This window comes from Brevibacterium senegalense (assembly GCF_000285835.1).
Classification (GTDB): domain Bacteria; phylum Actinomycetota; class Actinomycetes; order Actinomycetales; family Brevibacteriaceae; genus Brevibacterium; species Brevibacterium senegalense.
The window spans coordinates 37,351-95,021 of sequence record NZ_HE978607.1 but is presented as its reverse complement, the minus strand read 5'-3'; the positions used below and the strand labels follow the sequence as shown (position 1 = coordinate 95,021).

Here is a 57,671-nt window from a genome sequence, read left to right as displayed (position 1 = left end):
ACGTCCGCGTTCGTCGATGCGATCCAGGGGCTCGAGACCCTCGTCCTGGCCCGCGCCGCCCACCGTCGGGCGGAGCTGCTGGCCCGGCGCGGCGAGGAGCACCGCCGGTCCCTCATGCGGATGCTGGCGGTCAACCAGCTGCTCATCCTCGTCGTCGACGCGGCGTTCTCCCTGGGCGTCGTCGTCGCCGCGGCCGTCCTCACCGCCGTGCGGGTGGGCACCGGTGACCTGAGCGCGGGCGACGGGACGGCGATCCTGCTTCTGTCCACCCTCGTCATCGGCCCCGTCGACGTCGTCGGCCAGTTCTTCTACATCGGCATCGCCGGCCGCGCGTCGCAGGCCCAGCTGGGCTCGGTCCTGGGGGCGGAGCCGTCGACGGCTCCCCAGGCCGGCCGGGAGCCCGAGGCCGATCCGACATCCGAGGTCGGCGCGCCTTCCGCTGTCGCGGACTCCGCCGTGCCCGAGGCCGCACCGACGCCAGCTGACCGGCGTCCGTCCGCTGCCGGGACCCCCGCGCTCCTGCTCGCGGACGTGGACGCGGGCTGGCCGGACGGCCCCACGGTCCTGAGCGGGCTGAGCCTGCGGGTGGAGCGCGGCGAGCACGTCGCGCTCGTGGGGCCCAGCGGGGCGGGGAAGTCGACGGTCGCCTCGCTCCTGCTGGGACACCTCGCCGCCCGGACCGGCACGGTGCGGGTCGACGGGATCGACCCGGTGCGGGACCCCGCCGGGGCGCGGACCCGCATCGCCGCCGTCCAGCAGCGCGCCTTCCACTTCCTGGGCACGATCGAGGACAACCTGCGCCTGGCCGCGCCCGCGGCCACGCAGGAGCAGCTGTGGGAGGCGCTGGAGCGCGCTGGCCTCCGTGCGGACGTCGAGGCGATGCCGGCGGGACCGGCCACCCCGGTGGGCGAACAGGGCGCGCTGCTGTCCGGCGGCCAGTCCCAGCGGCTCGCGATCGCGCAGGCCTGGCTCCAGGATGCGCCGATCCTCGTGCTGGACGAGCCCACGTCGCAGGTCGACCTGGCCGCCGAGGAGCAGATCCTCGCCGCGCTCCGACGCCTGGCCGCGGACAGGACGGTCCTCATGATCGCGCATCGGCCCGGTGCGATCCTCGCCGCCGACCGCGTCATCCGCCTCGACCCGGCCGGGCCCGCCGTGGGGGACGAGGCACGACCGGAAGCAGAGGCACGACCGGGAGCTGAGGCACCCGGGACCACGCGCGCGGGGGAGGGGGCACGATGACGGAGACGCCGCAGGAGAGCCGTGTCGACACCGTGCGCTGGCTCGTGTCCCGCACCTGGGGACTGCTGATGCCACTGGTGGCATCCGCGCTCGCCCGGATCGTCTCGCAGCTGCTGGGCGTCGCCCTGTACGCGGTCATGGCCTCCGCGCTGGTCCGTGCGGCCGGCGGCGGGGAGGTGCGCGCGGGGGAGCTCGCCGTCGTCCTCATCGTCCTCGCGCTGCTCAAGGCGGCGCTGCGGTACGCGGAGCACTACGCGGGCCACTGGGTGGCGTTCACAGCCCTCCAGCGCCTGCGCGAGCTCTTCGTCTCCGCGCTCATCCCGCAGGCGCCCGCCGCCACCCGCGGACGTGCCGGCGCCGCCCTCACCGCGACCGCGACCCGGGACATCGACCGCATCGAGGTCTTCTTCGCCCACACCTTCCCGCCCGCGGTCTCCGCCTTCGTCGTCCCCACGGTCGCGCTCGTCTGGCTGGGGGCCGCGGCGCCGGTGGGCCTGGCACTCGTCCTCGTGCCGTTCGCGCTCGCCGCACTCCTCGTCCCGCTCGTGTCCGCCGGCACCGTGTGGCGTGCGGCCCGATCCGTCGCCGCCGGTCGCGCCGCCGTCGCCGCGCACCTGGGCGACGACATCCACGGCGTACGTGACGTTCTGGAGCGAGGCGCGCAGGATCGCAGGCTCGCCTCCCTCGCCGAGGCGGACGACCGCCTCGTGCGCGCCCGGTCGGCCTCCGGTCTGGTGCAGGGCGGACGCACGGGGGCGATCGCCCTCCTCCACGCGGGTGCTCTCATCGCCGTCCTGGTCGTCGCGGCGCGCACGGATGCGGGCCTCGCGGGTGCCGTCCTCGCCCTCGCGGTCGCGGTGGGCCTGCGCGGGCCGCTGAACGGCGTCGACTCGTTCATGGCCGGGCTCGACGCCGCGCTCGCATCCGCGCAGCGGCTGCGCGCGATCGTCGAGGCGCCGCCGGCGGTGGCCGACCCCGAGGCCCTCCCCGCCTCCGATCGGTCCTCCACGGAGCCCGTGGTCGGGGCGGACCACGCGGCTGATTCCGGCGACGCGGAGCGGCCAGGTCCCGCGGTGCGGCTGCGCGGTGTGACGCTCACGTACCCGGCGCACGCCGACGCAGACAGCGGGGAGCCTGTCCGCCCGGCACTCGCCGACGCGGACGTCGATCTCCCCGCGGGGGAGTGGTCCTCCCTCGTGGGTGTCTCCGGCAGCGGGAAGTCGACGCTCGCGTCCCTGCTGCTGCGCGTCCACGATCCCGACGAGGGCGAGGTGCGACTGGGAGGCAGGCGGGTGCAGGACCTCCGACTCGACGATCTGCGCGGCCGGGTCGCCCTCGTCGACCAGCGACCGACCCTCCTCATCGACTCGCTGCGGGAGAACATCCGGCTGGCCCGACCGGAGGCGAGTGACGCGCAGGTGCTCGACGTCCTGCGCGTCGTGGGCCTCGAGGAGTGGGCGACCGGACTGTCCGGCGGCCTCGATGCGCCGCTGCGGGCAGGCCGCACGGAGGTGTCCGGCGGTCAGCTGCAGCGCTTGGCGCTGGCCCGGGCGCTGCTCGCGGAGCCGGAGGTCCTGGTGCTGGACGAGGCGCTCAGCCAGCTCGACGAGCAGACGGCGCAGGAGGTGCGGCGCGCACTGGAGCGGCGCCGGCCCGGCCGGACGACGATCGAGGTGACGCACCGGGTCGACCGGATCCCCGCGGATGCGTACGTCGTGGTCGTCGATGCCGGGCGGGTCGTGGAGCAGGGCCGGGCCGGCGGGCTCCTGGAGACGCCGGGCAGCGCACTCTCCCGCCTCGCCGCACGATGAGGATCCGGCGGTCACGGGTGGGGAGCGCGGGGCGCGCGCGGGTGCTCCTGCGCACCACACGGTCGGTGCTCGACGCGGGACCGGACGGCCGGTCCCTCCTGACCCCGCCGGAGCGGCGACGCGCGGAGGCGTTCGACGACGCGTCCGCGCGCGAGGACTTCGTGGCCGCGCACCACCTGGCCCGCCTCGCCGTCGCCGGCCTGGCGGACTGCGACCCGACGGAGGTCGAGCTCGTCCAGACGTGTCCCACATGCGGAGGCCCCCACGGGCGCCCCCGCGTGGTGGGACGCGAGGGGGTCCGGGTGAGCTGGTCGCACGCGGGTGGTGCGGTGGCCGCGGTCGCAGCGACGGGCCCGTGCGGGATCGACGTCGAACCGCGGGGCGCGCCGCTGGATCCCGTCCTCCTGCCGCAGGTCCTCACCCCACGCGAGCGCGCGCGGGTCGGGGCGGCGGCGGTGCCTGAGGACGAGTTCCTCCGCCTGTGGATGCGCAAGGAGGCGCTCGTGAAGGCGACCGGGCGCACCCTCGACGCGGTGCTGGGCTGGGACGTGTCCCGGGTGCGCGGCGGGCGACTGCGGCCGCGCGGCTCCGGGAGTGCGGCCTCGGGACCGGGTGGGGAGCGCTGGGAGGCGGCCGAGCAGCAGACGGCGACGCACGCGTGCCTGCTCCTCACCCGGCCGGGCACGGTCGTCGACTGGGCCTGACCCGGGTGACGGCGGCCCTGGTCCTGGGTGCTCTGCTGACCCCGCTGGGTGAGGAACTGCTGTTCCGCGGCGTGCTGGTGAACGCACTCGTCAGGTGCGGCCCCTGGGCGACGGTGCTCGTGAGCTCCGCGGTATTCGCCTGCGCCCACGGCGTCGACCACCTGCTGCCGGCGGCCTACGCGCTCGCGGGCTGACGGACGGCGAATGGAAAGCACGAACGCCCCGAGCCGAAGCTCGGGGCGCTCCCGTTGTGCTGTTCCACCTGGTCGGGCTAGCGGGATTCGAACCCACGACCTCCTGACCCCCAGTCAGGCGCGCTACCAAGCTGCGCCATAGCCCGTCCGGCCCCTCAGGACCGAGGATGAGCTTATCCACGCGCGCACGGGAGGGCAAATCGGTAGTCTGTGATCCGCGCCCCATCCGGCGTGCGCGGGCGACGTCGTCGCTCGTGCGCGAACCGACCCGGCATCCCGATGCGATCTGCGACACGGATGCGGTTATGCTGGTGGGGACAGTCCTGACGATGGAGGAGTTGACATGGCTGATCTCACCTATCCCGAGGGCCTGCGGTACTCCGCGGACCACGAATGGGTCGCGCAGACGGATGACGCGTCGGTCGTGCGCGTGGGGATCACGGACTTCGCGCAGGACTCGCTGGGCGAAGTCGTGTTCGTCGACATCCCCGACGTGGGCGACTCCGTCAGCGCGGGTGAGTCCTGCGGCGAGGTGGAGAGCACGAAGAGCGTCAGCGACCTCATCGCGCCCGTCTCCGGCGAAGTCATCGCGGTCAACGAATCGCTCGAGGACTCCCCGGAGACGGTCAACTCCGCCCCCTACGAGGACGGGTGGCTCTACGATGTGCGCCTGTCCGACCCGGCCGAGGTCGACGCGCTCCTGGACCGCGACGCCTACCTGGCCGCACTCGAAAGCGAAGGAGCCTGATGTCCCAGCAGAACGGCGGCACCCCCGACGGACGGCAGCCCTGGGATCAGGAGTCGTCGTCCGCCACTCCGCATGTCTTCCCCTTCGGCGACCCCGCACAGGGCGGCCAGGGTGCCCCGCAGGCTCCGGCACCGCAGGCTCCGGCACCGCAGGGATCCCAGCCGCAGCAGTGGGAGCAGCATGACGCGGCGGGCCGGCAGGGCTCCGCGCCTCAGCAGTGGGGACAGGAGCAGTGGGGCCAGCCTCAGGGCGCACAACCGCAGGGCTCGCAGGCGCAGGGCGCACAGCCGCAGACCTGGAACCAGCCGCAGCAGTGGGGACAGCCGCAGGAGCAGCAGCAGTGGGCTCCGCAGCAGGGCCAGATCCCGGAGTACGGCGATCCCGCGCCCCAATACGGCTCGCAGCCGCAGCCCTACGGCGAGCAGCCGCAGTACGGCCAGCAGCCCGTTCCGGACCAGGGCGCACAGTGGGCGCAGCCGTCGTTCGGCTCCGGTCCGCAGCATGCCCAGGAGCAGTTCGGGCAGCAGTCGGGCGGGCACGCCACGGGCTCACAGGGTGAGACGGCCGGCGGTCCTTCGCAGCAGTGGCGCGATCCGTCCCAGGCTCCGGTGGGTCAAGAGCAGGGCAGCCAGGGCAGCCCGCAGTTCTCCGGCATCCTCGACCCGCACACCGGCGAGATCCACCCGGTGCCCGACCTGCAGAACCTGGACGAGACCGATGCCCTGCTCGTCGTCGTGTCCGGTCCGGACGCAGGCGCTCAGATCCTGCTCGACACGGACGTCGTGACGGTGGGCCGCAGCCCCAATGCGGACATCTTCCTGGACGATGTGACCGTCTCGCGCAAGCACGCGGAGTTCGTCCGCACGCCTTCGGGCTTCACCCTGCGCGACACCGGATCGCTCAACGGGACGTATGTGGGACGGCAGCTCATCGACTCGATCGAGCTGCAGAACGGTGCGGACGTGCAGATCGGGAAGTTCCGGATGATCTTCCAACAGCGTCACCGGACCGGCTGAGAGCGGTCTGCATGACGGATCGTGAAGCCGAAGTCGTCGGAATCCGGATCGAGCTCCCCGCGAACCAGTCGATCCTCGTGCTCAAGGCACTCGACCTGCCGCGATATCTGCCCATCTGGATCGGACCGTCGGAGTCGGCGCTCATTCAGATGGCGCAGCGGGGACTGGTGTCCGCGCGCCCGCTCACGCATCAGCTGCTGCTGGACGTGCTCGACCACTACGGGTCAGGCGTCGAGCGGGTGACGGTGACGCGACGCGAGGAGCACACGTTCTTCGCACGCATCGACACGACGGACGGCAAGCAGATCTCCGCGCGTCCGTCCGACGCCGTGCTCCTGGCGCTCACCGCGGACGCTCCGGTCTTCGTGTCGCAGACCGTCCTGGACGAGGACGGGATCGACGCACCGGAGCCGGACGAGGACGCAGTCGCGGAGTTCCGCGAGTTCCTCGACCACGTGTCCGCAGAGGACTTCGGCGGGGATGACGCCGCGCCGCCCACCGACGAACCGCCCGCCGACGACGCGGGCGACGAGGGGAACGACGCCCGCTGAGAGCGGCGGTCCCCACTCCAGATGAAAGGCTCCCTCCCATGGGCTTCCACGCTGACCCGCACTTCTTCGAGGCGATGGGCTCGGTCCAGGCCACCCCGCAGACACTCGAGGGCCTGGAGAACTGGCGCGACCTCGCGCCCCAGCAGCAGCCGACCTACACGGACCCGGCGGAGCTCCAGTCCGTCCTGGACGAGCTCTCCAGTGTGCCGCCGCTCATCTTCGCGGGGGAGGCGGACCTGCTGACCAGCAGGATCGCCGAGGCCGCGGCCGGCCGTGCCTTCATCCTCGCCGGGGGCGACTGCGCGGAGACCTTCGTGGACGCACAGGCGGACAAGATCCGCCGCCGGATCCAGACGGTCCTGCAGATGGCCGCGGTCCTCACGTACGCGGGTTCCGTGCCCGTCGTGAAGATGGGCCGGATGGCGGGACAGTTCGCGAAGCCCCGGTCCTCGGACGTCGAGACGCGCGACGGGGTCACGCTGCCGTCGTACCGCGGCGACATCGTCAACGGCCACGAGTTCACCGCCGAGGCCCGCCGCCACGACCCCAGCCGACTGCTGCAGGCGTACCACGTGTCCGCGTCGACGCTGAATCTCATCCGCGCGTTCACCCAGGGCGGGTTCGCGGACCTGCGCCGCGTCCACGACTGGAACCGCGGCTTCCTGGGATCGAACCCCAACTACCACCGCTACGAGCAGATCGCCCGCGAGATCGACCGGGCGCTCAAGTTCATGGCCGCCTGCGGGGCGGACTTCGACGCGCTCAACTCCGTCGAGTTCTTCGCCGCGCACGAGGCGCTGCTCCTCGAGTACGAGCGCGCCCTCACCCGCATCGATTCGCGCACGGGCAACCCCTACGCGGTCTCCGGCCACTTCCTGTGGATCGGGGAGCGCACACGCGATCTGGACGGGGCGCACGTGGACTTCCTGTCCCGCGTGCACAACCCGATCGGCGTGAAGCTGGGCCCCACGATCACGAAGGACGAGGTCCTGCGGCTGGTCGACAAGCTGGACCCGCAGCGCACCCCCGGCCGCCTCAGCTTCATCACCCGGATGGGTGCCGGACGGATCCGGGAGCGGCTCCCGGAGCTGCTGGCCCAGGTGGGGCACGAGCTCCCGCAGGTCACGTGGGTGTGCGATCCGATGCACGGGAACACCATCACCGCCGGCAACGGATTCAAGACGCGCCGCTTCGAGGACGTCGTCGAGGAGGTCGCCGGCTTCTTCGACGCGCACGCGGAGGCGGGCACCGTGCCCGGCGGCCTGCACATCGAACTGACCGGAGACGACGTGACCGAGGTGCTGGGCGGAGGCGCGGAGATCGACGAGGAGGGTCTGCGCCGCCGCTACGAGACACTCGTCGACCCGCGCCTCAACCACGACCAGTCGCTCGAGATGGCGTTCCAGGTCGCAGAGCTGCTGACGAAGGCCTCGCGGAGCTGAGCGTGGAGCCCATCGATCTGCGCTCCGACACGCTCACCCGGCCCGACGCGCGGATGCGACGGGCGATGGCGGACGCGCCGGTGGGCGACGACGTCTACGGGGAGGATCCCACCGTCAACGCGCTCGAGGCGCGGGTGGCGGAGATGTTCGGCCACGAGGCCGGGCTCTTCTGCGCCTCCGGCTCGCTCGCGAACATGGTGGGCGTCGCCGCGTCCGTGGGTCGCGGCGAGGAGGTCCTCGCGGAATCGAGGGCGCACATCCTGCGCTCCGAGGTGGGCGGCCACGGTGCGATCGCGGGCATCACGAGTCGCACGTGGATCTCCCCGGACGGCACCCTCGACGCGGACGCCGCCGTGGCCCTCGTCGAGCGGCCTCGCGGTTACAACCAGGTGGGGACCGCGCTCATCGCGGTGGAGAACACGCACAACTTCTCCGGCGGCCGGATCGCCGCGATCGACCAGTTGCGCGCGCTGCGCGCCCGCGCAGACGAGCGCGGCGTGCGCGTCCACATGGACGGTGCCCGGGTCGCGAACGCGGTCGTGGCGGAGGGGTCGAGCTTCGCGGATCAGGGCGCGGTCGTCGATTCGCTCAGCATCTGCCTCTCGAAGGGCCTGGGCGCACCGGTGGGCAGTGTCCTGACCGGCAGCGCCGCGCTCATCGACGAGGCGCGCCACCTGCGCAAGCGCTACGGCGGAGGCATGCGACAGGCGGGGATCCTGGCCGCCGCCGGCCACGACGCGCTGGACCGGAACATCGACCGTCTGGCCGACGACCACGCGCATGCCGCCCACATCGTCGCGACCGTGGCGCGGGCCGTGCCGCACTTCGCGGACCCGGCATCGGTGCAGACGAACATCGTCATGCTGACACCCGGCCGGGCCGGCGTCTCAGCCGACGACTACGCGCAGGCGGCGGCCCGGCGCGGCGTGCGGATCCTCGCGATGAATGAGGAGGAGTGCCGCCTCGTGACCCACCTCGACGTGTCGGAGGAGCAGGCGCACACCGCCGCGCGCATCCTGGCGGAGCTGGCAGAGCAGGCCGCAACCGCCTGAGACGGAGCGGCCGTCGAGCGGATCAGCCCTCGCCGTCCCCCGCACGATCCCCGTCCGAGGGCTCGTCGTCGGAGTCGCTCGCCTGCTTGCCCTTCGAGACCTTCAGCATGATGAGGTCGCCGTCCTGGGCGTCTGCGCCGCCCTTGGGCGTCTGCGAGACGACCTTGCCGGAGGGCACCTCGTCGTCGAAGACGTCGTCGCGGGAGATGCGGAAGCCCATGCGGGCCAGCTTCGCGAACGCGGAGTCGTAGTCGAGACCCGTCACGATCGGCACCTCGATGGGTTCGACGCCCTTCGAGATGACGAGATCGACCGGCGTGCCCTTCGCCACCGGGCCCTCGCCGGACCCCTGGCTGATGACGCTGCCCTCGGGCACATCGTCGGAGAACTCGCGGGTGATCCGTCCCAGCACCATGCCGGACGACTCGAGGCTGGTCCGGGCGTCCGTCTCCGTCGAGCCGGTGACGTCCGGGACGACGAAGAGTTCCTCACCCTGCGACACGGTGATGGTGACGGAGTCACCGGGCTGCAGCTCCTCGCCCGCGCCGGGCTCCACCTCCATGATCCGACCGGACGGGATCGTCGTGCTGTGCGCGTCGACCGTCTGCGCGGACAGGCCCGCGTCCTCGAGCAGTGCGATGTACTCGTCCGGGTCCTGCCCCGCGGTGTACTGCGGGACCGCGACGGCCCGGTCGCCCAGCAGGGCCCAGCCGCCCAGTCCCAGTGCGGCCACGAGCACGAGGACGAGCCCGATGACGACACCGCGCCGTCCGGACCGTCGCCCCGATCCCGGGGCCGTGTCCCCGCCTGCGGCGCCCGCTCCCGAGGCCGCCGCGACGGCCGCGGATCCGTCACCGCCGTCTGCGGCGGGCGCAGCGGTGGCGGAGCGGGCAGCGGGATGCCGTGCGGCCTCGGCGGGGGTGTCCTCCCGGTCCTCGTCCGCCAGGTACGGGATCTCGTCTGTGCCCGCGTTCGTGCGGATGGGACCCGAGTCCGCGCCGGGCTCGAAGATCGTCGCGGTGGGGACGAGGATGGGCCGGGTCGCGAACGCGGGGTTCTCCGGTCCGTCGGCCTGGTCGAGGTCCAGCTCGGCCGCGGTGAGGGAGGCGCGCGCCTCCGCGAGGGCCTCGCGCAGGGCGGTGGCGCTCTGCGGCCGGTCCTCCGGGTCGCGTGATGTCGCCCACAGGACCAGCGCGTCGAGGCGGGGGCTCAGCAGCGGGCGCTGCTCCGACGGTGGCGGCACGTCGTCGTGGACGTGCCGGTAGGCGACCTGGATGGGCACCTCGTCCGTGTAGGGCTGGAAGCCCGTGAGCATCTCGTAGAGGATGATGCCGACCGTGTAGAGATCCGTGCGCTCGTCCGCCCCCGTGCGGGTGACCAGCTCCGGGGCGACGTAACCCACGGTGCCCATGAGCGTCTTCGTCGTCGTCGCCGCACTCACGGCGCGCGCCAGTCCGAAGTCCGCGAGCTTGATCTGCCCGTCCGCGCCCAGGAGCACGTTGTCCGGCTTGAGGTCGCGGTGGATCATCCCGGCAGCGTGCACGGCCTCCAGACCGGCCAGCACCGCGTCGAGGACGATGAGCGCCTGGCGGGGCGTGAGGGTCCCGCGGTGGCGCAGCTCCTTGCGGAGCGTCACGTTGGGCAGGTACTCCATGACGAGGTAGACGGCGTCGCCGTCGCGCCCCGTGTCGTGGACCGCCACGACGTTCGAGTGGATGAGGTGGGCGGCTGCGCGGGCCTCCCGCTGGAACCGCTCGACGAAGCCCTCGTCGTCCAGCAGGTGCCGGTGCATGACCTTGAGCGCGACGACGCGGTCGAGTCGCAGGTCCGTCCCCTTGTAGACCATCGCCATGCCGCCGCGGGCCACCGGGTCGTCGATCCGGTAGCGGTCGTCGAGGACGTGCCCCAGCAGGGGGTCGGTGAGTGTGGTCATGACCTCTCCTCGGATCGCGTGCGGTCGGCCAGGATCTGGACGTTCGCCGCGAACCGCCTGGTGTCCGGGTGCGGACCGTGGGCGCGCACGGACGCGAGACCCTGGTAGTAGCCGGCCAGCGCCTGCGCCTCGTCGTCCGCGGCCTCCAGCAGCGTCGAGAGGATGACGACCCCGGCCGTCGCGTTGTCCGCGGGGTCCAGGACGTCCAGGGACCGGCCCACGGCGTGGGAGGCGCAGTGCGCGGCGCGCGGCGTCACCTGCATGATGCCGATCGCGTTGCCCGGGCTCACGATGCCGTGGTTGAAGCCGGACTCGACCTGCGCGACGGCGGTGGCCAGCGCGGGGGACAGGTCGTGGGCGAGTGCCGTGCCCTCGACCAGTGTGCGCGCCTCACGGCGCGTGGGCTGGGGGCGCGCCAGGAGGCTGCGGCGGTTGATGCGGGCCGCCTGCACCGTCTCCGGGGGGAACCCGTCGACGGGCGCGGTCAGCTGCGGCAGGTCGTCCGCGGTGGGGCGGCGCCGGGCGCTCACGGCGCCGGTGCCCGTGAGGCTCAGCAGCTCGCCCTCGATCAGCAGCTGCGAGTCGCCCATCGCGTTGGCCCGCTGGAGGTCGGCGGGGCGGAGGCGGTGGCGTGCGGCGATCGAGTCGAGGGTGTCGCCGGGGCGCACGCGGTCGGTGGCCGGGCCGTCCGTCACCTGCCGCTCCGGCAGCGAGAGGATCTGGCCCGAACGCAGAGCGGGCTGCCGCCGCAGGCCGTTGAGGTCGACGAGTGCGGGCACGGAGACACCGAAGCGGGCGGCGACGCTCACGAGGTCGTCGCCCTGGCGGACGCGGTAGGTGCGCCCGCCGTGGGAGGCCGGCACGGACGCCGAGGCCGTTCCGGCGGTGAACCCGGGTCCGGTCGTCACATCGATGGGCAGTGCCGGTGCGGGCTCGTCCTCGAGGACCCGGGCCGGCGCCGCCGGCGTCGACAGGAGGGCGGGCACCAGCAGGGGGTCCGGGTGGGCGGCACGGGTGCGGCCGCGCCGGCCGCGCGGGGTGGGCGATGCATGCTCCGTCGGCACTGGGGTCATCCGTCCTGCTGGTGGTCCTCTGTCATGAGCGGGGGAAGTCGGCATCACGCAGACGGCACCAGCGTAGCCAGCGGAGACCGCGGATCCGCGGTGCCCGGGGCGGCGTGTCGCGGGGGAGCGGCGCGGTCGTTAGGGTGGAGGTGTGAATGGCTCAGATGAACTCGTAGACGCGTGGCTGCCCCTGCCTGACATCGCGGAGGCGTCCGGACTGGGGATCTCGAAGATCCGCCGCTTCGTGGAGGACGGCTCCCTGGTGGGCGTCCGGCGGACCGACCGTGACATCTTCCAGGTCCCGGCCCTGTTCGTCGACGACGAGTCGCGCCCGATCCGGCACCTGCGCGGTACTGTGACAACGCTGCGGGACGCCGGTTTCGACGACGAGGCCGCGATCGTGTGGCTCTTCACTCCGGACGAGTCGCTGCCGGGACGACCGATCGACCTGCTGCGTTCCGGCAGCAAGACGGAGGTCCGGCGAAGGGCGCAGGCGCTGGCCCTCTGAGCCGCCCGGGGGTCGGGTCGACCGGTGGTCAGGCCCGACGGTCGGTGAGGGCGTCGGCGAACTGCGTGAGCATCGCGATGTCCGCGGGGGCCAGACTCTGCTCCGCCAAGGCCTCGAGCGCACGCAGGGCGGCGGCGGTCTCCCGGTCGATGAGCTCCTCGAACGCCGCGAGCGCGCCGCTGTCGACGATGATCGCCGTCATGCGTGCGATGTCCTCCGCCGTGATGTCCGCGTGCCCCAAGCGCTCCTCGAACCACCGCGCATCCGCGGTCGGTGCGCGGTCGAGCACCTCCGCGACGAGGATGGTCCGCTTGCCCTGGACCAGGTCGTCGCCGGCGGGCTTCCCCGTGACGGCGGGGTCGCCGAACACGCCCAGCACGTCGTCGCGCATCTGGAACGCGCGGCCCAGCGGCAGGCCGAACGCGGCGAGTCCGTCGAGGAGGTCCTGCGGGGCGTTTGCCAGTGCGGCGCCCAGGACCAGGGGCTGGACGACCGTGTACGCGGCCGTCTTGTGCGTGAGGACCTCGTCGGCTCGCCGGCGCAGATTCTCCCGGGGGACGCGCGCGGCCTGGAGCTCGACATCCAGGAACTGGCCCAGCATCACGTCGCGGCGCAGCGCCGCGTGCGCGGTGCGGGCGGCGGGCGCGTTCGCGAACCCTCCCTCGTCGAACAGCTCCTCGCTGAGGGCCAGGCACAGGTCGCCCGCGATGATGCCGGCACTGGTGCCGTACAGGTCCGCGTCGCCGGTCATCGCGGCGGTCCGGTGGCGGTCGCGGAAGCGCGCGTGGACGGCGGGTCTCCCGCGGCGGGTCTCCGAGGCGTCGATGATGTCGTCGTGGACCAGTGCGGCGGCGTGGAGCAGTTCGACGGATCCGGCGGCCGCGGCGATCGCGCGGGCGTCCCGTCCGCCGGCCAGCTCGTAGCCCCACCACAGCAGCACGGCGCGGACCCGCTTGCCGCCCTCCGTGAAGACGCGCAGGGGCTCCATGAGGTCGCGGGCGATCGGCGAGATGTCCTCGAGGCTCCGCTGGGTCCGGTCGAGGAACGCGGACAGGCGCGCGTCGACGCGCGAGCGCACCTCCTGCTGCGGGGTGAGGACGGCGGGTGGGGTCCCTGCCGTCACGGAAGCACCCGGCCGCCCACGGAGACGAGCAGGCCGTCCGCATCCTCCGAGATGCTGATCGAGACCAGCTGACCGCCCTCGTCCGCGTGATAGGTCTGCGTCGCGATCCCGTCCTCGGATGCGGGATCGTCCACGGGCTCGAAGTCCGTGTCCTCGAAGTGGTCCGCGTAGAAGTCCAGGACCTCGTCCTCGGACGCGTCGACGCGCATCGTGATGCTCGCGCTGACGGGCTGGCCGTCGCCGGCCGGCTGGACGGACGACGAGACGATCTCCGCGTCCTCCATCGGCACGAGTACGGACGGCATGCCCTCGACGATCGCTCCGGACGTCGCGCGGATCTCCGGGTCCGCCCCGCCCTCCGTGGGCTCCTGCGCTCCACCGGAGGCGGTCTGCGACGCGGACGCGGTGCCGGTCGCGGCGTCCGTGGGAGCGGTGGTGGGGTCACCGGACTCGGGCGCGGTGCAGGCGGACAGGACGAGCGCGGCCGCCGCGACGAGGGCGGCGGTCCGGGTGGAGCGGAGTACCATGGTCTCCAGCCTACAGCCCGGGGGTGAGAGTGAGCAGGAAGCAGCTTTCCCGCGGCCGTGAGGATCCTGAGCGGCTGGGCACGGACGACACGGGGTGCGTGATCCTCCACCTGGACATGGACGCCTTCTTCGTGGGTGTGGAGCTGCTCAACCGGCCGGACCTCGCGGGCCTCCCCGTCATCGTGGGCGGACGCGGCGCTCGGGGCGTCGTCGCCTCCGCCAGCTATGAGGCCCGCGCGTACGGAGTCCATTCCGCGATGCCCGTCTCCCGCGCACTGCAGCTCTGCCCGAACGCGGTCCTCATCCCCCCGTCGCGCGGCCAGTACAGCCTCTGGTCGGGTCGCGTCTTCGACATCGTCGAGCAGGTCACCCCGGACGTCTCCCGGGTCAGCATCGACGAGGGGTACGTCGACGTCACCTCGGCACTGCGCAGGCTGGGATCTCCCGCCCGGATCGCCGCCGGGATCCGGGAGCGGATCAAGCGGGAGACTGGTCTGACCGCGTCCGTGGGCGTCGCGTCGACGAAGGTCGTCGCGAAGCTGGCGTCCACCCGGGCCAAGCCGGACGGCATGCTGGTGGTCCCGGTGGATCGCGTCGACGACTTCCTGCGGCCCCTGCCGGTCGAGGCGCTGCCCGGAGTGGGGCAGAGCACGCAGCGCGGCCTGGCGCGCTTCGGCATCCGCACGGTCGCGGACCTGGCGGACGCGGACCCGCGGTGGGTCGAGCGGACCTTCGGCGCACACGGTCGCCGGCTCCACGAATTCGCGCACGGCCGCGATGACCGCCCCCTGCACAGCGTGCCCAAGGACCCCTCGGTGAGCGCGGAGAGGACGTTCGGTGAGGACGTGTGGGACCAGGGAAGGCTGGAGCACGCGCTGCTGCGCCTGTGCGACGACGTCGCGGCCCGCCTGCGGGCGGACGGGTCCGCTGCACGCGGCGTGGGCCTCAAGTACCGGCTGGACGACTTCACGACGCTGTCGCGGTCCGCGACCCTGCCCGCACCGTCGGACCTGCCGGCCGACCTGCACGCGGCGCTGCTCCCCGCCCTGCGCGGCCTGCGGCGGACGCACCGGAAGGGCGTCCGGCTGCTGGGTGTGCGCGCGCACGACCTGGTGCCGCTCGCGGAGTCCGGCCGCCAGGCGTCGCTGTTCGACGTGGACGGCGACGGGGCGGTGTCGCCGCCCCGCGCGGAGGACGCGGGCGAGCGGCGCGGGGCCAGGGACGCGCAGACGGCGCTCGACGAGGTGCGACGCCGTTTCGGCGACCACTCGATCGCGCCTGCGTCCTTCCTCACAGACGAGTGACGACTGGGAGTTTTCCCAGGTTGACGACTATCATGGAGTATGAGTATCTCGGCAGGTCCCGGAGCGGGTCCGGTGAGAGACCGCAGATGCTCCGACGAACACGAAGCGAGGAGATCGGGATGGCTCTCTCAGACCACGAGCAGCAGCTGCTGGACCAGCTCGAGAAGCAGCTCCGCGACGACCCCAGCTTCGCCAAGAACATCTCCGAGGAACCGCAGCTGGGAACCGGCGGAGGCTTCTCCGCGACGCGCGTCGTCATCGGCGTGGTCGGTGTGGTGGTGGGACTCGCGATCGTGCTGGGCGCGATCTGGTCCGGTTTCTGGCCGCTGGGGATCCTGGGCTTCGTCGTCATGGTCGCCGGTGGCTTCTGGGCCATGTCGTCGACGTCCAACGGGTCCTCGGCCCCCGGCACCCCGGGCGGTGCGACCGGCGGCGGTCCGTCCGGCCCCGGCCGGAAGCCCGGCTCGGGCGGGCAGCGCGGCCCCGGCTTCATGGACCGCATGGAGGACCGCTGGGACAAGCGCCGCGGCGGCCAGTGAGACTGCGCTGACCCGCACCTGAGGTCTCGGCGGCGGTCTCCGGCAGAGGAGGATCCGCCCACGCAGGCAGAGGAGGAGCCGCCCACTCGGAATCCGAGTGGGCGGCTCCTCTCATGTCCGCGGGGCCTGTCTCACGTCCGCGGGGCCTGCGGACGCTGCGTGAGGCTGCGCGGCAGGACGACCGCTCGGACCCGCGACCAGGGTCCGATCTCCTTCGACTGCGTCGCACGGACCCGCTGGACCAGGCGGGCGGCCTCGTGTCCGCTCAGGGCGGTCCCCTCCGGGATGCCGTCCCCGTACCGCAGCGCCTCTGCGGCCTCGGTCGCCTGGTCCAGCAGACGGACGTCGTCCGGCTCCAGGTCCGCGGCGATCCTCTCGTGCTGGTCCCGCAGCGTCCGGGACCGGTCCCACGGGAGTCCCGCATCGATCGTGGAGGCCGCGATCTCCTCCCACACGCCCTCGGTCCGGGCGGCGTCGTCACCGGACAGGCGCGAGCGCCGCGTGAGGAGACGGAGCAGGGCGGGCACCGCCAGCAGCAGGAGCAGGAGGACGACGCCGCCGGCGACCGCCAGCCACAGGGGCACTCCGGCCCCGGTGGGCTCGCCGTCCTCCGCGGCCTCGGGGGCCTGCGTCTCCTGCGGTGCGGACTCCTCCGCACCGGGGGTGGGCTGAGGCGACGACTCCTCCTCCGGAGCCTCGGTCTCCTGGGCCTCGTCCTCGCCCGCGGAGCCCTCCGTCGTCCACGGCGGCGGGTCGCCGGCCGGTCCGCCGGGGGTGGGCTCGAAGCGGACCCAGCCCGCGCCCTCGAAGTACAGCTCGGGCCAGGCGTGCGCCTGATTCATGCGGACCTCGTACTCACCGTCACCGGTGGGAGTGCCCGCGGTGAACCCCACGCCGATCCGGGCGGGGATGCCCAGCGACCGAGCCATCGCCGTCATGGCCCCGGAGAACTGGACGCAGTAACCGCGGCGGTCGCGCAGGAAGTCCTCCAGCGCGGACCCGGACGCGTCCGCGGGCGCATCGAGCGAATACTCGAACTCGTCGCTGCGCAGCCAGTCCTGCAGTGCGACCGCGGCCTCCCACTGGTTCTCCGACCCGGCGGTCACCTCCTCCGCCGTCTGTCCGATCACCTCCGGCACGTCGTTCGGCAGCGCCAGAGTGGACTCGAACTGCTCCGCGTCGACCGGCTGGGCCTGGGCCAGCTGGGCCGGTGTGGGCTCGATCGAGCGGTAGCCGATCGTGTACTGGGCGTCCGTCGAGAGCACCCCGTTGCCCACGATCGTGAGGGTGGACGGGTCGTAGATCCAGCGTCGCTCGACACCGTCGACGGTGGCCGGCGAGTAGGGGGAGGGCAGGTGCTGCTCGTCGAGTCCCTGGACGGCGATCTCCGCCGTGCGCTCGACGACCGGCGTGTCCGCCGCAACGCCCTCCGGGCGCGGCATCCCGTCGACCGCGACCGCGAACGGGTCGATGTCGAAGGGCTCCGGCATCCACGTCGTCCCGTCGAAGGCGCTCACACTGGTGAGGCGCAGGGGAGGGGCCAGCGGGTCGTCGGAGGAGTAGGTGAGGACGACGTCGTCGTTGGACGGGTCGAGGTCCGCGTGCAGATCCAGGAACGGATTCACGACGGTGATGTCCTCCGGCGTCCCCAGCGGCTGCTGCGGGCGCTGGTCGACCGGCGGCAGGACCAAGGGCAGACCCACGCCCAGCAGCAGCGCCAGCGCGCCCGCCAGGACGGAGAAGGCGGCGGCCCTCCGCACGCGCTGGGCGAGGTACCGGGACAGCATGAGGACGACGAACGCCAGGCCGATCGCAGCGAAGTGGAACCACTGCAGCTGGGGACCCGCGACGATGACGGGGATGACCCAGATGAGGAGCAGGAGGATGCCGCCCATCTTGGGGGCGCGCAGATCGGAGACCAGACCGTCGATGAGGATCGTGATGAGACCGATCCCCACGACGAGGATCGCGGTGAAGCCCGGCGTGGAGGGAGCGGGCGCGATCGTCGAGTAGATGTCGTCGACGCCCTGGCCCAGCAGGGAGAAGAGCTCGCCGAACGCGACGGGCGTGGGCAGGCCGAAGGGCATGGCGGACGGTACGCACAGGTAGAGCGCACCGACGACTCCCACGAGGCACTGCCCCAGCACGGCGGAGCCGGTGGCGCGGATCGCCGGCACGGCGCGCAGCAGTGCGCCGCTCACGACGACCAGCAGGATCATGACGACGGTGGGGGTGAACCAGGCCCAGTCCGCGAAGACGGCGCTCACGCTCACGGCCGCCAGCGTCATCGCCACCGCGGTGGCGATGGCGGCGACCCAGGGAGCCACGGTCTCCGCACCGCCGGACTCGTGGGAGTGCGGCGGTGCGGGCTGCTGCGGAGCGGGGGCGTGTGCGGTCGCTGTCATCGGGTGCCTCCTGTGCCGCTGCGCCATTCGTGCGGGAGGGTGAGGGCGCCGCCGAACAGTGCGGTGTCGAGGCCGACGCCGGGGTCGGGGAGCTCCTCGACGACGAAGCGGGAGCGGGCGACGCCCTTGGGCAGGATCCGGGTGAGGGCGTCCGCCCGGTCCGTCGTGAGGGCGCAGATGGTCACGTGCCATGCGGTGGCGGGCACCCGCACATCGTCGGGAACTTGCGCGCCTGCGGAATGGCGGGCGGATTCCAGGCGGACCGCGTCGCGTCCGCGACCTCCCGACGCGTTCACGCGGACGTCCCCGGAATGCAGGATGAGATCCGCGTCGCGATCGAGCTGCTGCATCGCGGCCGCCGCGGCCGCGGTCACGGCGATGTCCGCCCCGTGCCCGTCCGGGTCCGGTCCCAGCGTGTCGAGCAGGACGACGGCCAGCGGCGTCTCCTCGTGCGCGCGCTCGCGCACCATGAGTTCGCCCAGGCGTGCGGTCGAGGCCCAGTGGATGTGGCGGATGTCGTCGCCGGGGACGTACTCGCGCGTGTGGAAGTCGAGGGTCGACGTGCCCCGCATGAGGTGCCGGGAGTCCATGGGCTGCGCGGAGGACCGGGGCGATCCGGTCAGCGGCAGCCGCTGGTCGGGCACCGCGACCGCGACGGGCAGGCGGCAGCCCGTCTTCCGCGTCCGCGTGACGAGGCCGAACGGTCCGTCGATGCGGATGTGCACGTCCACCACACCGCTCATGCCGCGGCGCGTGGGCGAGACGACGAGGGGAGCGGCGTCGTGGGCACGGGCGGACAGGCCCGGCATGCGCAGGCTGCGGTCCGGTCCGAACCCGTCCTCCATCGCGATCTCCACGGCGAACGAGCCGATCGGCAGCGGGGTCCGGTTGCGGACGTGGACGTCGATCGGGGTCTCCGCCCCCACCGCGGTGAGCGCCGTGCCGTCGACGCGGCGCGAGCGGGAGGAGAGGGAGACCTCGATCCGCCCGGAGGCCAGCAGCACGACGAGCGCGGACACGACGACGAGGCCCACGAGGAGGATGCCCGCTGGCAGCATGCCCGGAAGCGAGAAACGATAGGCCGCGATCGCCAGTGCCGCTCCGAGGAGGAGGAAGACGATCCCGGAGGCGGTGGGGCGCATCAGCGCACCGGCACGCGGCGGAGGATGTCGCGGACGAGGGACGCGGCCAGCTGCGGGTCGTCGCCCTCGCGCGGGACGATGCGGTGGGCGAGGACGTCGACCGCGAGCGCCTGGATATCGTCCGGCGTCGCGTAGCCGCGCCCGGCCAGCACGGCCATGACCTTCGCGGTGCGCAGCAGCTGCACGCCCGCGCGCGGGGAGGCGCCCAGGGACACGGCGGGGTCCGCGCGCGTGGCGTCCAGCAGCGAGACGACGTACGCGCGCAGCTCCGGGCTGGCGGACACGTGGCGGATGAGGTCGCGCGCCTGCGTCACCTCGTCGAGGGTCGTGACCGCGGGGGTCCGGGAGAGCGGGTCGTGGTCGACGTGGTGGTCGAGCATGTCCATCTCCGCCTGTGTCGACGGATAGCCGATCGAGATGCGTGCGGTGAAGCGGTCGCGCTGCGCCTCGGGCAGGGTGTAGGTCCCCTCCATGTCGACGGGGTTCTGCGTCGCGACGACCATGAACGGCTGCGGCATGCGGTACGTGGTGCCGTCGACGCTCGCCTGGTTCTCCGCCATGCACTCGAGCATCGCCGACTGGGTCTTGGGGGAGGCGCGGTTGATCTCGTCCGCGATGACCACGTTCGCGAACACCGGCCCCGCGCGGAACTCGAAGGCGCGGGTCTCCTGGTTGAAGATGCTCACGCCCACGACGTCCGACGGCAGCAGGTCCGGGGTGAACTGGATGCGGCGGACGCTGCCCCCGACCACGCGGCCCAGCGCCTTCGCGAGCAGGGTCTTGCCCACTCCCGGCACGTCCTCCAGGAGGAGGTGGCCGCCGGCGAAGAGGGTGATGAGCGCCGTGCGGACGGCGTGGTCCTTGCCGTCGAGCACCGTGTTCATCGCCGATCGCGACTTCTGCGCGATGGCCTGGATGTGGGTGATGTGGTCGTTCCCGAGCGCGGTCATGCCCCCATTCTCACCCACCCGGTCGCCGCGACACCACTCAGCGAGGTTCTCCGCACTCCGCCCCACCCTCCTCCACCGGGTCTCCCCACTTCCCTCCACCCGGTCTCCCCACGTCCCTCCACGGGCCCGTTTCCGTGCCGCAGGACCGCGGATCAGGGCCTTTGCTGGTGCCGTGACGCCCCCGGAGCGACGCGCCGTGACACGCGGATCGAGGCGCCGCCACCACTTTCCTCCACCTATCTGACCTGCGGAAACAATGTTCTTCTGGTCAAACACGCGTTGGATCCGGCATTATGTGGAGGCAAGTGGAGTACAGTGGGAGCCATCGGAGCCCCCAGGGGATCCGAAGGGGGTGGGGCACCGTGTTCCTCGGCACGCACATGCAGCGGCTGGACGACAAGGGCCGCCTCATCCTCCCCGCGAAGTTCCGTGAGGAGCTGTCGGACGGGCTGGTGCTGACACGAGGGCAGGAGCGCTGCCTCACCGTGTTCTCCACGAGCGAGTTCGAGAGCGTCCACGAGCAGATGCGGGCGGCGCCCATGACGAGCCGGCAGGCGAGGGACTACCTGCGCGTGTTCCTCTCGGGGGCGTCGGCGGAGCAGCCCGACAAGCAGAGTCGGGTCACGGTTCCGCAGGCCCTGCGGCAGTACGCAGGGCTGGATCGCGACGTCGCCGTGATCGGCATGGGCAACCGTGCGGAGATCTGGGATGCCCCCACGTGGGAGCAGTACCTGGCGGAGACGGAGCAGGGCTTCTCGGATCGCTCGGACGAGGTGATCCCCGGAGTCATCTGATCCTCGAGCGCTGGATCGAGATCCTCGCCCGCCTGTGGTTTCGGGGCACTTCCCCGGTTCCGAAGCCTGCAGGTCCTGACGCACTTCCCCGGTGGCAGGGCGCGGGCGGACGGGGTTCTGGACCCAGCGCAGCACGCGAACCGCGGCATCCCCCGCGGTTCGCACCCCTCAGACGGACCCGACCGGAAGGACGCGCGACATGGACCGGTTCGCCCACACCCCGGTGCTCCTCGAGCGCTGCGTGGAACTCGTGGGCGTCGGTGTCGCCGCCGCACGGGAGGCGGGGACGACCCCCTACGTCGTCGACGGGACCCTGGGGATGGGCGGACACGCGGAGGGCATCCTCGAGGCCCACCCGGATGCGCGCGTCATCGGGCTCGACCGGGACCCGGACGCGCTCGCACGGGCGGGGGAGCGGCTGGCGCGCTTCGGCGACAGGCTCATCGCGGTCCACGCGGTCGACGACGAGCTGGAAGCGGTGCTGGACGACCTGGGAGTGGACGCCATCAGCTCCCTGCTCCTGGACCTGGGCGTCTCCTCCCTCCAGCTGGACGAGGACGAGCGCGGGTTCTCCTACTCGCGTCCCGCGCCGCTGGACATGCGGATGGACCAGACCCGCGGGCTCACCGCGGCGGACGTCCTCAACACGTACGACGAGGACGAGCTGGTGCGCGTGATCCGGGACTACGGCGAGGAGAGGCAGGCCCGCCGCATCGCCCGCGCGGTCGTCGCGGACCGCGCTGAGCGCCCGTGGGAGACGTCCCAGCAGCTCGCAGGACTCCTGGAGCGCGTCGTGGGCGACGGGCCGGCGAAGCGGAAGCGATCGCACCCGGCGAAGCGCACGTTCCAGGCGCTGCGGATCGAGGTGAACCGCGAGCTGGACTCCCTCTCCACCGCGCTCCCCGCCGCGCTGCGGCGCCTCCACCTGGGCGGCACCGCGGTCATCGAGTCCTACCAGTCACTCGAGGACGTCATCGTCAAGCGCATCTTCGCGGACGGGACGACGGACCAGGCTCCGCCCGAGCTGCCGGTCGTCCCGCCGGAGCTGCAGGCCTGGCTGCGTCCCCTCACGCGCGGTGCGGAGAAGGCGTCCGCTCAGGAGATCGAGAGCAACCCGCGTTCCGCCAGCGTCCGGCTGCGGGCCGTCCAGAAGATCGGAGAGGCACGATGAGCGCACCCGTCCGCACGATGCCCCCGCGCGCGACCGCCGCGCCGCGCCGGTCGCCGGTCGTCCCCGCCCGGCGGACCCAGCGCCGGCTGCGGCTGGTGCTGCCGGAGCCGGCACGCCCACGCGTGTCCACGGCCGTCCAGGTCCTCCTCATCGTCCTCGTGGGAGTGGTCGTGGGCCTCGTCGCCAACATCCTCGTGTCGCACACGACGTTCAAGGTGCAGGAGCTCACGGACCAGCAGACGGCGCTCCAGGACCAGCGGGACCGACTGTCGGAGGACATCGCCTACCGCGAGAGTCCGCAGAACATCGCGTCGTTCGCGGAGGAGAACGGGATGAAGCGCGACACCTCGCCGCAGTTCGTCGATCTGTCGACGGGGGAGATCCTCACCCCGGAGCAGGCGGGCGGGGCGGATCCCGCAGAGGAATCTCCTGTGAGGATCCCGGGACCGCGTGCCGATGCGCGCGAGGACGTCCGACCCAATCTACGCTCGCCGGAGCGTCTGCCCGTGGTGGGCGGCGACGCAGGGGAATTCACCGCTCCGGCCCAGACCCCGCCGGGGGGCTGACCCGGAGACGACGCAGACAGGACGGGAGGAGACCGGATGGGACAGGCGCCCCGCACTCGGAGGCGATGGAGGCTCTCCCCGGCCGGTCGGATCCGTCTCGTGGGCGTCGCCTCGGTGGGCATCCTCTGCCTCGTCCTGTGGAACCTCGTCGCGATCCAGGGCGTCGACCAGCAGCAGGCGGCCCAACGCGCGCTGGAGGGACGCCTCACGGAGGTCGCGATCCCCGCGCACCGCGGCGTCATCCAGACGGCGGACGGGACGACCCTCGCCAGCAACGCCGCGCGGTTCCGCGTCGTGGTCGACCAGCAGAACGTGGCCGACTACGCGGACGAGGACGGTGAGCCGCTGGGGGCGTGGGGGGCCGCGCAGGACCTCGCGACCGTGCTCGACACGGATCCGGGGCTCCTCCACCCCAAGCTGGACGGCGACCGTCGGTGGAACGTCGTGGCGACGGGACTCACCAGCGAGGTGCGGGACGAGATCGCAGCCCTCGACATCCCCGGCATCACGTTCGAGGAGTACGCGATCCGGTCCTACCCCTCCGGCGCGGTCGCCGGCAGCCTCGTGGGATTCGTGGGTTCGGACGGCGAGCCGCTGGCGGGCCTCGAGTACAGGTACGACGATCAGCTGGCGGGCGTCGACGGTGTGCAGCAGTACGAGCGCGGACTGCGCGGCGAGCGGATCCCGCTGGGCGACACGAGCATCACCCCGGCAGTCGACGGCACCGGCATCCGCCTCACGATCGATCCGACCATCCAGCACTACCTGCAGGAGGCCGCGGCGGAGGCGGCGGACGAGCACGAGGCGGAGTGGGCCTCGATCGTCATGACGGACGTGAAGACCGGGAAGCTCCTCGCAGCGGCGGAGTCGCCCAGCGTCGACCCCAACGATCCGTCCGCGGTCGACGCGGAGGACCGCGGTGCCCGCGTCTTCACCGCCGCCTTCGAGCCGGGGTCCACCGCCAAGATGATCACGGTCGCCGCACTCCTGGAGGAGGGCCTGCACACCCCCACGGACGAGTTCACGGTGCCGGACCGATGGACCGCGCCCAATGACGAGGAGTTCCGCGACTCGTCCGCCCACGAGGATCAGAAGCTCACACTCACCGGGATCCTCGCGCAGTCGTCGAACACCGGCACGATCCTGGCCGGTGACAAGCTGTCCTCCGACCAGCGGTACGAGTACTTCACCCGGTTCGGATTCGGAGAGGCCACCGCCGTGGGCTTCCCCGGTGAATCCTCAGGCGTCGTCCACCCCGTCGACGAGTGGGACGGCCGCACGAAGTACACGGTCATGTTCGGGCAGGGCATGACCGCGACCGCCGTGCAGACGACCGCGGCGATGGCCGCGATCGCGAACGGCGGTGTGCTGCCCCAGACGCAGTTGGTCGACGGCACCGTCGACGCGTCCGGCCGCTTCACGCCGGCGGAGACGACCGCGGGGACGCGGGTCGTGTCTGAGGAGACCGCGGACCAGGTGCTCGACATGCTCGAGCACGTGGTGGTGGACGGCACTGCCGGGAACGCGGCCGTGCCCGGCTATCGGGTGGCGGGCAAGACCGGCACCGCGCAGGCTCCCGCGGAGGAGGGCGGCGGCTACGATGGCTACACCGCTTCGTTCGTGGGTGTCGCCCCCGCCGAAGATCCGCGCATCGCGGTGTCCGTCACACTGCAGCGACCCCGCAAGGGTTACTACGGTGGACAGTCCGCCGCTCCGGTGTTCTCCGATGTGACGGGATTCGCACTCCGTCATCTGCGGGTGCCGCTGTCCACCGGTGAACCCTCCGACACACCGACCGAATGGGAATGATGAAGCTCTCCGACCTCGACCTGCCGTCCGCCGCCCGGATCCTGGGGGATCCGGACCGCGCCGTCGACGGGGTGTCGCAAGACTCCCGCCAGGCCGCCGCGGGAGACCTGTGGGCGGCGCTGCCGGGCGCTCGCGTGCACGGCGCGGAGTTCGCGGCGGATGTGCTGGCCCGCGGCGTCCGCGCCGTGCTCACCGACACCCGCGGACTGGACCTCCTGCGCGCGGGCGAGATCGTCCTCGGCGATCTCTCCGTCGTCCTCGTCGAGGAGCCGCGCACGGTGCTGGGAGGGATCTCTGCACAGGTCTTCGGCACGGATCCGGAGTCCCCGCACCTGTACGGACTGACCGGCACGAACGGGAAGACGACGACCGCCTTCATCCTCGACGCGCTGCTGCGCCGGCTGGGGCGGACGACCGGGCTCATCGGAACCGTCGAGACGACGATCGCCGGGGTCCGCGAGCCGAGCGTGCGGACGACGCCGGAGGCGCCGGACCTGCACCGCCTCTTCCGTCGGATGCGCGACCGGGGCGTCGACGCCTGCACGATGGAGGTGTCCTCGCACGCGCTGGCGCAGCACCGCGCGGACGGCGCGCTGTTCCGGGTCGCGGGCTTCACGAACCTGAGTCAGGACCACCTGGACTTCCACCCCACGATGGACGACTACTTCGCGGCGAAGGCGACGCTGTTCACCCCCGCGCACGCGCGCGCCGGAGTGGTCGTCGTCGACGACGAGTGGGGCGAGCGGATGCTGCGCGCGGCGACGGTGCCCGTCCGGTCGCTGTCCGCGGACCCCGCGCGGACCCCTGACTACCGGCTGGAGAGGTCCGAGGCCCCTGAGGACTTCGTCCTCCACCTGCCGGACGGCGGGCGGGTCCCGGCCCGCTCACCCCTGCCGGGGGACTTCAACCGCACGAACACGGCGCTGGCTCTCGCGATGCTGCACGCGGCGGGAGAGACGGCGGAGCGGCTGACCGAGGCCGCCGACGACCTCGCGGTGGTGGTCCCCGGCCGCATGGAGCGCGTCCACGAGGCCGGTCCGCTGGCAGTCGTCGACTACTCGCACACCCCGGACGCGCTCGACAAGGTGCTGGGCGGCCTGGACGGGACCGGTTCGCCGCTCGTGCTGGTCGTGGGGGCCGGCGGCGACCGCGACGCGTCGAAGCGACATGCGATGGGGGCCGTCGCGGTGCGCCGCGCGGACGTGGTGATCGTCACGGACGACAACCCCCGCTCGGAGGATCCGGCGACGATCCGCGAGGCGGTCCTGGCGGGTGCCCGAGACGCGATCGCGGCGGGGGATGCGCGCACCGCGGTGGAGGACCTTCAGGAGTGCGCCTCCCGCGCGGACGCGATCATCGAGGCGGTCCGCCGGGCGGGCGGCACGGGCACGGTCCTGGTCGCCGGGAAGGGGCACGAGACGGGCCAGGAGATCGCCGGTGAGGTCCACCCGTTCGACGACCGGGAGCGGACACGCGAGGCGATCGCCTCGCATCCGGGCCACCGCGCAGCCGGTAGAGTTCAGGATTGATATGAAGCCTTTCTCAGCACAGGATCTGGCCGATGCCACGAGCGGTGAGCTCTACGGCATCGCACCGGACGCACAGCTCTCCGCCGGAGTCGTGACGGACTCCCGCGACGTCTCGACCGGTGACATCTACGTAGCCCGGCGGGGCGATCAGCGCGACGGACTCGACTTCGCCCCGGCCGCCCTGGCCGCCGGCGCCTCCCTCATCGTGGCGGAGGCGGTGCCCACCGTCGACGGGGAGCACCTGCCCACCCTGGTGGTGCAGGACGCGACGGAGGCGCTGGGCAGGCTCGCGCGACTCAACGTCGAGGCCCTGCGGGAGGCGGGCGATCTGACCGTCGTCGCGATCACCGGGTCCGCCGGCAAGACGACCGTCAAGGACCTCGTGGGCGACCTGCTGTCGTCCGCCGGCGAGACGGTGTGGCCGCCCAAGTCGTTCAACAACGAGGTGGGCGTGCCCCTGACCGCGCTGCGGGCGGACGAGTCGACCCGCTTCCTCGTGCTGGAGATGGGCGCCCGCTCGATCGGCAACCTCACCTACCTCACCTCTCTCGTGACACCGGACGTCGCCGTCGAACTCATGGTCGGCACGGCGCACTCCGGCGTCTTCGGGTCGATCGAGAACACCGCCCGCGCGAAGGCGGAGCTGGTCGAGTCGCTGCGTCCCGGCGGTGTGGCGGTGCTGAATGCCGACGACCCGCGCGTGCGCGCGATGGCGGACGTGCTGGGCGAGGGCGTCGACGTCCTCTGGTTCTCCGCCTCCGGCCGTACGAGCGTCGACGGATCGGACGCCCCGGTCGTGTTTGCGGAGGGGGTCGTCACGGCCGCCTCCGGCCGTCCCCGCTTCGCGCTGCACGTGCCGGGCGCGGACCCCGCGGACGTCGAGCTGGCGCTCGTGGGCGAGCACCATGTGTCGAACGCGCTGGCGGCCGCGGCGGTCGCGCACAGCTGCGGCCTCTCCGCACGGTCGATCGTCACGACCCTGGCGACCTCCGGTGCCGCCAGCCGCTGGCGGATGGAGCTCATCGATTCGCCCAGCGGCATCACGGTGCTCAATGACGCGTACAACGCGAACCCGGACTCGATGCGGTCGGCCCTCAAGACGCTCGCGGCCATGGGCCGCGGGGACGAGGAGAGCCCGTCCCGCCGCACGATCGCCGTCATCGGCGAGATGCTGGAGCTGGGGGAGGAGTCCCGCCAGGCGCACGCGGACATCGGCGAGCTGGTCGTCCGCCTCAACATCGACCGCACGGTCGTCGTGGGCGAGGGCGCGCGCCCGGCCTTCCAGGCCGCCGAGCTCGAGGGCTCGTGGGGCAACGAGGCCGTGTGGGTCCCCACCGTCGCCGAGGCCCGCGATCTGCTCAAGGCGGAGCTGCAGCCGGGCGACCTCGTGCTCTTCAAGTCGTCGAACGACGTGGGTCTGCGGTTCCTGGGCGATGAGATCGCCGGAGTGACGGTCACGTCATGATCGCCGTCATCCTCGCCGCGGTCTTCGCGCTCGTCTTCGCCCTCGTCGGCACCCCTGCCTTCATCGGCGTCCTCGTCAAGCGCGGCTACGGCCAGTTCATCCGCGACGACGGACCCAAGTCCCATGCGACCAAGCGGGGCACGCCCACGATGGGCGGCGTCGTCATCATCGGCTCCGCCGTCCTCGCCTACTTCCTGGGACACCTGCTCACCGGCTCCGTCCCCACCGTGTCCGGACTGCTGGTCCTCTGGCTGGCGGTGGGACTGGGCACGGTCGGATTCCTGGACGACTACATCAAGGTGTCGAAGCAGCGCAGCCTGGGTCTGCGCCCGCTGGGGAAGATCCTGGGACAGGGCTTCGTGGGCGTCTCGTTCGCCGTCCTGGCGCTGCTGTTCCCCAACGAGTCCGGCAGCACGCCGGCGTCGACGGCGATCTCCTTCGCCCGGGACCTGCCGATCGATCTGGCGTTCGCGGGCGCCGCTGTGGGCTTCATCCTCTTCATCCTGTGGGCGAACCTCATCGTCACCGCCGTGTCGAACGCCGTGAACCTCACGGACGGCCTGGACGGGCTGGCGGCCGGGTCCGCCGTCGTCGTCTTCACGGGATACATCATCATCACGCTCTGGCAGTCGACGCAGAACTGCGCTCTGCAGACCACCGCGGCCGCCGGCTGCTACGAGGTCCGCGACCCGCGCGACCTGGCAATGGTGGGTGCGGCCATGACCGCGGCCTGCCTGGGCTTCCTCTGGTGGAACACCTCTCCGGCCAAGATCTTCATGGGCGACACCGGCTCGCTGGCGATCGGCGGCGCCCTGGCGGGCATCGCGATCCTCTCGCGCACGGAGCTCCTGCTGGTTGTCCTGGGCGGACTCTTCGTCATCATCACGCTGTCCGTCATCATCCAGGTTGCGTCGTTCAAGACGACCGGCAAGCGCGTGTTCCGGATGGCGCCCCTGCAGCACCACTTCGAGTTGAAGGGCTGGGCGGAGGTCACGATCGTCGTGCGCTTCTGGATCATCGCCGTCCTCTTCGTGATCGGCGGCGTCGCCCTGTTCTACGCGGAATGGCTGGCGCACCTTGACTGATCCCGTCCCCGCCCCGGCCGCGCGCGCGTCCGCACTCGCGGAGTCCTACCCGCACGCGGACCGCGTGCCCGCCGCCCTGCAGGGACCGGACTCGTCGCTGGACGGTCTGCGGATCCTCGTCACCGGGCTGGGCGTGTCCGGGTTCCCGGTCGCGGCCCACCTGGGGGAGCGCGGTGCCGCCGTCACGCTGGTCGACGGCGACACGCGCCGCGACGAGTCGGAGCGCATCCGCATCCTCGAGGTCTTCGACGTCGACGTGCGGCGCGGACCGCAGCACGTCGAGGCGCTGCCCCAGCCCCGCGACGGGGGGCTGTTCGACCTCGTCGTCACGTCGCCCGGCTGGCGTCCCGACTCACCCGTGCTCGCAGGTGCCCGCGCCGCCGGCATCCCCGTCATCGGCGAGGTCGAGCTGGCCTGGCGGGTGCGCGGCGCGAACAGCGCGCCGTGGCTGGTCGTGACCGGCACGAACGGGAAGACGACCACGACGACGATGCTCGCGTCGATGCTCACCGCCGCGGGTCTGCGGACCCGTCCGTGCGGCAACATCGGCGATCCCCTCCTCGAGGCCGTGCTGGATCCGGAGCTGGACGTCCTGGCGATCGAGCTGTCCAGCTTCCAGCTGCACTGGCAGTTCTCGATGGGTGCGCACGCCGCCGCCGTCCTCAACATCGCGGACGACCACCTGGACTGGCACGGCGGGGCGCAGGCGTACCGCGCGGACAAGGGCCGCGCGTATGAGAACGTCGTCCGCGCCTGCGTCTACAACGTCGAGGACCCCGCCACCCGCACACTCGTGGAGGACGCGGACGTCGTCGAGGGCGCCCGCGCGGTGGGTTTCACGCTGGGCGTGCTCGGTCCCGGCTCACTGGGGCTCGTCGAGGACGTGCTCGTCGACCGCGCCTTCATCCCGCAGCGCTATTCGTCCGCCGCCGAGCTGGGCTCGCTGGCCGATGTCGCGGCCGCCGTGGGAACCGACGATCCGGGCCCCCACCACATCGCGGACGCGCTGGCGGCCGCTGCGCTGGCCCGGTCCGTGGACGTGCCCACGGGTGCGGTCCGCGACGGCCTGCGCGCGCACGCGCCCGGCGACCACCGGTCGCGCCTCCTCGCGGAGGCGGACGGCATCCGGTGGGTGGATGACTCGAAGGCGACGAACCCGCACGCCGCCGCCGCGGCACTGGCTGCCTGCGACTCCGCCGTCTGGATCGCGGGCGGGCTCCTCAAGGGCGCGTCCGTCGACGATCTGGTCTCCCGGGTCGCGCCGCGGCTGCGCTCCGCCGTGCTGATCGGCGAGGACCGCACCGCCCTGCGTGAGGCCCTCGCCCGACACGCCCCGGAGGTCCCCGTCGCCGAGGTCGTTGTGGACTCCGCGGTCCCCTCCGGGCCGCAGCGGGAAGACGCCGTCGCCCGGCGGGCCGTCGAACTGGCTGCGCAGGCAGCGCAGCCGGGCGACACCGTGCTGCTGGCCCCGGCGGCCGCGAGCATGGACCAGTTCGTCGACTACCGGGCCCGCGGCGAGCGCTTCGGCGAGGCCGTGCGCGCCCACCTCCTGTCGCACCCGGCAGCCGCGGACGGATGAGGGGGCCGGCGGTCGTGGGCGAGGAGACGACTGCGACCCGTGAGCGGGGGACGGACGGCGCATCCGCCGGTCTGGGCCCGGTCGCGGGACTCAAGCGCGTCCTGGAGCTTCCGGCGACCAGCTACGTCGTCATCCTCGTGAGCGTCCTCTCACTCACCGGCTTCGGCCTCATCATGGTGCTGTCCGCGTCCTCGATCACCGCGTACGACGGCGGTGAGGGGAATTCGTTCGGGATTTTCGCACGGCAGGCGATGTTCGCGGTCGCGGGCGTCATCGGGATGATGGCGCTCTCGCGGCTGGGACCGGGGTGGTGGAGACCGCTCGCCTGGATCGGGTTCCTCCTGGCGCTGGCGCTGCAGTCCCTCACACTCACCCCGCTGGGCGTCGAGGTGAACGGTTCGCGCAGCTGGATCGCAGTCGTGGGCTCGCTGCGTCTGCAGCCGGCGGAGCTGCTCAAGATCGCCTTCGCCTTGTGGCTGGGCGCCGAACTGGGACGCAACGACGTCCGTCAGCACGTGTGGCGGTCGTGGGGGATCGCACTTGCCGGACTCGTGGCCGCCGGAGGCCTCATCATGGCCGGACGCGACCTGGGCACCGCGATCATCGTCTTCCTCCTCTTCCTGGGGGCCCTCTTCGTCTCCGATCTGCCGGTCGGCACGGTCTTCGGCACCGCGGCCGCAGGTGCGGTCGCGGTGGGCCTCTTCGTCATCACGAGCCCCAACCGGCTCCAGCGCGTCCTCGCGTCGGTGAGCGGGCACGAGGGCGCCTCCGCCGACGACATGCTGGGGACGCACTGGCAGTCGTCCCACGGCGAGTACGCGCTGGCCTCCGGCGGACTCTTCGGGGTGGGACTGGGCGCCAGCCGCGAGAAGTGGTCGTGGCTGCCGGAGGCGCACAACGACTTCATCTTCGCGATCATCGGCGAGGAGCTGGGGCTGGCGGGCACGCTGCTCGTCATCGCTCTCTTCGCCGCGCTGGCGTGGGGCCTGCTGCGCGTCTCGCTGCGCGCGCGCGACCCGCTCATGCGCGTGACGACGATGGCGGTCTTCATGTGGATCATCGGCCAGGCGGCCGTCAACATCTCCGTCGTCGTCAAGCTGCTGCCCGTCATCGGCGTGCCGCTGCCGTTCGTGTCGTACGGTGGATCCGCGCTCGTCGCGAACCTCCTGGCCGCCGGCGTCGTCCTCGCGTTCGCGCGCCAGGAGCCGGGCGCGCGCGACGCGCTGCGCCCGCGCCGCCGCCGTCGCTCTCTGTCCATCCTCGCTCGCACCTCCGGAGGTCGCCCATGACGCTGTCCGTACTGCTGGCCGGCGGCGGCACCGCCGGCCACGTCTCGCCGCTGCTGGCGATCGCCGACGACATCCGGTTCCAGGAACCGGACGCGGACATCGTCGTGCTGGGCACGCAGGAGGGTCTCGAGACCCGCCTGGTGCCGGCCGCCGGCTACGACCTCGAGACCATCGCCAAGGTGCCGATGCCGCGCCGCCCGAACGCAGACGCGCTGCGGTTCCCCGGCCGCTTCCGCGGGGCCGTGTCCCAGGTCGTCCAGCTGCTGCGCGAGCGCAGCGTCGACGTGGTGCTGGGGGTGGGCGGATACGTCTCGACGCCGGCCTACCTGGCCGCGCGGCGTACGGGCACGCCCATCGTCGTCCATGAGGCGAACGCGCGCCCGGGCCTGGCGAACCGCGTGGGCGCACTCCTCACGCGGTCCGACCTCGTGGGCTACGCGTTCGCGGGGACCCCGCTGAAGGGCCGGCACGTGGGCATGCCCATGCGCGCCCGGATCGAGGCCGTCGACTACGACGAGGAGGAGCAGCGCCGCGCCGCGCGCCGCGCGCTCGAGCTCGATGAGGAGCTCCCCACCCTCGTCGTGACCGGCGGTTCGCTGGGCGCCCAGTCGCTCAACGACGCGCTGGCCGCCGCCGCGCAGTCGATCGGGGAGGCAGGCGTCCAGGTCCTCCACATCACGGGGGCCGGCAAGGGCGAGGCGCTGCGCGAGGCCGTCGCGGACCAGCCGCACTACCACGTCCGCGACTACGTCGACGGGATGGAGAACGCGTACCTCGCCGCGGACCTCCTCGTGTGCCGCGCGGGGGCGGGCACGGTCGCAGAGGTGAGCGTCATGTGGGTGCCCGCGGTCTTCGTCCCCCTGGCGATCGGCAACGGCGAGCAGAGGCTCAACGCCGCCGCGCACGTGGACGCCGGTGCGGCGCTCCTCATCGACGACGCAGACTTCACCGGGGACCTCGTCCGGGAGACGGTCCTGCCGCTCGTCACGGACGACGAACGATTGACGGCCATGCGCGAGGCCGCGCGCCGGGAGTCCTTCCCCGGCACCGCCGCGCGCACGATGACCCACATGGTCTACGACGCGGCGGGCATCGAGCACCCCGGCCGCGAGTACGGGCCACAGCAGTGGACGAAGCACGAGCGGTTCTATCGGACAGGTGGGGAGTGAGCATGACGGAAGCGGCGGACGCCATCGTCCCGGCGGCCCGGTTGGGGCGCGTCCACTTCATCGGGATCGGCGGCGCGGGGATGTCCGGCATCGCCCGGGTCATGCTGGCGCGCGGGATCGAGGTGTCCGGCAGCGACGCCCGCGACTCCGATGTCGTCACCGGCCTGCGGGCCCTGGGCGCGCACGTCGACATCGGCCACGCGGGTGACGCGGTCGACGCGGCGCAGACGGTCGTCGTGTCCTCCGCGATCCGCGCGGACAACCCGGAGCTCACCCGCGCACGGGAGCGGGGGCTTCGGATCATCCACCGCTCGGCGGCCCTGGGCGCACTCATGACCGACCGGCGGGCCGTCGCGGTCGCGGGCACCCACGGCAAGACGACGACGACCTCGATGACGACCGTCGCGCTCCAGGCGTGCGCGGCGGACCCGTCGTTCGTGATCGGCGGCATCCTCACCGCGACGGGTGCGAACGCCCACGAGGGCACCGGCGACGTGTTCGTCGCGGAGGCGGACGAGTCAGACGGCTCGTTCCTCCTGTACTCGCCGGCCGTCGGCATCGTCACGAACGTCGAGGCCGACCACCTGGACCACTACGGGACCGCCGAGGCCGTGGATGAGGCGTTCCACGCGTTCGCCCGCCGCGTCGCGGACTCCGGCGGCACCCTCGTCGCGTGCCTCGACGACCCCGGCGCCCGCGCGATCGCCCACGCCGCCGCGGCCCGCGGTGCGGACGTCATCGGCTACGGGACGGCGCAGCAGGACCCGGCCGCGGCCTCGGCGTCGTTCCGCACCGCCCGCGTCGTCCCCGTCGAGGCGCGGGGGCAGAGCCAGACGTTCACGCTGACCCTGGACGGCGACGATATCGCCGTGCGGCTCAACCAGCCGGGCGGGTACAACGCGCTCAACGCCGCGGCCGCTGTCTGCACCGCGGCCGCACTGGGCTACGACCCCGCTCAGGCCGCCGCCGGCCTGAGCGGATTCCACGGCACCCGCCGCCGCTTCGAGTTCCGCGGGCAGGCCGCGGGCGTGCGCGTCTACGACGACTACGCGCACCACCCCACGGAGATCACGGCGCTGCTGACCGCCGCGAAGGACGTCGTGGACCCCGGCGGGCGCGTGCACGTCGTCTTCCAGCCCCATCTCTTCTCGCGGACGCAGAACTTCCGCGAGGAGTTCGGCCGGGCGCTGGGCATCGCGGACGACGTCGTCGTGCTCGACGTGTTCCCCGCCCGCGAGGACCCCGTCCCCGGCGTCACCGGCGCGATCGTCGCAGACGAGGTCCCACACGACTCCGTCGCGTTCCTGCCCGCCTTCACCCAGGTCGTCCCGCACCTGCTGGACCGGGTGCGGCCCGGCGACATCGTGCTGACGGTGGGCGCCGGCGACGTCACCGTGCTGGGACCGGAGATCGTCGAGGCCCTGGGCGGGGCATGAGCGGAGCGGATGACCTCCGGGATCTCCGTCGCAGCCGTCTGCGGGCGCGCACGGTCCGCTGGGCCACGGCGCTGGGGATCGTGGGCGCGCTCGTCGCGATCGCGGCGGTGGCCTGGTTCTCCCCGCTGCTCGAGGTCGACGAGGTGACGGTGACCGGCGGTGAACTGGTCGACCGGGACGCCGTGCGGGCGGACGCCGAGGAGCAGGTGCTGGGCGTCCCTCTGCCGCAGGTGCGACGCGAGCGTCTCAGCACCCGGCTGGAGGAGGCGCACACGGCAGCGGAATCGATCGCGATCGAGTACGCGGGCCCCCGCGCACTGCGGATCGAGGTCGTCGACCGCACCCCGGTCATCGCAATCGTCGAGGGCGGGACCGCCACCCGGTTCGACGGGGGCGGCGTGCGGATCGACGAGGTGCCCGCAGACGGTCTGGAACTGCCGGTCCTGCGCGCGGACGAGGGCGTCGACGGCTCGTCCGCCGCGCGCGACGGGGCGGCCCTCCTCACCCAGATCGATGGAGCGATCCCGGCCCCGGTCGAGGAGCTGCGCGCCACCGCGGACGGCGAGTTCGAGATGCGGGTGCGCACGGACGAGGGGGAGGCCCTCATCATGTTCGGATCCGCTGAGGACGGTGCGCGCAAGGCGCGGATCGCCGCGATCCTCCTGGAGGAGGGGAACGAGACGGTCGACGTGTCCGTGCCGGACGTCCCCGTCGCCGGTTGAACGGCGCGTCTCCGGAGGATCGCCGTCCGACACTCCGGCCCCAGTCGTTGCACTCGGAGGGCTGGACCAATAGCGTCGACCCCATATCGAGCTATGCCCATCCCCAGGGTCGAAAGAGGAACCGACGTGGCTGAATTCCAGAGCGCAGGAGCTGACATCAAGGTCGCCGGCTGCGGCGGCGGCGGCGTCAACGCCGTCCAGCGGATGATCGACGTGGGCCTGCGCGGCGTCGAGTTCATCGCGATCAACACAGACGCGCAGGCACTGCTGCTGTCCGAGGCGGATCTCAAGCTGGAGATCGGCCGCGAACTGACCCGCGGTCTGGGCGCCGGCGCGGATCCGGAGGTGGGCCGCAAGGCCGCCGAGGACTCCGAGGACGCGATCCGCGAGGCGCTCGAGGGCGCCGACATGGTCTTCGTGACCGCCGGCGAGGGCGGCGGCACGGGCACGGGATCCGCTCCCGTCGTCGCCCGCATCGCCCGGTCGCTGGGCGCGCTCACGATCGGCATCGTGACCCGCCCCTTCACGTTCGAGGGCCGCCGCCGGTCCGCGCAGGCGGAGGCGGGCATCCGCACGCTGCGCGAAGAGGTCGACACCCTCATCGTCATCCCCAACGACCGACTGCTGTCCATCTCCGACCGCAACGTGTCGCTGCTGGACGCCTTCAACTCGGCGGACGAGGTCCTGCGCTCCGGCGTCCAGGGCATCACGGACGTCATCGCCGTCCCCGGCATCATCAACCTCGACTTCGCGGACGTGAAGGCGGTCATGCAGAACGCGGGCACCGCGCTCATGGGCATCGGCGCCGCGACCGGCGAGGACCGGGCGGTGCAGGCGGCGGAGGCCGCGATCGCCTCGCCGCTGCTGGAAGCCAGCATCGAAGGCGCCCACGGCGTGCTGTTCTACGTGCAGGGCGGGTCCGACCTGGGCATCTTCGAGGTGAACGAGGCCGCACGACTCGTGCAGGAGGCAGCGCATCCGGAGGCCAACATCATCTTCGGTGCGGTCATCGACGACAATCTGGGCGACGAGTGCCGCATCACGGTCATCGCAGCCGGCTTCGACGTGCCGGCTTCGGAGACGCGCGACGCCCCGGCCGTCGGCCGTGCGGAGGAGCCGCGCGCCGCGGTCGAGCAGACCCAGGAGCGCGCGGCGGAGGAGCCCGCCGTCCTGCAGGGCGAGGACGCTCCCACCCCGCTGCGCCCCGCGCCGGCGCGCACGGATGACCTGCCGCAGTCCCTGCCGGACGAGTCGCGCTACGACAGCTCCGACCTGGACATCCCCGATTTCCTGAAGTGACACGCGCGCGAGCGCTCCGCACGGAGGGCGCTCGCGTCGCAGAGGGAGGCGCAGTGCTGGGACACCGCCTGGATCTGGTGGGCGCGGCCGGTCGCGCCCATCTTGCCTTCACCGATCGCCACGGCGGATACGGTGCGGGCCCCTACGGCAGCTTCAACCTGGCGCTGCACGTGGGCGACGAACCGTCGACGGTTGCCGCCAACCGTGCACTGCTCGGTCAGGCGCTGGGCCTCGACCGCATCAGCTACGTCGACCAGGTCCACGGCACGACCGTGCACCCGGTCACCGCGGACACGGACACCGGAGACTCGGCCGGATCCGGCGACGCCCCACCCCCGCAGGCGGACGCGCAGGTGACGACGCTGCCGGGGGTCGGCCTCGCGATCCTCGTGGCGGACTGCACGCCGGTCCTGCTGGCGGCACCTGACGAGGGCGTCGTCGCCGCCGTCCACGCGGGGCGGCAGGGCATGGCCGGCGGCGTCGTCGGCGCGACCGTACGCGCGATGCGCGAGCGCGGAGCCACGCGGATCGAGGCGGCGATCGGTCCGTCGATCGGGCCCCGCAGCTACGAGGTGCCCCTGGATCTGCGGGACGAGGTCGCGGCCGCGCACCCGGTGACGGCCTCGGTGACCCGGTGGGGCACGCCCGCACTGGACGTGGCGGGGGGAGTGGCGGAACAGCTGCGCAGCGCCGGCGTGGGGATCGCGCACTGGTCCGGGGCGTGCACGGCGGAGTCCTCCGACCTGTTCTCCTATCGCCGCGACGGCACGACCGGACGGTTCGCGGGTGTCGTGTGGTTCACGCCCGCGGAAACCGCGACACACCCGCGCGCCTCAGCTCCGACGGGCCGCCCCTCCGGTAGTTTCGTCAGAGAGTGAGCACAGGGCTCGGCACGAGCACAGCCGAAGGAGACGATATGTCCGCAATGCGCAAGGTCGCCAGTTACCTCGGCTTCGTCGAGGAGGAAGAGGAGCAGCACGTCCGCGGACGTGAGGCCCGCGACGGCTACGATGTCCACGACGACGAGTTCGGTGCGGACGACTACGACGGCTTCGAGGAGGAGAACCGTCCGGTGGTCCAGTCCGCACCCGCAACCGTCTCACCCATCCGGACGTCGGTGCGTCCCGTCGAGACGGCCCCCGCTGGCTCGTTGCGCACAATCCGCACGATCCACCCGCGCAGCTACAACGACGCGAAGGCGATCGGCCAGGCGTTCCGCGACGGTGTGCCGGTCATCATGGACCTCTCCGCGATGGACGAGGCGAACTCGAAGCGACTCGTCGACTTCTCCGCCGGTCTCATCTTCGGCCTCCACGGCTCGATCGAGAAGGTGACCGGCAGCGTCTTCCTGCTCACCCCGGAGCAGATCTCCGTCTCGACGGAGACCCAGGAGCGCGAGGACGAGCAGGCCAGCTTCTTCAACCAGAGCTGACTCCGGGAGCGGCCGCCCACCTTCGCCGCCTCCCAGGTTGCCCCCGTAGAGTGGGGCACCAGCAGCGTCGCCGGACCGCCGTGCGCGGGCGCCGGCGTTGCTCGTCCGCACTCCGATTGAAAGTGACACCGTGCTCAGCACCCTCCTCAACCTCGCCGGGACCCTGCTGAACCTCTACGTCTTCGTGCTGCTGGCCCGGGTCGTCATCGACCTCATCCAGGTGTTCGCGCGCGATTGGCGACCCACCGGCTTCGTGCTGGTCCTGTGCGAGCTCGTGTTCACCCTGACGGACCCGCCGGTCAAGTTCGTCCGCCGGTTCATCCCGCCTCTGCGGCTGGGCGGCGTCGCACTGGACCTGGGCTTCATCATCGTGTTCATCGGCGTCCAGTTCCTCGCCAGCTGGCTGTTCTACCTGGCCGCGGTGCTCTGACCGGGGACGAGGCGCGCGGAAACCCACTGCGCGGCGCGCGACACACGCGCATCGATGCGGTATCGTGACCATCAGCTCGGCTGTCCGCAGTCGAAGTGCCACATTGTTGTCGAGAAGAGGTTGGCCTCATGGCGCTCACGCCTGAAGACGTAGTGAATAAGCGGTTCCAGCACGTCAAGTTCCGCGACGGATACGACCAGGACGAAGTCGATGACTTCCTCGACGAGGTCGTCGTCGAACTGCGTCGTCTCTACCAGGAGAACGACGAGCTGAAGCAGAAGCTGTCCGCTGCGGAGGCGCGCCTGGAGGGCACGGAGACCGCGACGACGGACGCGCCCGCGCAGGATCCGGCCGCCACGCAGGCGATGCCGGCCGCGGTGCCGGCTGAGGAGAACGCAGCCCCGGCCTGGGGTGAGGCTCCCGCCGCGCAGCCGGAGGCCCCGGCCACGCCGCTCGTCGCTCCGCAGGAGCCCGCACAGTCGCAGGAGATCCCGGCCGCGCCGGCCGCAACGCCCGCCGCAGCCGCGGAGGAGCAGCCGGTCGACACCGAGTCCGCCGCGCCGCTCGCCGGTCACGGCGACTCCTCGCACGGTCTCATCGCACTCGCGCAGCGCGTGCACGATGAGCACGTGGCTGAGGGCGAGCGTCGTCGCGACGAGCTCATCGCAGAGGCGGAGGCCCGCGCGTCGTCCATCGTGGGCGAGGCGGAGAAGAAGCGCGACGCGACGCTCACCGCGCTGGAGACGCAGAAGTCGGACCTCCAGCGCGAGATCGACACCCTGCAGAACTTCGAGCGCCAGTACCGCACGCGCCTCAAGAGCTACCTCACGGATCAGCTGCGCGACCTGGAGAACTCCGGATCGCTCGCACCGGAGACGCTCAGCGGAGACAGCGCACGCCGCTCGATCTGATCGCAGCTCCGGGGAGCCCACTCCCCACCGGACGGAGGTCCCGGCCCCAGTCGGCCGGGGCCTTCGCCCATTCATGCCCGGACGCCGCACCATGCGGCACTCCGTCGTGCATCCCGCCTAGACTGTTCCCGCGCGTCCGTCCCCGGTCGTGCCGGCACCCCACGAGAGGACCCCGATGACACCCGCCCCCCAGCGCGCCGCGGCCCCCCGGTCCGGTGGGCGCCTGCGCGCACTGCTGTACTGCGCGGCGGTGCTGGTCGTCGTGCTCGACCAGATCACGAAGCAGATCGCGGTCGCCGCACTGGAGGGACGGCCGCGGATCCCCATCGTGGGCGACCTGGTGGGTTTCCAATTCCTGCGCAACGACGGCGCGGCCTTCGGGATGGGGTCGAACGCCACGTGGGTGTTCACCGTCATTGCCCTTGTGGTGTTCGTCGTGATCCTGTGGGCGGGACGGCGTCTTGGTTCGACCGCGTGGGCCTGGGCGCTGGGACTTCTGCTGGGCGGTCTGACGGGGAACCTCATCGACCGCCTCGTGCGCCCGCCGGAGTTCTTCCACGGCGCAGTGGTCGATTTTATCGACCTCTACTTCTTCGTGTGCAACATCGCGGACATCGCGATCACGGGCGCGGCCTGCGTCCTCATCGTCGTGTCGTTCCGTGGGATCGGACTGGACGGACGGCTGGAGGCCGACCGCGACGGCTCCGCCGGGCAGGCGCCCGCCGCGCGGGGCGCGGAATTGGAGGACCGCTCATGACCACACGTTCCCTGCTGGTGCCGGAGGGGCTCGACGGTGAACGGGTCGACGTCGCGCTCTCCCGGGCGCTGGGACTCTCACGGACCGCAGCCGCCCAGATCGCAGAGGACGGGGGCGTCGAGCAGGACGGTGCGCCGTTGGGCAAATCCGACCGAGTGTTGGCCGGATCGCGTCTGGACGTCGTGCTGCCGGAGCCCGCCCGTCCGCTGGAGATCGTGCCGGAGCCCGTCGCCGGCATGTCGATCATCCACGAGGACGAGGCGATCATCGTCGTCGACAAGCCGGTGGGCGTCGCCGCCCACGCGGCCGCCGGCTGGAGCGGCCCCACCGTCATCGGCGGACTCGCCGCGGCCGGCCACACGATCGCGACGTCCGGGGCGGCGGAGCGGCAGGGGATCGTGTCCCGGCTGGATGTGGGGACCTCGGGCGTCATGGTCGTGGCGAAGGGCGAGCACGCGTACTCCGTGCTCAAGCGGGCCTTCAAGGAGCGCACCGTGTCGAAGACGTACCACGCGCTGGTGCAGGGGCTGCCGGATCCGGTCGTGGGGACGATCGACGCGCCGATCGGGCGCAACCCCCGCCGCGACGGCCTGTATGCGGTGCGCAGCGACGGCAAGGAGGCGGTCACGCACTACCAGGTGCTCGAGGCGTTCCGGTCCGCGAGTCTGCTCGAGGTCGATCTGGAAACAGGCCGCACCCACCAGATCCGCGTCCACATGTCGGCGACCAAGCATCCGTGCTGCGGCGACCTGCCGTACCACGCGGACCCCGTGCTGGCGGCGCGGCTGGGTCTCGAAAGGCAGTGGCTGCACGCGGTGCGCCTGGGGTTCGAACATCCGGAGTCCGGCGAGTACGTCGAGTTCGAGAGTCCATATCCGGACGACCTCCAGCACGCCCTCGATGTGCTGGAGGCGGACCAGGGATGAGCCGCTCGTGACGCGGGCGCACACGGCAGCAGACACGATCGAGTGAAGGGTTCGACGCGATGAGCTCGGATTTCGTCCACCTCCACGTCCACACGGAGTATTCGATGCTGGACGGGGCCGCCCGGTTGGGCGACCTCATGGCCGCCGTCAAGGCGCAGGGCCAGTCGGCACTGGCCACGACGGACCACGGCTACCTGTTCGGCGCCTTCGACTTCTGGCAGCAGGCGACGAACGCGGGGATCAAGCCGATCATCGGCGTCGAGGCGTACGTGACGCCCGGCACCGCGCGGACAGACAAGACGCGCGTCAAGTGGCGCACGGACGAGTCGCAGAAGGGCGACGACGTCTCCGGTGGCGGTGCCTACACGCACATGACGCTGCTGTCGAAGAACAACACGGGCATGCAGAATCTGTTCCGCGCCTCATCGCTGGCCTCGCTCGACTCCGCGTTCGGCAAGTGGCCCCGCCTGGACCGGGAGCTGCTGAGCACGTACTCGGAGGGCCTCATCGCGACGACGGGCTGCCCATCCGGCGAGATCCAGACCCGCCTGCGGCTGGGTCAGTACGACGAGGCGAAGCGGGCGGCGGGGGAGTACCGCGACCTGTTCGGCGCGGAGAACTACTTCCTCGAGCTCATGGACCACGGTCTCAGCATCGAGAAGCGCGTGACGAAGGACCTGCTGCGCCTTGCGGACGAGCTTGATCTGCCCCTGCTGGCGACGAACGACCTCCACTACACGAACGAGTCGGATGCGAAGGCGCACGAGGCGCTGCTGGCGATCCAGTCCGGCTCGAAGCTCATCGAGCCCACGTACGACCAGGGCGGGTCGCGCTTCGCCTTCTCCGGGACCGGGTACTACCTCAAATCCGCGGCCGAGATGCGCAGCCTCTTCCGCGAGCTGCCGCAGGCGTGCGACAACACGCTCCTCGTCGCGGACATGTGCGAGGTCTCCTTCGACACGAGCGCCAACTACATGCCCAAGTTCCCCACGCCCGAGGGCGAGGACGAGACGTCGTGGCTCATCAAGGAGGTCGACCGCGGACTCCACTACCGGTACCCCGGCGGGATCCCGGACGAGGTCCGCAAGCAGGCGGACTACGAGCTGGACGTCATCATCGGGATGGGCTTCCCCGGCTACTTCCTGGTCGTCGCGGACTTCATCAACTGGTCGAAGGACAACGGGATCCGCGTGGGGCCGGGCCGCGGCTCCGGCGCCGGCTCGATGGTCGCCTACGCGATGCGCATCACGGACCTGGACCCGCTGCAGCACGGCCTCATCTTCGAGCGCTTCCTCAACCCGGAGCGCGTCTCGATGCCCGACTTCGACGTGGATTTCGATGATCGCCGCCGCGGCGAGGTCATCGAGTACGTGACGCGCAAGTACGGCTCGGAGTACGTGTCGATGATCGTCACGTACGGCACGATCAAGACGAAGCAGGCGCTCAAGGACTCCGCGCGCGTGCTGGGCAAGCCCTTCAGCATGGGCGAGCAGCTGACGAAGGCGCTGCCACCGGCCGTCATGGCCAAGGACATCCCTCTCAAGGACATCGAGGACACGAAGGCGCCCCGCTACAACGAGGCCGGCGAATTCCGCGGCCTCCTGGAGACGGACGCGGAGGCCCGGGAGGTCTACGAGACGGCGAAGGGACTGGAGGGGCTGAAGCGCCAGTGGGGCGTCCACGCCGCCGGCGTCATCATGTCCTCGGAACCGATCATCGACGTCATCCCCATCATGCGCCGCTTCCAGGACGGCCAGGTCATCACGCAGTTCGACTACCCCACGTCCGAGGGCCTGGGCCTCATCAAGATGGACTTCCTGGGGCTGCGCAATCTCACGATCATCTCCGACGCGATCGAGAACATCCGGCACAATCGGGACACCGAACTCGACCTGGAGAATCTGGAGCTGGACGATCCGGAGGCCTACCGGCTTCTGGCGCGCGGCGACACGCTGGGCGTCTTCCAGCTGGACGGCGGTGGCCTGCAGGGCCTGTTGCGGCTCATGCAGCCGGACAACTTCGAGGACATCTCCGCGACCCTGGCCCTCTACCGCCCGGGCCCCATGGGCGCGGACTCGCACACGAATTACGCGCTGCGCAAGAACGGGCGCCAGGAGATCACGCCCATCCACCCGGAGCTCGCAGAGCCCCTGGCGGAGATCCTCGACACCACTTACGGCCTCATCATCTACCAGGAGCAGGTGATGGCGATCGCGCAGAAGGTCGCGGGCTACAGCCTGGGCCAGGCGGACATCCTCCGCCGCGCGATGGGCAAGAAGAAGAAGGCGGAGCTCGACAAGCAGCAGGCCGGCTTCTTCGGCGGTATGAAGGACAACGGATACTCCGAAGCCGCCGCGCAGGCGCTCTGGGACATCCTGCTCCCGTTCTCCGACTACGCGTTCAACAAGGCCCACTCCGCCGCGTACGGCGTGGTGTCGTACTGGACCGCCTACCTCAAGGCGCACTACCCGGCTGAGTACATGGCCGCACTGCTCACGTCCGTGGGCGACAACAAGGACAAGCTGGCGCTCTACCTGAACGAGTGCCGTCGCCTGCACATCACGGTGCTGCCCCCGGACGTCAACGAGTCCCACTCGAACTTCACCCCGGTCGGCTCGGACATCCGCTTCGGCATGGGCGCGGTGCGCAATGTGGGGCAGAACGTGGTCGAGGGGATCGTCACGGCCCGCGGGGACAAGGGCTCGTTCACGACCTTCGGCGACTTCCTGGACAAGGTGCCGGCGCACGTGTGCAACAAGCGCACGATCGAGTCGCTCATCAAGTCGGGGGCCTTCGACTCGCTGGGCGATTCCCGCCGTGCCCTCGTCGAGGTGCACGAGGAGGCGGTCGACGCGGTCATCGGCGTCAAGCGGCAGGAGGCGCACGGGCAGTTCGACCTGTTCGCGGGTCTGGGCGGTGATGACGACTCCGGTTCCGACTTCACGGTGCCGGTGCCGCAGCGGCCGGAGTGGGAGAAGAAGGAGAAGCTCGCGTTCGAGCGGGAGATGATCGGGCTCTACGTGTCCGACCACCCTCTCAACGGTCTGGCGGGCGTCCTCGCGTCGGAGTCGGACGTGTCGATCGCGGAGCTCATCGACCCGGACGGCGGTCGCCCCGATCGGTCGCAGGTGACGGTCTGCGGGATGATCACGGACGTCCAGCGGAAGGTGTCGAAGAACAACGGTCGCCCCTACGCGATCGTGACCGTCGAGGACCTCGAGGCGTCCGTGGAGATCATGTTCTTCGGCGACGCCTACGAGCCGGTCGCGGGCATCCTCGCGACCGACCTCGTCATCGCCGTGACGGGTCGGGTCCGCACCTCGGACGACCGTCCGCTCAGCATCATGGCGCAGTCGATGACGATCCCGGACGTGACCGATCCCGCGGACCGGCCGCTGTCGATCTCGATGCCCATGGAGAGGTGCACGGAGCCGGTCATCGAGCGCCTGGGCGCGATCCTCGACTCCCACCGGGGGCCCACGGAGGTCCGTCTCACGCTCACCCGTCCGGGCCGCCGGTGCGTCATGCGCCTGGACCGTCGCTACCGCGTCGACCTGGGGCCCAGTCTGTTCGGGGACCTCAAGGCCCTCCTGGGACCCAACTGCCTGCAGTGAGCGCGGACCGGGGCACTAGGATGGTGCGGGTGGAACCACTCGTGCACACCCCGCTCATCGACCTGCGCGGCTCCGCCCTGGACCGCCGCGCGCTGCGCGCCCGCCTGCCGCGCGCCCAGGCGTCGCAGAACGCACCCGTCGAGACCGTGCGTCCGCTGCTGGACGACATCCGCGAGCGAGGCCGTCCCGCGGTCGCGGAGGCGACGGCCCGTTTCGACGGGGTTGAGACCGGCTCGTTCCGCGTCCCCGCGGATGCTCTGCGGGAGGCAGCCCGCCGGTTGGACCCGGCCGTGCGAGCGGGTCTGGACGAGGCGATCGCGCGGGTCCGCGTGGTGTCCGCCGCCGAGGTCCCCGCGCCGCGGACGGTGGAGGTCGCCACCGGCGCGCGCGTCACGACGCGCCACCTGCCCGCGGACCGGGTGGGGCTCTACGTCCCCGGCGGCCTGGCCGTGTACCCCTCGTCGGTCGTCATGAACACGGTCCCCGCGCAGGAGGCTGGGGTCGGCTCGATTGCGCTCGCGTCCCCGCCGCAGCGGGAGACGGGCCTGCCGCACCCCACGGTTCTGGCCGCCGCGCACCTGCTGGGACTCGACGAGGTGTGGGCGATCGGCGGTGCGCAGGCGATCGGCGCCTTCGCCTACGGCTTCGCGGATGCGGACGGCCGGCAGGACAGTGCGGAGGCGCTGGAGCCCGTCGACATCATCACCGGGCCGGGCAACGCCTACGTCGCGACGGCGAAGTCGCTCGTCCGCGACCGGGTGGGCATCGACGCGGTCGCGGGGCCCACGGAGATCATCGTGCTGGCGGATGCCGCGGCGGATCCGCTGCTCGTCGCGGCGGACCTCGTCAGCCAGGCGGAGCACGACCCGCTGGCCGCCGCCGTCCTCGTGACGGAGTCCGTGGAGCTGGCCCGCGCGGTCGATGAGGCGCTGGGGGAGGCGATGGACCGGGCCGTCCACGCGGAGAGGATCCGCACGAGTCTCTCCGGGGCCCAGTCCGGCATCGTCCTCGTCGACTCGCTCCAGGCCGGCGAGACGGTCGTGAACGCGTACGCCGGTGAGCACGTCGAGCTGCACGTCGCGGACCCGGCGGCGGTCGCCGCCCGGATCACGAACGGGGGAGCGGTCTTCGTGGGCGCCCATTCCCCGGTGGCGCTGGGCGACTACATCGCCGGCTCCAACCACGTCCTGCCCACGTTGGGCACCGCCGCCTTCGGCGACTGCCTGTCCGTCCACGCGTTCCTGCGCGTCAGCCAGGTCATCGAGTACTCGCGCGATGCGCTGGCCCAGGTCGCGGACCACATCACCGCGCTCGCGGAGGCGGAGAACCTGCCCGCGCACGGCGCGTCCGTACGCGCGCGGTTCACCGCCACGACCCCGGAGGGCTGAGACATGCACTGCCCGTTCTGCCGCCACCCCGACTCCCGGGTCGTCGACTCGCGCACTGCGGAGGACGGCTCGTCCATCCGCCGCCGTCGCCAGTGCCCGCAGTGCGGCAGGCGGTTCACGACGATGGAGGCCACGAGCCTGTCCGTCATCAAGCGGTCCGGGGTGTCCGAGGAGTTCTCCCGGCAGAAGATCGTGACCGGCGTGCGCAAGGCCTGCCAGGGTCGACCGGTGGGTGACGACGATCTGGCGAAGCTCGCACAGCGGGTGGAGGAGAAGATCCGGGGGCTGGGTGTCGCGGAGATCGATGCCGATGAAGTGGGGCTCGCGATCCTCGAGCCGTTGCGCGAACTCGATCAGATCGCCTACCTGCGCTTCGCCAGCGTGTACCAGGGCTTCGATTCCCTCGAGGACTTCGAGGCCGCGATCGCGTCGCTCCGCAGGGACCTCCAGGTGCGTGCGGAGGAGTCCGCGGCGACGTCCGACGGATGACCTGGGCCCGCAGGTGCGAAAACGGGCGCAGGTGTGTGTAAGATGAAACCGCGCACCGACGGTGCGCCCGCCGCCGGCGGCATCGGAGGGGAAGCCGACGCCGCCGGCGGTTCTCATTCAGCCGGAGTGTCCTCGAAGTAGGAGTCCAGCAGCGACGGGTTCGCAGCCAGGATGACCAGTCGCGACATCGAGCGGGTCAGCGCGACGTAGAGGGCGCCCACGCCGGAGTCCGTCGGGGTGTCGCCGCCCTCGGAGCCCGGCGCGATGAGCGCGGGCTCGACGACCAGCACCGCATCGAACTCCAGTCCCTTGACCTCGTGCGGGGTCAGCACTGCGACCCGACGATCGATCGCAGTGGGTCCGTAACCCACATGCGCGGCCTGCAGGACGTCCTCCGCAGCGCCGTCCGCGACCGGGGGCAGCGACGCCGCGAGCGTGTGCTCGACGAGCTCCAGGAGCCCGTCGGGGACGATGACGGCGACTCGACCGCCCGCGACGGCGCGGGCCTCCTCCGCGAGGATCCGCGGCAGCGTGTCCGCCAGACCGGAGACGGAGTCGTACCGCAGCAGCCGGGGTTCGCTGTCGCCCTCGCGGACCGATGCGGGCAGGGCGAGGTCCGGGAACCGGTCCGCCAGCAGCGCATTCGCCGGCCGCATGATGGACCGCGGGGTGCGGTACGAGACGGTGAGCTCCTCGAGGCCGAACCGGTCGCCCACGTGCGGGGCCAGGATCGTGTGCCACGTGCGCGTCGGATCTGCGGCGGTGGCCTGCGCCAGGTCGCCCACGAGCGTGGCGGACTTGCTGGGCACGCGCCGGAAGAGGAGCCGCAGCTGCATGGGGCTGAGCTCCTGCGCCTCATCCGCCACGAGGTGGCCGAACGTCCATTCGCGGTCGTGCGCCGCACGATCCGCGATCGCCTGCGCGGGATCCGCACCCGCGTAGCGCTGTGCGAGCTGCTCGGCGCCCACCATGGCACCCGTGCCCGTCATCTCGACGACGGCCTCGGCGTACTCGCGCTCGGCGTCCTCGCGATTGGCGGTGGGCGCGGACTCGGTGCCGATGAGCTCCGCGATCTCGTCCAGCAGTGGAACGTCCTCGACCGTGATCGGCGCGCCCTTGGGCCGCAGCAGCGCACGCGTCTCCGCCGCGCGGAGCACACCGGAGGTCGCATGCGTCAGGCGGTGCTGCTTCGACAGGAGGGCGTCCAGCACGCCCGCCGGGGTGAGCGGCAGCCAGCACAGGTTGACGGCGACGCGGACGTCGCGGGCGGCGCGCAGATCGTCCAGCAGCTCCGGGAGGCGCTCTCCGGGGGAGTCCATGCCCTGGGCGTGCGCCAGTCTGTCCGCGAGCGTCCGCAGCAGGGCCTGCACGAAGGCCGTGCGCGCGGCGTTGTGGACGTCGCCGGTGCGGCGGGCGCGCTCGCGCGCAGAGCGCACGTCGGCGGGTGTGAGGACGATCGTGTACGGTCCCACCTTCAGCTGCTGATCCTCGCCGGGCACCCGCTGGTACGAGCGCACCATGCGCCGGATGACGTCGACCATCCGCAGATCGCCCTTGACGGCGGCGACTGCGGGGGCGTCCCGCAGCGTCGTGTCGACGCCGGGCGTGAGCTGTCCGGGGGTCAGGAGCACGGCACCCGTCTCGCCCAGCGAGGGGAGGACGCGCTCGATGTAGCGGAGGAAGACCGGGGAGGGGCCCACGAGGAGCACACCGGACTTGGCGATCCGCTCGCGGTGGCGGTAGAGGAGGTAGGCGGCGCGGTGCAGCGCCACGGCGGTCTTGCCGGTGCCCGGACCGCCCTGCACGACGAGCGTGCCCGCGAGGTCCCGGCGGATGATCGCGTCCTGCTCCCCCTGGATCGTCGCGACGATATCGCCCATGCGACCCGTGCGGCGCGCACCCAGGGCGGCCATGAGCGCGCCCTCGCCCTGCAGGCCGCTGCGCTCGTCCTCGGTCAGACCCGCTGCGTCCAGGACCTGGTCCTCGACTCCGGTGACCGTGCGACCGCGGGTGGCGATGTGGCGGCGTCGGGTCAGCCCGGCGGGCTGGGCGGGCGTGGCCCGGTAGAACGGCTCCGAGGCCGGTGCCCTCCAGTCCATGAGCATCTGCTGCCGGTGGGCATCGGAGAGGCCGATCCGCCCCACGTACGTCGTCTCGCCGGACGCCGTGTCGATGCGTCCGAAGCACAGCCCCTCCTCCGCGGACTGGTAGCGGATGAGCGTGTCCTCGTACATGGTGGCGAAGGCGTCCCGCTCGGAGCGGTTCTGGTGGTGGCCGCCCACCTTCGCACGGCGGACGGCGTCCAGGGACGCGCGCGTCTCCGCGCGCAGCTCATCGAGCCTGCCGTACAGGGTGTCGATCCGCACCTGCTCGTGCGCGATCTCGCGTCGCTCAGTCATAGCGCCTTTCTGACGATTCGGGCAGTCCATTATCCCGCACGTGTCCAGTGGGTCGGTGCCCGGGCGGCGCAGTGGGATCGGGAATTCACCCGTTGTCCACTGGGAGGCTGTCGACACGCCTCAACGGCCGGGTTCAGTCGGCCCCAGGTGCGACAGCAGTCGTGCCCCGGTGCGGACCTCGCAGTCGGCTCTGCGCGCGGCGCGGCCCAGCGCGTCGAGGTCGATGTCCGCGTCCGTGGCGACCACGACGACGTTGCCGCGGCGACGCCTGCGGAAGCGGGTGGGGTCGACCAGCGCCGCGACGCGGGAGAACCGCGTGCGCAGGCCGTCCACCTCCGTGCGGAGGGCGCTGCGCCGCGGGTCGTCGGCCACGTTCGCGACGTACGCGCCCGTCGGCTTGAGCGCGGAACGGGCGCTGTCGAACCACTCCGTGGTCGTGAGCGCCGCGGGCGTGGTGTCGCCGGCGAACGCGTCGCGGACGACGACGTCGAGGCTCTGCGGACGGAATCGGGCGATCTCCGCAGCGCCGTCGGCCGCACGGATGGCGAGCCCGGGTGCGCGGGGCAGATCGAGGTGGGTGCGCACCCACTCCACGAGCGCCGCGTCGATCTCGACGACGGTCTGCCGCGAGCCGGGACGGGCCTGGTCGAGATATCGCGCCAGCGCGCACGCGGCGCCCCCGATGTGGACGGCGCGCACGGAGGCCCCGCCGGGATGCGTCGCGTCGAGCGCCGCGGCGATCCACCGCAGGTAGTCGAAGTCCAGCGCGCGGGGGTCGGTCGCGCGGTACGGCGAGGACGGGACGCCGTTGACGGTGAGGACGTACTGGTCGACGGTGCCCGGGACCGCGTCGAACGAGGCGGTCCCGGTGTCGACCGGGATCGGGCCGGTGGGCGGCGGGGGCCGGTCCCGGGAGCGGGTGCGGGGACGACGGGCGGACACCGGACCAGGGTAGCCCGCCGCCGTGCGTCACGGCGCGGGCCTTCCGCGGTCCGGGGTGCGCACACGGTGCGGGGGAGCACCGGGGGCCGATCCACAGCCGGGGCGGATCCTCCGCCGGCGCCGGTGGACGGCGTGGACTTGCGGCATGGACGCACAGAGAATCACACCCGGCACCCAACTCATCGGCACGATCCCTCCCGCGCTGGGATACGTGCCCCGCGACTCCCTGGTCCTCGTGACCGTGGAGGTGGCTCCCGGCGGGAGGGAGGGAGTCGTGGGACCCAGCCTGCGGTTCGACTTCGGACCCCTCGACGTCCGCGACTTCACAGCGACGGCGGTCCGGAACTGCCTCGAGCAGGTGCGGACCCTCACCCGGGCGGACATGATCCACCCCGTCGTCTTCAGCGATCCAGTGGCCCGCTTCCACCTCGACTGGGACGAGCGGGATCCGGCCCACGACGAGGAGCTGGGCTTCATCGACGTCGTCAGTGATGCGCTCCGCCGACTGCGGGTCGTCCTGGAGGACAGCGGATACCGCGTGCAGGACGCGCTGTGGGCCGGGTGCTCCGCGACCGGCGGCCTCCGCAGGCCGGAGATGACGGAGAGGAACGTGGACCTGGCGAGTGCGGGACCGCCGCAATCCGGCGGCGGACCGGGCGTCGCAGTGGCGGCGAGCTTCGAGGACAGCGTGCGGCTGCCGGAGCCGGATGCGGGTCTGCGCGCGGCGGTCGAGGCGCTGCGCCGTGAGGCCTTCACCGACGGCGAATGCGCCGACGGACTGCTGGCGGAGGCGCTCCTGCTGGAGGCGCGCGCGTTGATGCGCGAGGAGTTCCTGCCCCCGGAGGACGTCCTGGTGCCCGATCCGCTGGCCGTGCTGGCGGTGGAGCGGCTGTGCGACCGGGGCCGGGACCGGGACATCATCCAGCTGCTGCTGTCCGGCGATCATCCGGACTTCGATCCGTGGAGTCTGCGCGATCTGGCGCCGGGGGAGTTCCTGGGGTATGCACGGGGGATCCTCGCGGACGGGACCGCTGCGGCGCAGGCGGCCGGTCTGTCCCCGCACCCGCCGCGTCAGGCGTCGTTGGCGGAGTCGATCGAGTGGCTGCGCCGATGCGCGGAGCTGGTGGGAGCCGAAGCGCGCGCGGACGTGCTGGCGCTGCTCGCCTGGTTCGAGTGGGCACGCGGACGCATGTCGTTCGCGCAGCACTACGCGGAGTGCGCCTGTGAGGAGCAGGAGGACCATCGGCTGGCGGGCATGCTGCGGACCGCGGCCGGCACCGGCATGCCGCCGCGGTGGCTGCGGGAGCTCTGACGGGCGGGACGTGCCGCGGTACCGGTACCGTGGGAGCGGTTCCGTGCTCCGTGAAGGTCCTTCGATTTGGGTGCGGGGGAATACCGTGCAAGGATGGAGTGTTGACCCGGTCGAACACGATTGCCGGAGGTCCATTCCTCCGCGCAGTTTGACTTGGGTCTTACTGGTGCCCGTGAGGGGACCGGTGGCCCTCCGCTCTCTGCCGAAAGGTTCGCACGTGCCCACGAAGGATACGGGAAGCTCGAGCGCTCAGACCAGCAGTGACGGGGCTGGTACGACGACGCGCACGACCGCTGCGAAGAAGACGTCAACCGCGAAGAAGACCACCACGACCGCGGCGAAGAAGACGTCAACCGCGAAGAAGACGTCGACCGCGAAGACGACCGCGACGGCCGCGAAGTCCACTGCCGTGAAGTCGTCGCCGGCGAAGTCCACGACGACCGCGGCGAAGTCGACGGCCGCGAAGAAGACGACTGCTTCCAAGGCCACCGCCGCGAAGAAGACGACTGCTTCCAAGGCCACCGCCGCGAAGAAGACGACCGCCGCGAAGAAGCCCACGACGACGGATGCGAAGGCCGCCCCGGAGAAGGACGGTGACGAGGTCGCGACGACCGCGACCGTCGATCTCGTGGCGGACGAGGTCCACCCGGACGAGGCGACGGAGACCAAGAACGCGGTCGAGGAGGAGAAGGACGAGGAGGTCAAGGAGGCTGGCGGCTTCATCGTCTCGGACGCAGACGACGACGACCAGCCCGCTCAGCAGGTCGTCTCCGCAGGGGCGACCGCTGACCCGGTCAAGGACTACCTGAAGCAGATCGGCAAGGTCGCGCTGCTGAATGCGGCGGAGGAGGTCGACCTTGCGAAGCGCATCGAGGCGGGCATGTACGCGGACCACCTCGTCAAGCAGGGCGAGGTCTCGGAGCCCAAGCTGGTGCGCGAGTACCAGTGGATCATCCACGACGGCCGCATCGCGAAGAACCACCTCCTCGAGGCCAACCTCCGTCTGGTCGTGTCGCTGGCCAAGCGCTACACGGGCCGCGGCATGCTGTTCCTGGATCTCATCCAGGAGGGCAACCTGGGACTCATCCGTGCGGTCGAGAAGTTCGACTACACGAAGGGCTTCAAGTTCTCCACGTACGCGACGTGGTGGATCCGTCAGGCGATCACCCGCGCGATGGCGGACCAGGCCCGGACGATCCGCATCCCCGTCCACATGGTCGAGGTCATCAACAAGCTGGCGCGCGTCCAGCGCCAGATGCTGCAGGATCTGGGTCGGGAGCCCACGCCGGAGGAGCTGGCGAAGGAGCTCGACATGACGCCGGAGCGCGTCATCGAGGTCCAGAAGTACGGTCGCGAGCCCATCTCGCTCCACACGCCCCTGGGTGAGGACGGCGACTCCGAGTTCGGCGATCTCATCGAGGACTCCGAGGCGGTCGTGCCGGCGGACTCCGTGAGCTTCACACTCCTGCAGGAGCAGCTGCACTCCGTCCTCGACACGCTCTCCGAGCGCGAGGCCGGTGTCGTCTCGATGCGGTTCGGCCTCAACGACGGCCAGCCGAAGACCCTCGACGAGATCGGCAAGGTCTACGGCGTGACGCGTGAGCGCATCCGCCAGATCGAGTCGAAGACGATGGCGAAGTTGCGCCACCCGTCGCGCTCGCAGGTCCTGCGCGACTACCTCGACTGACCCGTCCGCGCAACGCTCCGCAGGCGACGAGCCCTGCACCCCGGCCCGGGTGCAGGGCTCGTCGCGTCGGGGATCCGGGCGCGGCGTGGGGGTGGGGTGTCAGTCCCGCGCCGGGGTCACGAGCGTGAACGCGGCGTTCTGCGCGTCGATGAAGCGACCCACGCGGCCGTGGTGCGAATCGTGGGGCGGGGCCAGGACGTCACCGCCCAGCTCCTGCACCCGCTCGACGAGCGCATCGACGTCGTCGACCAGGATGTGCGCCTCCCAGTGCGGCGGGACGGACACCCCCGTCGCGTCGAAGATCCCGCCCACGCGCCTCCCCGCGCGGTCGATCGCCCAGTAGCCCTGCTCCGCCTGCGTCGACAGAGCCGGCACCTCCCAGTCGAAGACCGCGGTGTAGAAGTCGCGGACGTCCGGCGAGCCGGCGAACAGCTCCGCCCACGCGACCGCCCCGGGCGTCCCGTGCGCCTGCAGTGCCCGGTCGTCGTCGTACTCGAGCACGCCGAAGGCGGTGCCGGCGGGGTCCGCGACGAGCGCGACACCCGCGGTGCCGTCGAACTCGGGGATCGCCATGAGCGCCTGCCCGCCCGCATCGTCGACCGCCGCCAGGTGCGCGGACAGGTCCTCGACCCGGAAGTACACGGACCAGAAGGCGGGTCCCTGCTGACCGGGCGGCTGCTCACTCACGCCCGCGACCCGGTGGCCGTCCGCGTGTGCCGCGGACCCCAGTCCCAGCGGCCCGCTGCCGGAGAACTCCCACCCCAGCAGCGCGGAGTAGAACTCCCGCGCCGCGTCCGGAGCGGGCGAGCTGAGCTCGAACCAGCAGGTGGTGCCCACGGGCGGGTCGAAGGGGGGTGGCTGCGTCACTCTGTCTCCTGCTGCGGTCGGGGGTGGTGATCGGTGTGCCAGTCTAGGGCTCCTGCGTGACGAGGGTGTCGGTGAGCGCCGCGACGATCGCCGCTGCGATCCGCTCCTGCCCGGCCTCGGACGCCAGCAGCGTGGCGTCCTCCGCGCTGCGCATCTCGCCGGCCTCCAGCATGACGGCGGGCACCGATGCGTGGTTGAGCGTCGCCAGATCGTCGCGGACGACGGGGCTGTCGTAGGCCGGGTTGCCCGTGAAGTCCTGCGCCTCGAGCTCCTCGACGAGTGCGCCGCCCAGCTCCTCCGACACCTCCGCCGTGCCCTCGTCGCCGCGGTCGCCGGCCGGAGCCGCGATGACGTGGAACCCGCGGGCCGAGCGGTCCTCGGTCCCGTTCGCGTGCAGGCTGACGAGGGCGTCCGCGTCGTCCGCGAACGTCCCGCGCTCGTCGACGCACGGGCCCACCCCGTCGTCGGAGTCACGACTCAGCACCACCGTCGCCCCCGTCTCCTCGAGCGCGTCGGTGAGGACCTGCGCGGTCTCCCAGTTGAAGCGGTGCTCCGGGTATCCGTCGTCAGTCTGCGTCCCCACGGTGTTGCACGCCTTCGTGCCGCCGCGCCCATCCGGCACGGGCGCGTTGATCGCCGCGGGGTCGCCGCTGTTGCCCCCGTTGTGCCCGGGGTCCACGGCGATGACGAGTCCGTCGAGGGTAGCCGCCTCCGCGCTGGGGGACGCCGGCGCCGAGGCCGTGGTCTCGTGCTCGTCCGCGGTGGGCTGTCCGGATGCGGACTCCGACGAGGCGGTCTCCGCAGACCCCTCCGAGGAGGGGCCGTCGCCCTCGTCGCCGCTCGGCCCGGATCCGCACGCGGTGACGGTCAGTGCGAGGACGAGCGCGGGGAGGGCCGACGACAGCGGGCCGCGACGCGACCGCGGCGGGCGACGGCGGCCTCGGCGACGGTGCGGAGTGCGGGCGGGAGCGGTGGGGTCCACGCCTCGCAGTATGCCGCATGACTGCCGGTGGCGGCGCGCCACGGCCCACCCGATCCGCGGTCCCACGCCCTCACCCCACTAGAATGAGGCGTCGGTTCCACGGGGGAGAGGAGTGTCGATGGCACGCAAGGCGACGAAGGACGCGGAGGACGCCTACGACGCGAGGCACCTGTCCGTCCTGTCCGGCCTCGAGGCCGTGCGCAAGCGCCCCGGCATGTACATCGGCACGACGGACACCCGCGGCCTCATGCACTGCCTGTGGGAGATCATCGACAACTCCGTCGACGAGGCGCTGGGCGGCTACGGCACGACGATCGAGGTCACGCTGTCGAAGGACGGCTCCGTCACGGTCGCCGACTCCGGTCGCGGCATCCCCGTCGACATCGAGCCCCGCACCGGCCTCACCGGCGTCGAGGTCGTCATGACGAAGCTGCACGCGGGCGGCAAGTTCGGCGGCGGATCGTACTCCGCGGCCGGCGGCCTGCACGGTGTGGGCGCCTCCGTCGTGAACGCACTCTCCTCCCGCCTCGACGTCGAGGTCACGCGCGGCTCGAAGGTGCACCGCATGTCCTTCCGCCGCGGCGAGCCCGGCCGCTTCGACGACTCGTCCGGCACCGCCTCCCCGGACAACCCCTTCACCCCCTTCACGGAACCCACGGGACTCGAGATCGTGGGGAAGGCGAAGCGCGGCGCCACCGGGACTCGCGTCCGCTACTGGTCGGACCCCCAGATCTTCCTGCCCGACGCGCAGTTCCAGTACACGGAACTGGCGGACCGAGCCCGGCAGACCGCGTTCCTCATCCCCGGCCTGGGCATCACCATCACGGACGAGCGCGGCATCGTGCGCGACGAGGCGGGCGAGGTCATCGAGACGCGGACGGAGGAGTTCCGCTACGAGGGCGGCATCTCCGAGTTCGTCGACCACCTGGCCGTCGACCCCGGCCTCACGGACGTGTGGCGCTTCAGCGGGCAGGGCACCTTCACGGAGACCGTGCCGGTGCTGGACGACGACGGCCGCATGGTGTCGACGGACGTGACCCGGGACGTGGGGGTCGATGTCGCGGTGCGCTGGGGCTCCGGCTTCGAGACCCGGGTCAAGAGCTTCGTCAACATCATCGCCACGCCCAAGGGCGGCACTCACGTCGCGGGCTTCGAGCAGGCGCTGCTCAAAACCGTCCGGAAGGCCGTCGACGCGAATGCGCGCAAGCTCAAGGTGGGCAAGGACAAGGTCGAGAAGGACGATGTGCTGGCGGGTCTCACCGCGGTCGTGACCGTCCGCCTGGCCGAGCCCCAGTTCGAGGGCCAGACGAAGGAGGTGCTGGGCACCGCGGCGGTGCGCCGCATCGTCGCCCAGACGATCGAGCGCGAGCTGGGCGCTCAGCTGGAATCCTCCGCCCGACAGACGAAGGCACAGGCGGGACAGCTGCTTGAGAAGGTCGTCTCGGAGATGAAGGCGCGCATCTCCGCGCGCACACACCGGGAGAATCAGCGGCGCAAGACCGCGCTGGAGTCCTCGTCGCTGCCGGCGAAGCTCTACGACTGCCGCGTGAGCGAACCGGAGTCGACGGAGCTGTTCATCGTCGAGGGCGACTCCGCGATGGGCACGGCGAAGGCCGCCCGCGACTCGGAGAACCAGGCGCTGTTCCCCATCCGCGGCAAGATCCTCAACGTGCAGAAGGCATCGGTGGCGGACATGCTGGCGAACACGGAGTGCGCGGCCCTCATCCAGGTGGTGGGCGCCGGCGCAGGCCGCAGCTTCGACGTGGACGCCGCCCGGTACGGGAAGGTCATCATCATGACCGACGCGGACGTGGACGGTGCGCACATCCGCACGCTGCTGCTCACCCTCTTCTTCCGCTACATGCGGCCGCTCGTGGAGGCCGGCAGGGTCTTCGCCGCCGTCCCGCCGCTGCACCGCATCGAGGTGGTGACCGGGCGCGGGAAGCCCAACGAGATCGTCTACACGTACGCGGAGGCGGAGCTGACGGCTCTCCTCAAACGGCTGGAGAAGCAGAAGAAGTCGTACAAGGAGCCCATCCAGCGCTACAAGGGCCTGGGGGAGATGGACGCGGACCAGCTGGCGGAGACCACGATGGACCCGTCGCTGCGGAGCCTGCGCCGCGTCACGATGGCGGACGTGGAGGCCGCGGAGCGGACCTTCGCCCTGCTCATGGGATCCGAGGTCGCGCCGCGCAAGGAGTTCATCGTCGCCGGCGCCGCAGAGCTGGATGCCCAGCGCATCGACGCGTGAGCCGTCTCAGCTGTAGACGATCGTCCCGATGAGGATGAGCGGGGGGACCGCGGCGAGGCAGACGGCGTAGATCGAGGCCCGGATCCGCGGGCGCGCCGTGTCCGGGTCCAGCGGCTGCGACAGGCGCTCGATCCGGACGTTCGTCAGCTGCACGTCGTGGTGCCGGGTCGAGCCGTCCTGTCCGTCGGCGACCTTCGTGAGCGCCCGGACGAACGCATCCTCGGAGACCGTGCGGCGCGCGGCGTCGTCGGCCATGATCTCGATCGCCGCGCTCACGGACTCGAGCGCCGTCGACGTGGCCGGGAGGAGCGGCAGGGTCCGGTGCCACGAGGCGAACGGCAGGGTCAGGAGGTTGTGCCGCAGGTGCAGATGCTGGCGCTCGTGGGCCAGGACCGCCTCGCGCTCATCGTCGGTGAGCAGCTGCAGCAGACCGGTGGAGATGACGGTCGTTCCCGCGCCGCCGGCCACGGAGTAGGCGATCGCGTGGTCCGTGTCGATGACCCGGGTCTCCGGCTGGCCGCCGCGGGAGCTGGAGACGAGGGCCAGGGCCTCGCGGTGCCGGCTGCGCAGGATCTGAGCCTTCCGCGCTTCCCAGGCCAGGGACGCCAGCAGCAGGAGCAGGAGCCCCAGGCCCGCCACCAGCGGCACCCAGTGCCACCAGCGCATTACCTGGGTCACGGGTCCGGAGGTGGCGGACAGCAGCGGGGCCAGGGCGAAGGCGATGCAGGCGGAGATGAGGGAGAAGCCGCCGGCCAGTCCCACCGCCTGCCAGACGATGATCGACGCGACGGGGTCCGCCGCACGGCGGTGGCGCTGCTGCGAGGCCGCGATGGCGACCGGGACGGGCCAGGCGAGCACGGCGGCCAGGACGAGGAGGGCCAGTCCGACGACGGTCATGGGAGCGGGAGAGCGAGTCCGGTCGAGTCCGGGTGAGCGCGATGCGGGTGGGGGCGAGCGGGGCCGGGCAGCCGCGGGGCCGTCCGCACGCGGATCAGCCCACTTCGGTGCGGCGCAGGCGCGAATCCAGGACGCCGCGCAGGAACGCGGTATCGGACAGCGAGACGGTGCCCAGGAAGCGGGCGAGCACCGCGCGGCGATCGCCGGCCTGGTCGAGGA

49 protein-coding genes and 1 tRNA gene (1 of these 50 running past the window's edge) are annotated in these 57,671 nt (G+C 71.9%); 37 read left to right on the top strand and 13 right to left on the bottom strand.

Annotation, left to right across the window (positions count from 1 at the left end; all coding sequences use genetic code 11):
- From HGBR_RS17995 to HGBR_RS20575, 4 genes are all read left to right on the top strand, one after another.
- Positions 1–1,242, top strand: the 3' portion of a protein-coding gene (locus HGBR_RS17995; protein ID WP_019159804.1) for an ATP-binding cassette domain-containing protein. It extends 600 nt beyond the left edge of the window; 1,242 of the gene's 1,842 nt are visible here — the last part of the coding sequence; the start codon falls outside the window, past its left edge; the stop codon is at positions 1,240–1,242.
- Complete coding sequence (locus tag HGBR_RS13115) at positions 1,239–3,053, top strand: ATP-binding cassette domain-containing protein (protein ID WP_019159803.1); 1,815 nt, start codon at positions 1,239–1,241, stop codon at positions 3,051–3,053. Before HGBR_RS17995 ends, HGBR_RS13115 begins: the two co-directional genes overlap by 4 nt.
- 65 nt (positions 3,054–3,118) lie before the next feature.
- Positions 3,119–3,757 carry a 4'-phosphopantetheinyl transferase family protein gene (locus HGBR_RS20580; RefSeq protein ID WP_218915972.1) on the top strand — a complete coding sequence of 213 codons (639 nt, stop codon included), beginning with the start codon at positions 3,119–3,121 and terminating at the stop codon, positions 3,755–3,757.
- Positions 3,712–3,951: a CPBP family intramembrane glutamic endopeptidase gene (locus HGBR_RS20575; protein ID WP_245533346.1), complete on the top strand. Its 240-nt coding sequence runs from the start codon at positions 3,712–3,714 to the stop codon at positions 3,949–3,951. Before HGBR_RS20580 ends, HGBR_RS20575 begins: the two co-directional genes overlap by 46 nt.
- 69 nt (positions 3,952–4,020) lie before the next feature.
- On the opposite strand, the gene HGBR_RS13100 is transcribed toward HGBR_RS20575, so the two are convergent.
- Positions 4,021–4,097, bottom strand: a tRNA-Pro gene (locus tag HGBR_RS13100).
- A 197-nt stretch (positions 4,098–4,294) separates the two neighbouring features.
- On the opposite strand from HGBR_RS13100, the gene gcvH reads away from it, so the two are divergent.
- Genes gcvH through HGBR_RS13075 form a run of 5 tightly spaced genes read left to right on the top strand, consistent with a single transcriptional unit; the run spans position 4,295 to position 8,760 of the window.
- The gene (gcvH, locus tag HGBR_RS13095; protein ID WP_019159801.1) at positions 4,295–4,699 is read left to right on the top strand and encodes a glycine cleavage system protein GcvH; all 405 of its coding nucleotides are present in this window, start codon (positions 4,295–4,297) and stop codon (positions 4,697–4,699) included.
- Entirely contained in the window at positions 4,699–5,715 is a 1,017-nt protein-coding gene (locus HGBR_RS21170; RefSeq protein WP_019159800.1) for an FHA domain-containing protein, read from the top strand. The genes gcvH and HGBR_RS21170 overlap by 1 nt, the downstream gene beginning before the upstream one ends.
- An 11-nt stretch (positions 5,716–5,726) precedes the next feature.
- Positions 5,727–6,266, top strand: coding sequence for a bifunctional nuclease family protein (locus tag HGBR_RS13085; protein ID WP_019159799.1), 540 nt, complete (start codon positions 5,727–5,729; stop codon positions 6,264–6,266).
- Positions 6,267–6,304: 38 nt separating this feature from the next.
- A complete protein-coding gene (locus tag HGBR_RS13080) occupies positions 6,305–7,708 on the top strand; it encodes a class II 3-deoxy-7-phosphoheptulonate synthase (protein WP_019159798.1) in 1,404 nt (467 codons plus the stop codon).
- A gap of 2 nt (positions 7,709–7,710) precedes the next feature.
- Positions 7,711–8,760 carry a threonine aldolase family protein gene (locus HGBR_RS13075; RefSeq protein WP_019159797.1) on the top strand — a complete coding sequence of 350 codons (1,050 nt, stop codon included), beginning with the start codon at positions 7,711–7,713 and terminating at the stop codon, positions 8,758–8,760.
- 22 nt (positions 8,761–8,782) lie between these two features.
- Here HGBR_RS13075 and pknB read toward each other — a convergent pair whose 3' ends face one another.
- Together pknB and HGBR_RS17975 are read right to left on the bottom strand one after the other, a co-directional pair.
- Positions 8,783–10,693, bottom strand: a complete 1,911-nt coding sequence (gene pknB / locus HGBR_RS17980; RefSeq protein ID WP_019159796.1) for a Stk1 family PASTA domain-containing Ser/Thr kinase — start codon at positions 10,691–10,693, stop codon at positions 8,783–8,785.
- Positions 10,690–11,766, bottom strand: coding sequence for a LysM peptidoglycan-binding domain-containing protein (locus HGBR_RS17975; RefSeq protein ID WP_083882890.1), 1,077 nt, complete (start codon positions 11,764–11,766; stop codon positions 10,690–10,692). The genes pknB and HGBR_RS17975 overlap by 4 nt, the downstream gene beginning before the upstream one ends.
- A 142-nt stretch (positions 11,767–11,908) precedes the next feature.
- Between HGBR_RS17975 and HGBR_RS13060 the strand changes: the two genes are divergently transcribed.
- Positions 11,909–12,265 (top strand): Rv2175c family DNA-binding protein, encoded by a 357-nt coding sequence (locus HGBR_RS13060; RefSeq protein WP_019159794.1) that lies wholly within the window; start codon positions 11,909–11,911, stop codon positions 12,263–12,265.
- Between the two features lie 28 nt (positions 12,266–12,293).
- On the opposite strand, the gene HGBR_RS17970 is transcribed toward HGBR_RS13060, so the two are convergent.
- On the bottom strand, positions 12,294–13,388 hold the full coding sequence (locus HGBR_RS17970; protein ID WP_019159793.1) for a polyprenyl synthetase family protein: 1,095 nt from the start codon (positions 13,386–13,388) through the stop codon (positions 12,294–12,296).
- Positions 13,385–13,915 (bottom strand): hypothetical protein, encoded by a 531-nt coding sequence (locus HGBR_RS13050; RefSeq protein ID WP_019159792.1) that lies wholly within the window; start codon positions 13,913–13,915, stop codon positions 13,385–13,387. Before HGBR_RS13050 ends, HGBR_RS17970 begins: the two co-directional genes overlap by 4 nt.
- A gap of 29 nt (positions 13,916–13,944) precedes the next feature.
- Between HGBR_RS13050 and dinB the strand changes: the two genes are divergently transcribed.
- Both dinB and HGBR_RS13040 read left to right on the top strand, forming a co-directional pair.
- Positions 13,945–15,219: a DNA polymerase IV gene (gene dinB / locus HGBR_RS13045; RefSeq protein ID WP_040365110.1), complete on the top strand. Its 1,275-nt coding sequence runs from the start codon at positions 13,945–13,947 to the stop codon at positions 15,217–15,219.
- A 119-nt stretch (positions 15,220–15,338) separates the two neighbouring features.
- Positions 15,339–15,758, top strand: coding sequence for a DUF3040 domain-containing protein (locus tag HGBR_RS13040; RefSeq protein ID WP_019159790.1), 420 nt, complete (start codon positions 15,339–15,341; stop codon positions 15,756–15,758).
- A gap of 131 nt (positions 15,759–15,889) precedes the next feature.
- On the opposite strand, the gene HGBR_RS21065 is transcribed toward HGBR_RS13040, so the two are convergent.
- Genes HGBR_RS21065 through HGBR_RS13025 form a run of 3 tightly spaced genes read right to left on the bottom strand, consistent with a single transcriptional unit; the run spans position 15,890 to position 20,255 of the window.
- Complete coding sequence (locus HGBR_RS21065) at positions 15,890–18,163, bottom strand: transglutaminase TgpA family protein (RefSeq protein ID WP_019159789.1); 2,274 nt, start codon at positions 18,161–18,163, stop codon at positions 15,890–15,892.
- Entirely contained in the window at positions 18,160–19,305 is a 1,146-nt protein-coding gene (locus tag HGBR_RS13030; protein ID WP_019159788.1) for a DUF58 domain-containing protein, read from the bottom strand. Before HGBR_RS13030 ends, HGBR_RS21065 begins: the two co-directional genes overlap by 4 nt.
- Positions 19,305–20,255 carry an AAA family ATPase gene (locus tag HGBR_RS13025; RefSeq protein ID WP_019159787.1) on the bottom strand — a complete coding sequence of 317 codons (951 nt, stop codon included), beginning with the start codon at positions 20,253–20,255 and terminating at the stop codon, positions 19,305–19,307. Before HGBR_RS13025 ends, HGBR_RS13030 begins: the two co-directional genes overlap by 1 nt.
- Before the next feature lie 362 nt (positions 20,256–20,617).
- On the opposite strand from HGBR_RS13025, the gene mraZ reads away from it, so the two are divergent.
- The 22 genes from mraZ to nrdR all read left to right on the top strand — a co-directional run bounded on the left by mraZ (position 20,618) and on the right by nrdR (position 46,115).
- Positions 20,618–21,049: a division/cell wall cluster transcriptional repressor MraZ gene (gene mraZ / locus HGBR_RS13020; RefSeq protein ID WP_019159786.1), complete on the top strand. Its 432-nt coding sequence runs from the start codon at positions 20,618–20,620 to the stop codon at positions 21,047–21,049.
- A 199-nt stretch (positions 21,050–21,248) separates the two neighbouring features.
- The gene (gene rsmH, locus HGBR_RS13015) at positions 21,249–22,220 is read left to right on the top strand and encodes a 16S rRNA (cytosine(1402)-N(4))-methyltransferase RsmH (protein ID WP_019159785.1); all 972 of its coding nucleotides are present in this window, start codon (positions 21,249–21,251) and stop codon (positions 22,218–22,220) included.
- Positions 22,217–22,786, top strand: coding sequence for a cell division protein FtsL (gene ftsL, locus HGBR_RS17960; protein WP_019159784.1), 570 nt, complete (start codon positions 22,217–22,219; stop codon positions 22,784–22,786). Before rsmH ends, ftsL begins: the two co-directional genes overlap by 4 nt.
- 36 nt (positions 22,787–22,822) lie before the next feature.
- Positions 22,823–24,595: a peptidoglycan D,D-transpeptidase FtsI family protein gene (locus HGBR_RS13005; protein WP_026077589.1), complete on the top strand. Its 1,773-nt coding sequence runs from the start codon at positions 22,823–22,825 to the stop codon at positions 24,593–24,595.
- Positions 24,595–26,124 (top strand): UDP-N-acetylmuramoyl-L-alanyl-D-glutamate--2,6-diaminopimelate ligase, encoded by a 1,530-nt coding sequence (locus tag HGBR_RS13000; protein ID WP_245533345.1) that lies wholly within the window; start codon positions 24,595–24,597, stop codon positions 26,122–26,124. The genes HGBR_RS13005 and HGBR_RS13000 overlap by 1 nt, the downstream gene beginning before the upstream one ends.
- A gap of 1 nt (position 26,125) precedes the next feature.
- On the top strand, positions 26,126–27,589 hold the full coding sequence (locus HGBR_RS12995; RefSeq protein WP_019159781.1) for a UDP-N-acetylmuramoyl-tripeptide--D-alanyl-D-alanine ligase: 1,464 nt from the start codon (positions 26,126–26,128) through the stop codon (positions 27,587–27,589).
- Positions 27,586–28,674 (top strand): phospho-N-acetylmuramoyl-pentapeptide-transferase, encoded by a 1,089-nt coding sequence (gene mraY / locus HGBR_RS12990; RefSeq protein WP_019159780.1) that lies wholly within the window; start codon positions 27,586–27,588, stop codon positions 28,672–28,674. Before HGBR_RS12995 ends, mraY begins: the two co-directional genes overlap by 4 nt.
- Complete coding sequence (murD, locus tag HGBR_RS12985) at positions 28,667–30,253, top strand: UDP-N-acetylmuramoyl-L-alanine--D-glutamate ligase (RefSeq protein WP_019159779.1); 1,587 nt, start codon at positions 28,667–28,669, stop codon at positions 30,251–30,253. Before mraY ends, murD begins: the two co-directional genes overlap by 8 nt.
- Complete coding sequence (locus tag HGBR_RS12980; RefSeq protein ID WP_147522498.1) at positions 30,250–31,542, top strand: FtsW/RodA/SpoVE family cell cycle protein; 1,293 nt, start codon at positions 30,250–30,252, stop codon at positions 31,540–31,542. Before murD ends, HGBR_RS12980 begins: the two co-directional genes overlap by 4 nt.
- On the top strand, positions 31,539–32,711 hold the full coding sequence (locus HGBR_RS12975) for a UDP-N-acetylglucosamine--N-acetylmuramyl-(pentapeptide) pyrophosphoryl-undecaprenol N-acetylglucosamine transferase (RefSeq protein WP_019159777.1): 1,173 nt from the start codon (positions 31,539–31,541) through the stop codon (positions 32,709–32,711). Before HGBR_RS12980 ends, HGBR_RS12975 begins: the two co-directional genes overlap by 4 nt.
- Before the next feature lie 2 nt (positions 32,712–32,713).
- On the top strand, positions 32,714–34,147 hold the full coding sequence (gene murC, locus HGBR_RS12970) for a UDP-N-acetylmuramate--L-alanine ligase (protein ID WP_019159776.1): 1,434 nt from the start codon (positions 32,714–32,716) through the stop codon (positions 34,145–34,147).
- Positions 34,144–34,869: a cell division protein FtsQ/DivIB gene (locus HGBR_RS12965; protein ID WP_019159775.1), complete on the top strand. Its 726-nt coding sequence runs from the start codon at positions 34,144–34,146 to the stop codon at positions 34,867–34,869. Before murC ends, HGBR_RS12965 begins: the two co-directional genes overlap by 4 nt.
- A gap of 126 nt (positions 34,870–34,995) precedes the next feature.
- Entirely contained in the window at positions 34,996–36,168 is a 1,173-nt protein-coding gene (ftsZ, locus tag HGBR_RS12960; RefSeq protein WP_019159774.1) for a cell division protein FtsZ, read from the top strand.
- Between the two features lie 53 nt (positions 36,169–36,221).
- Positions 36,222–37,046, top strand: coding sequence for a peptidoglycan editing factor PgeF (gene pgeF, locus HGBR_RS12955; protein WP_019159773.1), 825 nt, complete (start codon positions 36,222–36,224; stop codon positions 37,044–37,046).
- 38 nt (positions 37,047–37,084) lie between these two features.
- Positions 37,085–37,600, top strand: coding sequence for a cell division protein SepF (locus HGBR_RS12950; RefSeq protein ID WP_019159772.1), 516 nt, complete (start codon positions 37,085–37,087; stop codon positions 37,598–37,600).
- 130 nt (positions 37,601–37,730) lie between these two features.
- Positions 37,731–38,030 (top strand): YggT family protein, encoded by a 300-nt coding sequence (locus HGBR_RS12945; protein WP_019159771.1) that lies wholly within the window; start codon positions 37,731–37,733, stop codon positions 38,028–38,030.
- 128 nt (positions 38,031–38,158) lie between these two features.
- Positions 38,159–38,941, top strand: a complete 783-nt coding sequence (locus HGBR_RS12940) for a DivIVA domain-containing protein (RefSeq protein WP_026077588.1) — start codon at positions 38,159–38,161, stop codon at positions 38,939–38,941.
- A gap of 175 nt (positions 38,942–39,116) precedes the next feature.
- The gene (locus HGBR_RS12935; protein ID WP_019159769.1) at positions 39,117–39,698 is read left to right on the top strand and encodes a signal peptidase II; all 582 of its coding nucleotides are present in this window, start codon (positions 39,117–39,119) and stop codon (positions 39,696–39,698) included.
- Complete coding sequence (locus tag HGBR_RS12930; protein WP_019159768.1) at positions 39,695–40,624, top strand: RluA family pseudouridine synthase; 930 nt, start codon at positions 39,695–39,697, stop codon at positions 40,622–40,624. Before HGBR_RS12935 ends, HGBR_RS12930 begins: the two co-directional genes overlap by 4 nt.
- Before the next feature lie 59 nt (positions 40,625–40,683).
- On the top strand, positions 40,684–44,238 hold the full coding sequence (gene dnaE / locus HGBR_RS12925; RefSeq protein WP_019159767.1) for a DNA polymerase III subunit alpha: 3,555 nt from the start codon (positions 40,684–40,686) through the stop codon (positions 44,236–44,238).
- Between the two features lie 20 nt (positions 44,239–44,258).
- On the top strand, positions 44,259–45,626 hold the full coding sequence (gene hisD / locus HGBR_RS12920) for a histidinol dehydrogenase (protein WP_051013438.1): 1,368 nt from the start codon (positions 44,259–44,261) through the stop codon (positions 45,624–45,626).
- Between the two features lie 3 nt (positions 45,627–45,629).
- Positions 45,630–46,115: a transcriptional regulator NrdR gene (gene nrdR / locus HGBR_RS12915; RefSeq protein WP_019159765.1), complete on the top strand. Its 486-nt coding sequence runs from the start codon at positions 45,630–45,632 to the stop codon at positions 46,113–46,115.
- A 113-nt stretch (positions 46,116–46,228) separates the two neighbouring features.
- Here the strand turns inward: nrdR and HGBR_RS12910 are convergent, their stop codons facing one another.
- Entirely contained in the window at positions 46,229–48,514 is a 2,286-nt protein-coding gene (locus HGBR_RS12910; RefSeq protein ID WP_019159764.1) for a HelD family protein, read from the bottom strand.
- Between the two features lie 120 nt (positions 48,515–48,634).
- The gene (locus HGBR_RS17955; protein ID WP_019159763.1) at positions 48,635–49,456 is read right to left on the bottom strand and encodes a spermidine synthase; all 822 of its coding nucleotides are present in this window, start codon (positions 49,454–49,456) and stop codon (positions 48,635–48,637) included.
- Positions 49,457–49,601: 145 nt separating this feature from the next.
- On the opposite strand from HGBR_RS17955, the gene HGBR_RS12900 reads away from it, so the two are divergent.
- Positions 49,602–50,768 carry a DUF4192 family protein gene (locus tag HGBR_RS12900; protein WP_019159762.1) on the top strand — a complete coding sequence of 389 codons (1,167 nt, stop codon included), beginning with the start codon at positions 49,602–49,604 and terminating at the stop codon, positions 50,766–50,768.
- Positions 50,769–50,985: 217 nt separating this feature from the next.
- Positions 50,986–52,455 carry an RNA polymerase sigma factor gene (locus HGBR_RS12895; RefSeq protein WP_026077587.1) on the top strand — a complete coding sequence of 490 codons (1,470 nt, stop codon included), beginning with the start codon at positions 50,986–50,988 and terminating at the stop codon, positions 52,453–52,455.
- Between the two features lie 99 nt (positions 52,456–52,554).
- Here the strand turns inward: HGBR_RS12895 and HGBR_RS12890 are convergent, their stop codons facing one another.
- Together HGBR_RS12890 and HGBR_RS12885 are read right to left on the bottom strand one after the other, a co-directional pair.
- On the bottom strand, positions 52,555–53,322 hold the full coding sequence (locus HGBR_RS12890) for a VOC family protein (RefSeq protein ID WP_019159759.1): 768 nt from the start codon (positions 53,320–53,322) through the stop codon (positions 52,555–52,557).
- A gap of 43 nt (positions 53,323–53,365) precedes the next feature.
- Positions 53,366–54,304: an N-acetylmuramoyl-L-alanine amidase gene (locus HGBR_RS12885; RefSeq protein ID WP_019159758.1), complete on the bottom strand. Its 939-nt coding sequence runs from the start codon at positions 54,302–54,304 to the stop codon at positions 53,366–53,368.
- A gap of 118 nt (positions 54,305–54,422) precedes the next feature.
- On the opposite strand from HGBR_RS12885, the gene HGBR_RS12880 reads away from it, so the two are divergent.
- Positions 54,423–56,555, top strand: a complete 2,133-nt coding sequence (locus tag HGBR_RS12880; RefSeq protein WP_019159757.1) for a DNA gyrase/topoisomerase IV subunit B — start codon at positions 54,423–54,425, stop codon at positions 56,553–56,555.
- 6 nt (positions 56,556–56,561) lie between these two features.
- Here HGBR_RS12880 and HGBR_RS20255 read toward each other — a convergent pair whose 3' ends face one another.
- On the bottom strand, positions 56,562–57,452 hold the full coding sequence (locus tag HGBR_RS20255; RefSeq protein ID WP_019159756.1) for a M56 family metallopeptidase: 891 nt from the start codon (positions 57,450–57,452) through the stop codon (positions 56,562–56,564).
- Positions 57,453–57,671: the final 219 nt, after the last annotated feature.

Coding starts and splice junctions, on each gene's coding strand:
- HGBR_RS13115 (WP_019159803.1), top strand. CDS start 1,239: ATGACGGAGACGCCGCAGGAGAGCCGTGTCGACACCGTGCGCTGGCTC.
- gcvH (WP_019159801.1), top strand. CDS start 4,295: ATGGCTGATCTCACCTATCCCGAGGGCCTGCGGTACTCCGCGGACCAC.
- HGBR_RS21170 (WP_019159800.1), top strand. CDS start 4,699: ATGTCCCAGCAGAACGGCGGCACCCCCGACGGACGGCAGCCCTGGGAT.
- HGBR_RS13085 (WP_019159799.1), top strand. CDS start 5,727: ATGACGGATCGTGAAGCCGAAGTCGTCGGAATCCGGATCGAGCTCCCC.
- HGBR_RS13080 (WP_019159798.1), top strand. CDS start 6,305: ATGGGCTTCCACGCTGACCCGCACTTCTTCGAGGCGATGGGCTCGGTC.
- pknB (WP_019159796.1), bottom strand. CDS start 10,693: ATGACCACACTCACCGACCCCCTGCTGGGGCACGTCCTCGACGACCGC.
- HGBR_RS17975 (WP_083882890.1), bottom strand. CDS start 11,766: ATGACCCCAGTGCCGACGGAGCATGCATCGCCCACCCCGCGCGGCCGG.
- HGBR_RS13050 (WP_019159792.1), bottom strand. CDS start 13,915: ATGGTACTCCGCTCCACCCGGACCGCCGCCCTCGTCGCGGCGGCCGCG.
- HGBR_RS13040 (WP_019159790.1), top strand. CDS start 15,339: ATGGCTCTCTCAGACCACGAGCAGCAGCTGCTGGACCAGCTCGAGAAG.
- HGBR_RS21065 (WP_019159789.1), bottom strand. CDS start 18,163: ATGACAGCGACCGCACACGCCCCCGCTCCGCAGCAGCCCGCACCGCCG.
- HGBR_RS13030 (WP_019159788.1), bottom strand. CDS start 19,305: ATGCGCCCCACCGCCTCCGGGATCGTCTTCCTCCTCCTCGGAGCGGCA.
- HGBR_RS13025 (WP_019159787.1), bottom strand. CDS start 20,255: ATGACCGCGCTCGGGAACGACCACATCACCCACATCCAGGCCATCGCG.
- rsmH (WP_019159785.1), top strand. CDS start 21,249: ATGGACCGGTTCGCCCACACCCCGGTGCTCCTCGAGCGCTGCGTGGAA.
- ftsL (WP_019159784.1), top strand. CDS start 22,217: ATGAGCGCACCCGTCCGCACGATGCCCCCGCGCGCGACCGCCGCGCCG.
- HGBR_RS13005 (WP_026077589.1), top strand. CDS start 22,823: ATGGGACAGGCGCCCCGCACTCGGAGGCGATGGAGGCTCTCCCCGGCC.
- HGBR_RS13000 (WP_245533345.1), top strand. CDS start 24,595: ATGAAGCTCTCCGACCTCGACCTGCCGTCCGCCGCCCGGATCCTGGGG.
- HGBR_RS12995 (WP_019159781.1), top strand. CDS start 26,126: ATGAAGCCTTTCTCAGCACAGGATCTGGCCGATGCCACGAGCGGTGAG.
- mraY (WP_019159780.1), top strand. CDS start 27,586: ATGATCGCCGTCATCCTCGCCGCGGTCTTCGCGCTCGTCTTCGCCCTC.
- HGBR_RS12980 (WP_147522498.1), top strand. CDS start 30,250: ATGAGGGGGCCGGCGGTCGTGGGCGAGGAGACGACTGCGACCCGTGAG.
- HGBR_RS12975 (WP_019159777.1), top strand. CDS start 31,539: ATGACGCTGTCCGTACTGCTGGCCGGCGGCGGCACCGCCGGCCACGTC.
- murC (WP_019159776.1), top strand. CDS start 32,714: ATGACGGAAGCGGCGGACGCCATCGTCCCGGCGGCCCGGTTGGGGCGC.
- HGBR_RS12965 (WP_019159775.1), top strand. CDS start 34,144: ATGAGCGGAGCGGATGACCTCCGGGATCTCCGTCGCAGCCGTCTGCGG.
- HGBR_RS12950 (WP_019159772.1), top strand. CDS start 37,085: ATGTCCGCAATGCGCAAGGTCGCCAGTTACCTCGGCTTCGTCGAGGAG.
- HGBR_RS12940 (WP_026077588.1), top strand. CDS start 38,159: ATGGCGCTCACGCCTGAAGACGTAGTGAATAAGCGGTTCCAGCACGTC.
- HGBR_RS12935 (WP_019159769.1), top strand. CDS start 39,117: ATGACACCCGCCCCCCAGCGCGCCGCGGCCCCCCGGTCCGGTGGGCGC.
- HGBR_RS12930 (WP_019159768.1), top strand. CDS start 39,695: ATGACCACACGTTCCCTGCTGGTGCCGGAGGGGCTCGACGGTGAACGG.
- dnaE (WP_019159767.1), top strand. CDS start 40,684: ATGAGCTCGGATTTCGTCCACCTCCACGTCCACACGGAGTATTCGATG.
- hisD (WP_051013438.1), top strand. CDS start 44,259: ATGGTGCGGGTGGAACCACTCGTGCACACCCCGCTCATCGACCTGCGC.
- nrdR (WP_019159765.1), top strand. CDS start 45,630: ATGCACTGCCCGTTCTGCCGCCACCCCGACTCCCGGGTCGTCGACTCG.
- HGBR_RS12910 (WP_019159764.1), bottom strand. CDS start 48,514: ATGACTGAGCGACGCGAGATCGCGCACGAGCAGGTGCGGATCGACACC.
- HGBR_RS12900 (WP_019159762.1), top strand. CDS start 49,602: ATGGACGCACAGAGAATCACACCCGGCACCCAACTCATCGGCACGATC.
- HGBR_RS12880 (WP_019159757.1), top strand. CDS start 54,423: ATGGCACGCAAGGCGACGAAGGACGCGGAGGACGCCTACGACGCGAGG.
- HGBR_RS20255 (WP_019159756.1), bottom strand. CDS start 57,452: ATGACCGTCGTCGGACTGGCCCTCCTCGTCCTGGCCGCCGTGCTCGCC.